This window comes from Aliivibrio sp. S3MY1 (assembly GCF_028765575.1).
Classification (GTDB): Bacteria; Pseudomonadota; Gammaproteobacteria; order Enterobacterales; family Vibrionaceae; genus Aliivibrio.
Genome location: NZ_JARACO010000008.1, coordinates 1 through 57,671, shown reverse-complemented (window position 1 = coordinate 57,671; position 57,671 = coordinate 1). Strand labels below are relative to the sequence as shown.

Here is a 57,671-nt window from a genome sequence, read left to right as displayed (position 1 = left end):
AACGGATCTCTGCAGGAATGGCTTTCTCTGCTGATACCCAATGAATAACGCCCTTCACTTTACGGCCATCTGCTGGGTTTTTACCTAGCGTTTCTGCATCATAGCTACAGAAAATAGTGGTAATGTTACCGGCTTCGTCTTTTTCAATACGGTTTGCTTGAATAACATAAGCACCACGTAGACGAACTTCTTTACCAAGAACCAAACGCTTATATTTTTTGTTTGCTTCTTCACGGAAGTCATCTTGTTCAATGTACACTTCACGAGTGAATGGCACATCGCGCTTACCCATTTCAGGTTTATTAGGATGATTAGCTACGCTAAGTGTCTCAACTTTACCTTCTTCGTAGTTTTCAATTACGATTTTAACAGGCTCAAGAACCGCCATTGCACGAGGTGCATTTTCATTTAAGTCATCACGAATACAAGATTCTAATGAGCCAAATTCGATCATGTTTTCTTGCTTAGTCACACCAATACGCTTACAGAACTCGCGAATAGAAGCAGCAGTAAAACCACGACGACGTAAGCCTGAAACGGTAGGCATACGTGGATCATCCCAACCGTTTACTAATTTTTCAGTCACAAGTTCATTCAGCTTACGCTTAGACATGATTGTGTATTCTAAGTTTAGACGACTAAACTCATACTGATGTGGCTGGCAATCAATTGTAATATTTTCTAATACCCAATCGTATAAACGACGGTTATCTTGGAATTCTAACGTACAGATTGAATGCGTAATGCCTTCAAGCGCATCAGAAATACAGTGAGTAAAATCGTACATTGGGTAGATACACCACTTATCACCTGTTTGGTGATGAGAAGCGAAACGAATACGATAAATTACTGGATCACGCATTACGATAAAAGAAGAAGCCATGTCGATTTTTGCACGTAGGCAGATCGTTCCTTCTTTAAATTTACCATCACGCATTTGTTCAAATAGCGCAAGGTTATCTTCTACGCTACGATCACGGTATGGACTGTTTTTACCCGGCTCCTTCAAAGAACCACGGTACTCACGGATTTGATCTGAGGTTAGCTCATCAACATAAGCTAAGCCTTTCTCAATCAATTCAACTGCGTAGTCATACAGTTTATCAAAATAGTTTGAAGAGTAATGAATATCACCACTCCAATCAAAACCTAACCACTTAACGTCATTTTTGATTGATTCAACGTATTCAATATCTTCTTTTTCAGGGTTAGTATCATCAAAACGTAGATTACACTGTCCCTGGTAATCTTGAGCAATACCAAAATTCAAACAGATAGATTTTGCGTGTCCGATATGCAGATAGCCATTTGGCTCTGGCGGGAAACGAGTATGGACACTGGAATGTTTACCTGACTTTAGGTCTTCATCAATAATTTGACGGATAAAGTTGGTAGGACGAGTTTCAGTTTCACTCATCTAAAGCACCTCATTGGTATTAGTAATTGCAAAAAGAACAGATTGTTCATATAGCCCTATGATCCACAATTATGCGCCAATACTCAATATATAGAATCAAATAGTTTCTTTATTTGCATAAAAAAAGCCGCTCTAACTAGAGCGGCTTCGTTATTTGAGTTTATTTACTCAATAATTATGGTAATGCTACTGCACTTAAATCTTCAGATGCTGGGATTTTTTTCATTTCGCCAGCAACGATTTCAGCAAGAGGACCTAGGATAACTTGAACGTTGTTTGAACCAAGTTTCACTACACCCATTGCACCAAGACCTTTAAGTTGCTTTTCACTGATTACGCTAGTGTCTTTAAGAGTTAGACGTAGACGAGTGATACAAGCATCGATGTTTTCTAGATTTTCGTGACCGCCAAGCGCTTTAAGATACTGCTTAGCAAGTTCACTCGTTTCTTTTGAACCACGAATTGAGCTTTCTTCTTCATCGTCGTCTTCACGGCCTGGAGTCTTAAGATTGAACTTAACGATTACAGCGCGGAATACGAAGTAGTAGATTGCGAAGAACACGATACCTTGGATAATTAGCATGTACCAATTAACAGCGAGTGGGTTACGAGTAGAAAGAACCATATCTACTAGACCTGCTGAGAAACCGAAACCTGCAATCCACTGCATTGAAGCTGCGATGAATACTGAGATACCTGTTAATGCTGCGTGAACTACATATAGTGCAGGAGCAAGGAACATGAATGAGAATTCAAGTGGTTCAGTAACACCTGTAAAGAACGATGCGAAACCAGCAGCGATCATGATACCTGCTACTTTTTCTTTGTTCTCAATTTTAGCTGTGTGGTAAATAGCTAGTGCAGCACCAGGTAGACCAAACATCATAATTGGGAAGAAACCAGCTTGGTACATACCTGTAACACCGACAGTTGCCGTACCTTCAGCGATAGACTTAGCGCCACCTAGGAAGTTAGGAATGTCGTTAATACCAGCAACGTCGAACCAGAACACTGAGTTAAGTGCATGGTGAAGACCTACAGGGATAAGTAGACGGTTGAAGAATGCATAGATACCAGCACCAACAGAACCCATACCTTGGATTGATTCACCAAAGTGTACAAGGCCACCGTAGATTGAAGGCCATACGTACATTAGTACGAATGCGATTAAGATACCTGCAAAAGAAGTTAAGATAGGTACAAGACGCTTACCAGAGAAGAATGCAAGTGCTTTATGCAGTTCAACAGCAGAGAAACGGTTGTAGATCTCAGCAGATACGATACCAACTAGGATACCAACAAATTGGTTATTGATTTTACCAAATGCAGCAGGAACTGCAGAAGGATCAATACCTTGAATTTGAGCTACTGCACCAGGTGCAAGAAGTGTTGTTACAACAAGGAAACCAACAAAACCAGAAAGTGCTGCTGCACCATCTTTATCTTTAGACATACCATAAGCAACACCAACTGCGAACAGTACAGACATGTTGTCGATGATAGCCGCACCAGCTTTAATTAAAAACGCGGCTAGTGCACTGTTACCGCCCCAAGCCACTGGATCAATCCAGTAACCAATACCCATTAAAATTGCTGCTGCAGGTAGTGTAGCAACTGGTACCATCAGTGCTTTACCTACTTTTTGAAAATATCCTAAAATATTCACCTTTAGATTCCCCCTATAAGGATTTTAGATTTTTTTGAATAGTGAGATAAATTCACAATAAACTTATTTCGCTACTCGTTATTAACAGGGCCAGTGTAAGTGATTAATTTCGCCCCGCAAATTAAAAGCGAGCTAATTGTGATCATTATCACCTGCAGAGTGAATATTTAGGGGTTTTTGCTAGCGAGATCATAAAACTTATTTTATCATTCGAAAGAATAGAGCATCAGGAATAATATTTGTCTCATATAGAGTCAAACATTGTCATTACTGAACGAAACATTTAGACAATTTGAGTGTATCGCTCAGTAAGCAGTTCTATTTTCACTTGCTTAAAAATTTCAACGAAAAAAGTTCATATTTTTTCGTACTCTAAATTATAACTAAAGGATTCAAGCTATGTATGCGCTAACTAACTGTAAGGTTTATACTGGTAACGATGTTCTTGTTGATCATTCTGTTATCATTAACGGAACAGAAATCGAAGCCATCTGCCTCGCTTCAGAACTACCACAAGGCATTGAATTAGTAGATTTAAATGGTGCCAACCTTAGCCCTGGTTTTATTGACCTACAATTAAATGGCTGTGGTGGTGTGATGCTAAATGATGAAATCACAGCAGAAACAATGCAGATCATGCATGAAGCAAACCTTAAATCTGGTTGTACTAGCTTCTTACCTACTTTGATTACTTCTTCAGATGAGGATATGCGCGCTTCAATTACCGCAGCTCGTGAATACCACGCGAAGTATCAAAACCAATCTTTAGGTTTACACCTTGAAGGCCCTTACTTAAACGTAATGAAAAAAGGCATTCATAGCGTCGACCATATCCGTCAATCAGATTCTGATATGATCCAATTAATCTGTGATAACGCAGATTTAATTGCAAAAGTAACACTGGCACCTGAACAAAATGATCCTGAGCACATTGAACGTCTTCATAAAGCGGGTATTGTCGTTTCTATTGGTCACACTAACGCAACTTATGCTGAAGCTCGCCAAGGTTTTGAATCAGGTATTACTTTTGCTACGCATTTATTCAATGCAATGACGCCAATGGTTGGTCGTGAACCTGGTGTTGTTGGTGCTATCTACGATACACCAGATGTTTATGCTGGCATCATAGCGGATGGCTTCCATGTTGATTATGCAAACATCCGTATTGCACACAAAATAAAGAAAGAAAAACTAGTATTAGTGACGGATGCCACAGCTCCTGCAGGTGCTGACATGGAATACTTTATTTTTGTGGGTAAGAAAGTATATTACAAGGATGGTAAATGTGTTGATGAAAATGGCACATTAGGCGGCTCAGCTCTGACTATGATTGAAGCAGTTCAGAATACAGTTGAGCACGTTGGTATCGCTTTAGACGAAGCTCTACGTATGGCTACTCTATATCCAGCTCAAGCAATGGGTGTAGATAATAAACTTGGCCGAATCAAAAAGAACATGGTTGCAAACCTTGCAATTTTTGATCGTGACTTCAATGTAAAAGCGACTGTTGTGAACGGACAATACGAGCAAAGTTAATTATGACTGACGGACAAATTGGTAATGTAGATCTTGTAAAACAATTAAACAGTGCGGCTGTTTATCGTTTAATCGACCAAAAAGGACCGATATCTCGAATTCAAATCGCTGATGTTAGTCAGCTTGCTCCAGCAAGTGTTACCAAAATAACCCGTCAATTATTGGAGCGCGGCTTAATTAAAGAAGTCGCGCAACAAGCGTCAACTGGTGGCCGAAGAGCCATCTCTTTGACCACCGAAACTGAACCTTTTCACTCCATCGCGGTACGTTTAGGCCGTGATTATATCCAGTTAAGTCTTTTTGATCTTTCAACAAAAGAATTAGCCAGTGAATATCAAGAATTTCATTATAGTAATCAAGAACATCTTTTAGATGGCTTAAATAAATTACTTCAAAATTTTATTACACAAAATCAAGATACAATTAAGCAATTAATTGCTATCGGCATCACCCTTCCAGGCTTAGTTAACCCTGAAACTGGGGTTGTAGAATATATGCCAAATACCGATATAGATAAATTAGCATTAGCAGATTTCATTAGAGATACTTTTAATACTCAATGTTTTGTTGGTAATGATGTCCGTGGTTTAGCTCTAGCCGAGCATTATTTTGGCGCATCTAAAGATTGCTATGATTCTATTTTAGTCAGCGTTCACCGTGGTACAGGTGCAGGGATTATCGTTAATGGCAAAGTATTCCTTGGCCATAACCGCAATGTTGGTGAGATTGGTCATATTCAGATCGACCCTATTGGCGATAAGTGTCAATGTGGTAATTTCGGTTGTTTAGAAACCGTAGCAGCAAACCCTGCAATTATCGCACGCATTAAATCTTTACTTGAGCAAGGTTATCCTTCAAGCCTTTCACAGCTAGACAACATCACAATGGCAGATATATGTCATGCGGCCAATCATGATGATGAACTGGCAACACAAACTTTGCTACGAGTAGGCAACCAACTTGGTAAAGCAATAGCAATGACGATTAACTTGTTTAATCCACAAAAAATTGTCATTTCCGGTGCAATCACCCAATCAGATAAGATTCTTTTTGCTGCGATCCGTAATTGTATTAAAAACCAATCATTAACGGCTTTCCATAAAGATTTGCCTATCGTTGCATCAGAGCTTCATGAACAACCAACCATTGGTGCCTTTTCAATGGTGAAGCGTGCAATGCTTAATGGCGTATTATTGCAAAAATTATTAGATGAATAATCATAAATAATTTTTAACATGTTATTCTAGGGCTGCTTTCTGTAGCCCTTTTTTTTGAATATTTTTAGGAACATATTGTATATGGAATTACTTTTTATCATTGCAGCATTTGTAATGGGGTTTATAGCATTAAAAATTAATTTACCTCCATTAGTTGGTTTTCTATTGGCTGGGTTCGGATTACATGCACTTGGCTTTCAATCTAACGATGCACTATCTACCTTTGCTGATCTTGGCGTCACCCTTCTTCTATTCTCAATTGGCTTAAAATTAGATATAAAAACCTTACTCGCTAAAGAAATTTGGTTAGGGGCAACACTTCATAATGTATTCTCGACTCTATTTTTTACTTTCGCCCTTCTTGGCCTTAAATTACTTGGCATTAGTATGCTTGCAGACATTGATACTGCACAGCTAGTTCTTTTTGGTTTTGCATTGTCTTTCTCTAGTACCGTATTTGCCGTTAAAGCTCTCCAAGAAAAAGGGGAAATGAATGCAACTTACGGAACTCTAGCCATTGGTATTCTTGTTATGCAAGATATCTTCGCGGTTGTATTCTTAACCGCTTCAACAGGAAAGATCCCAGAAATTACAGCGCTCGCTTTATTTGGACTTCCTCTCCTAAGGCCTTTATTCTTTAAGTTGTTAGACTGGGCTGGACATGGTGAAATGTTGGTACTTTACGGTATTTTCTTAGCCTTAGTTGCAGGGGCTGGTACATTTGAATTGGTTGGAATGAAACCTGATCTCGGCGCACTTATTTTGGGAATGCTATTGGCTAGTCATTCTAAAGCCTCGGAATTATCCAAATCACTATTTAATTTAAAAGAAATACTTCTTATCTGTTTTTTCTTAAATATCGGTTTATCAGCAGCACCAACATTAGCAGGCTTAACGCTCGCTATTTTCCTTATTTTATTGCTGCCAGTAAAAGGCTTCTTATACTTTATTATCATTAATAAATTTAAGTTCCGGGTAAGAACCTCCCTTCTGACCTCTCTCACATTATTCAACTATAGTGAGTTTGGCCTTATTGTCGGTGGTTTAGCCTTCAAAATGGGATGGTTACCTGCTGACAGCCTTGTTGCAATTGCTATTGCCGTTTCTATTTCTTTTATTATTTCAGCTCCTTTAAATAACTTCGGCCATGCGATTTATCAACGTTCTCGCCATTGGTTAAAAGAAAATACTGCCGAACGTTTAAATCCAATGGATAAACTGATCAATCCAGGACGCGCTCAGATATTAATTCTTGGCATGGGCCGCATTGGTAGCGGTGCGTACGATGAACTAAAAGAAAAATACGGTGACATTATTTTAGGTATTGAGCTTCGAGAAGAATCAGCGAAACAGCATCAAGAGCTTGGTCGTAATGTAATATCTGGTGATGCAACCGACCCTGATTTTTGGGAACGAATTTTATCTACCTCGCACGTAAAACTGGTTTTATTAGCGATGCCAAATCATCAAGGTAATCAATTTGCCTTAGAACAATTACAATCACGAAACTACCAGGGCCAAACAGCAGCAATTGCCGCTTATAATGACCAAATTGAAGGATTAATTGAACAAGGGGTTGATGCTGCCTTTAATATCTATCACGAAGCAGGCAGTGGTTTTGCTCGTCATGTAACGGAGCAACTAAAACCTGAGTTTAATCAACAAAAAAGCTACATGAAACACTAAGCTGGCAGGCTAATATTACTGAAAATCAATTTATCTACCCACATGCAGATTAACGTTATTTTAACGTTAATCTGCATACCCCCTCTTAATCGCCTCTTCATATTTCAATAAAAACAGTTACCAACTAACGATCCCATACTAAATCGTCATAAAAATTAAATATTATCCACCAAGGTTATCTGTTTGTGATTTTATTTGTATTTCTGGGTTGATTTTTTAAGTGATGATGGCAAATTGTATTCAAGGCAATAATTTATGATAAAAATTAAGAAGAGATAGAGGGAACTTATGTGCTCAATTTTTGGAATACTAGATATAAAGACTGATCCTGCGCCGCTTCGTACAAGCGCACTTGAAATGTCAAAGAAACTTCGTCATCGCGGTCCTGACTGGTCTGGTATTTACTCATCAGATAACGCAATTTTAGCGCATGAACGTCTGGCTATTGTCGGTGTTAACAGTGGCGCTCAACCTCTTTATAGCGAAGACAAAAAACACATTTTAGCGGTTAATGGTGAAATTTATAACCATAAAGAATTACGCGAAAAATACGCAGATGACTATGCATTTCAAACAGACTCTGATTGTGAAGTTATTTTAGCTCTATATCGCGAGAAAGGAGCTGACTTACTAGAAGACTTAAACGGTATTTTTGCATTTATTCTTTATGATGAAGAAAAAGACGAATATTTAGTAGGCCGTGATCATATTGGTATTATTCCTATGTATCACGGCTATGACGAGCATGGTAACTATTATGTTGCCTCTGAAATGAAAGCTTTGGTTCCAGTGTGTAAATCTATCTGTGAATTTCCTCCTGGCCACTTCTACTCATCAAAAGATGCAGAGCCAACACGTTATTATGTACGTGACTGGATGGAATATGATGCAGTTAAAGACAACCCAACAAGTAAAGAAGATCTTAAAAAAGCATTAGAAGATGCGGTTAAACGCCAACTAATGACAGATGTTCCTTACGGTGTACTTTTATCTGGTGGACTTGATTCATCAATTACATCAGCCGTTGCCAAAAAATTTGCAGCAATGCGTATTGAAGACAACGAAGAATCTCAAGCATGGTGGCCTCAACTTCATTCATTTGCAGTAGGATTAGAAGGTGCTCCTGATTTAAAAGCAGCTCGAGAAGTCGCTGATCAAATCGGTACTGTCCACCACGAAATGACTTATACGATTCAAGAAGGTCTCGATGCTATCCGTGATGTGATTTATCACATTGAGACTTATGACGTAACGACTATACGAGCTTCCACACCAATGTACTTATTGGGTCGTAAGATCAAAGCGATGGGGATTAAGATGGTCCTTTCTGGTGAAGGCGCTGATGAAATATTCGGCGGTTACCTATACTTCCATAAAGCACCAAATAAACAAGAATTCCATGAAGAAACGGTTCGTAAACTGCTTGCTCTAAACATGTTTGATTGTGCTCGTGCCAACAAATCACTTGCCGCTTGGGGTGTTGAAGGTCGTGTACCTTTCCTAGATAAAGAGTTTATCGATGTTGCTATGCGCCTAAACCCACAAGATAAAATGTGTGGTAACGGTAAAATGGAAAAACATATTCTTCGTGAATGTTTTGAAGATGATTTACCCGCCGCTATTGCATGGAGACAAAAAGAGCAATTCTCTGATGGCGTAGGTTATAGCTGGATTGATACATTACGAGAAACAGCTGAAGCGAAAGTGACAGATCAACAAATGGAATCAGCTAAATTCCGCTTCCCTTACAATACACCAGTCACTAAGGAAGGCTATGTGTATCGTGAAATCTTTGAAGAGCTATTCCCTCTTGAAGATGCTGCTAAATGTGTCCCTGGTGGCCCATCAGTAGCCTGTTCTTCAGCAAAAGCAATTGAGTGGGATGAATCATTCCAAAACTGTGTTGATCCATCAGGTCGAGCCGTACAAGCTGTCCATAATGAAGCTTACAGTTAAGTAAATTCACTCTCATAAATAAAGCGCCCTACGGCGCTTTTTTTATAACTAATATTCTAAATTACTATTATCAACCTTAATTTCTACTTTCTTATTAATTAAGGTAATAAGTAAAATTGAGCGTTTTTCGCCATCTGATTCTTTATATATTGCCTCAACCCCAACAAAAGGTCCCTCTTTAATCCCGATCTTTTGTCCAGCTTCAGGTGAAAATTCAGCGATTTCCGAACCTTCATGCTTATCTAATTGTTTTAATGAGTAGATAAGATCGCCCTGCAATACTTTGGGCTTACCTCCAAAGCGAATAAAATCACTCACCCCACGAGTGGAACGAACCGTAGTAAAAGAAGGTCCTTCATTAAAATCAAATCGAACAAACATATAACAAGGAAACAACGGTTCTTTTTTCGTTGTTATCTTTCCTCTTGTTATCTTCTCTACTTCAATTTCAGGATAAAAGCATTCTACTTGTTGGTTTTCTAAATGTTGTTTTGCTCTCTGCTGCTCACCACGTTTGCAGTAAAGTAAATACCATTCTTTCATTATTTTTATACCTAGCTAGCCCATAAAGAGGATAACACGCCATCACTTACAAAAAAATCAATTGACGACTACATTAATACTTAAATCGTTGTTTAAATTGTTAAACTAACAAAAAGACACCAAATAAACATTTAAAACCAAAAATCACACCGAGGTTAGATTAAAATATCGCAAACAAAACAATATACAGCAGGTTAAATTGAAAAAACACAAAAAATCAGAGAGCATAAATGTAACAAAAAATATTTGTTTCTAAACATTTCAATGAGTTAATATGTTAACCAAGTCACATTTTTTTGTACAACATTGCAGTTGATACATTCGAGGGGTATAAATTTATACTAATTATAAAAAGAATAAAATTTCATTATAGAAGAGAGCACTATGCAGGATAACAACAAATTAATTATGGGACACCCAAAAGGGCTGTTCTTACTTTTTGGTACTGAATTATGGGAGCGCTTCTCTTATTATGCAATGAGAGCCATTCTTGTTTTATATTTAACAGACAGAACCATTAATGGTGGCTTAGGCTGGACCGTAAAAGACGCTTTAAGCTTATACGGTACTTATACTGCTTTAATGTACATTACCCCTCTCATTGGTGGCTGGCTAGCTGATAATTACTTAGGTCAACGTAAATCATTACTTATCGGTGGCTTTCTAATGGTTATCGGCCAATTTACTTTAGCCTTACCTCATAACATGCTTCCTCTTTCTATCGAGACTCTATTTTATACCGGCCTTGGCTTTCTAATTGTAGGTAATGGTTTATTTAAACCAAATGTATCAACCATGGTTGGTGATTTATACCAAGATGGTGATAATCGACGTGACGGTGCTTTCACTATCTTCTATATGGGTATTAACCTAGGCTCATTGCTTGCTGGTGTGGTATCTGGCTCTGTCACTGGGATCTGGGGCTGGAAAGCAGGATTCGCCGCAGCGGGTATTGGTATGGTAATCAGCTTAATTATTCAGACTCTATTTGCTCAACGTTTTCTTGGCGACATAGGTATCCGCCCTGCTGCTCACATTGCAAAAGAAAATGCTGAGGCAGCAGGTACATCACATCATATACTAAGTAAAATTGAGATCGATCGCCTTAAAGTAATTATGGTGATGGGATTGTTTGTTATTGTATTCTGGGCTGGTTTTGAACAAGCGGGTGGATTAATGAACATCTACTCTCAGCAATATACTGATCGTATGCTAGGTTCATTTGAAATACCTGCGGCATGGTTTCAATCTTTAAATCCCTTCTTTATTATTACTCTTGCGCCATTTATTGCGATGTTATGGGTAAAATTAGGGCCAAAAGAGCCGAGCTCTCCAGTGAAATTTGCTTTAGCGCTGTTTTTCCTAGCCATTGGTTTTCTTTGTATGGTCGGTGCAGTCATGGAGCAAGATGGCGATTTAACCATTAAGACATCTATGTATTGGTTAGTGGGTGCTTATTTCTTCCATACCCTAGGGGAATTATGCTTATCTCCAATTGGGCTTTCATTGGTGACTAAATTAGCGCCACTGCGTTTAGCTTCACTAATGATGGGAACATGGTTTGGCTTCAATGCCATCTCTAATTACATTGCAGGCTTAGTCGGCTCTCATGTTGAAAGTCTTGGCGCACTAGATATTTTTGCAGGTATCGCCATTACCTCTGCTATCTCAGGTGTTCTACTACTGATCATTTCAGGAACACTTATCCGCTGGATGCATGGTGCAGAAAAGGCACATTAATACACAAAGACAACGTGTAACTTAAAAATTAAAGGCTACCTAAAATTAACAAGGTAGCCTTTTTCTTCGCTATTTCTGTTCACTTACTTACCGTGATTGGTATTACAGTACAATTCTACTGCGATTCTTTTCTATTAGCTTATCTCCAATTCCTTTGACGTTTGATAAGTCATCAACAGCAACAAACTTCCCATTCATTTTTCGATAATCAATAATAGCTTTTGCCTTTGAGTCACCAACACCAATGAGCAGTGTTTTAAGCTCTTCTGCCCCCGCCTCATTGATATTAACAATAATATCGATACCTTCATGCTTTGTGGTACTTTCATCTTTAGCCAGAGCGGCATTGCTCGATAATAAAATGACAGTAAGAAGAAAAGAATTTATTAAGCTAACTATACGGTTCATTACAATTCCTTGTTAATTTATTTAAATAGTAATGACAGATACTTCAGAAATATGACTTCTATCTATCATCAAAAAAAGAATAAATAAACTGAACAATAAATCCTATTGATACCTTAACCGCTTCTCTAAAAACACGACGGGCCCCATTAAGGGGCCCGTCTGTCATATTTATCAATTACAAATAAATTGATTATTGTTCTAATAATGGATAACTGATATCAGAACTTGCCTTAAGCGTATCTAACGTTGCAGTTAGATCTTGTTGAGTTTGAGTTCTAAGTAAACGGGTTGAGACTTGCTCAGCCATTGCATCATTACTCAACTCTAAAACACCATCAAGAGCGACAATAACATGATTGCCTCGACGATCCATTACTTGTGCGTAAGTAGATTGGCCTTGTTCTGGTTTCTGCAAACGATATACATCATTTGCCAACTCATCCGCTCGGGTAATCATTCTTGCTTTAGTGAAGCTTAAACCATTATCCAAAAGGTAATTTACTTCACCTTTATCTAGAGCTGAAAGAACACTTTGAGCAAGATCTAGCGCTTTTTGTTCACCTTTTGATTGAGATAAACGAGCAACAACCGCTGCCTTAACTTCATCTAAAGGCAAAACCATTTCTTCTCGTACATCTTCAACTCGAACGACAACGATATGCTCTGGTGCAATTTCAATAACATCAGAGTTCAAGCCATCTTCCTTCACTTCAGGGCTATAGATAGCCTGTAATACAAACGAATTAGAAAGTACTTCTGGTGCATCAGTTTGAGAGAAGAAATCAGTAGTAACGATTTTAGCGTTAACGGTTTCTGCTGCATCATCTAGTGAATCAGGAGACTCAAATGCTTTTTCTGCTAATTCACTTTGAAGACTGTAGAATGCATCAGCTGCATGCTCATCAACAAGGAATGTTTTGATTTCAGCACTCACTTCAGTAAGCGCTTTCGTTTTCGGTTCTTCAATGCCATCAAGTTGAATGATGTGGTAACCAAACACTGATTTAACAATACCTGAATGATCACCAATATTAACTAATTGGAAAGCAGCATCTTCAAATTCAGGATCAATCACACCGCGTTCAATCCAACCTAAAGAACCACCTTCTTTAGCTGTTGGGATGTCTTGTGACTCTTCTTTTGCTACTGTTGCAAAATCTTCACCGGCATCTAAACGAGCAAGTACAGCGTTAGCGTCAGCTTCATCACCATTAATTAAGATATGACTTACTTCACGCTTTTCTTGCGTTGAATACTTATCTTTATTTTGGTTGTAATAAGTTTGAATTTCTTCATCGGTAATTGGAGCTTGTTCTTTTAGCGCATTACCAGATAATTCAATATAAGAAACTTTAACTTGTTCAGGACGTACAAACTGTTGTTTGTTTTCATCATAGTAGGTTTGAATTTCTTCACCTGTTACTGTTGCTTTTTTAGCAAACTCAGCAGTATCCAGTGTTATTGTACGAATTTCACGCTGTTGAGCTTCTAATACTCCTTGCGCTTGCACTTCGTTATCTAGCGTAAATTCAGTTGACTCTAACGCTAGAATTAATTGATTTCGAACTAAATCTTGACGTAGGTATTCCGCAAAGCTATCAGAGCTGAAACCAGCACGACGAAGTGAAATGTTATAGATTTCTTCATCAAATTTTCCATCTTTCTGGAATTGTGGCATCGAAATGATCGCTTGACGAATTTGCTCATCACTTACTCGTAGACCTAAGTTTTGAGCTTGATTATCCAGTAATGCATCATTAACCATACGGTCTAATACTGATTTACGGAATTGCTCAACATACGCAGGATCACCTAGTAGCGTTGAAAAATATTCTCCCAGCTGCGACTGCATACGATTACGTTCATTTTGGTAAACTTGCTCAAAGTCATTTCGAGTAATTTCTCTCTCACCGACTTTAGCTGCTAATGGTTGGCTTCCACCGACTAAATAACTACCTACACCTGCAAATACAAATGAGAAAATAATTAGACCGAGAATGATCTTAACTACGAGGCCAGTTGAACCTTCGCGAATTCGATCCATCATAATATGTCTTAACTCCTAATCACTGAATGGAATAACTCTATTCTTAAGAATAACGTTCATGTCTATTGATAGTGATAATTTAAAATAGTTCAACAAAAGAAACAGTTAACAATAAAAAAGCGCATCATGGATGCGCCTATGACTCTATCTCTAGTTTACTAGCCTTGCGCTAGCATGTGTAGAGTTTTATCGGTATTTCGATTAGTTACACGCATCTTTAAGTGCTTTACCTGCTTTAAATGCAGGAACTTTAGCAGCAGAAATCTCAATCGCTTCACCTGTTTTAGGATTACGGCCTGTACGAGCAGCACGTTCACGAACAACAAATGAACCAAAACCAACAAGCGTTACTTGATCGCCACCTTTTAGTGTCTCAGTTACGGTTTCTACTAATGCATCAAGAGCACGTGCAGCCGCTGCTTTAGAGATGTCTGCATTGTCAGCAATTTGATCAACCAATTGAGATTTATTCACGGTATTCCCCTTTAAATTATTCATTCAATGATTAATGAACGAGTCCATATTTTAATATTTTATAAGTGAAATTATCACTATGCAATTAAAGTTTAACTTAGCGACATCAATATAAACTGACAAGTCATTTCGACTTGTCAGCCCTGTTATATCAGTGTTTTTTGCTACACATCACTATTTAGAAGCTTCTGTAGTAAAGCCTTGTGGATTATTCTTAAGCGCTAAGGTTAATACTTCATCAATCCACTTCACTGGGTGTACGGCTAAATCAGCAATGACATTCGCAGGAATATCTTCTAAATCACGTTCATTATCTTTTGGAATGATGACAGTTTTAATACCACCACGATGTGCTGCAAGTAATTTTTCTTTCAAGCCACCAATAGGAAGCACTTCACCGCGAAGAGTGATCTCCCCCGTCATTGCGACATCTGAACGTACTGGATTACCCGTTAAGCTTGAAACAAGTGCTGTACACATACCAATACCGGCACTTGGCCCATCTTTAGGTGTTGCACCTTCAGGTACGTGAACATGAATATCACGCTTTTCATAAAAATCAGGGTTAATACCTAATTTATCAGCACGAGTACGAACTACGGTCATGGCTGCTTGAATCGATTCTTTCATTACATCGCCAAGTGAACCTGTGTAAGTTAACTTGCCTTTGCCAATCATGGATTCAGCTTCAATTGTCAGCAGATCGCCGCCCACTTCAGTCCAAGCTAAACCAACAACTTGACCGATGCGATCTTCATCATCCGCTTTGCCATAATCACAACGTTGAACACCTAAGAAATCTTTTAAATTTTCTTGACTGATTGTGACTTTCTTAATGGTTTTATCCAATAAGATTTGTTTTACCGCTTTACGGCAAAGTTTAGATATTTCACGTTCTAAACTACGCACACCAGCTTCACGAGTGTAGTAACGAATGATACCCATGATAGCGGAATCATCAATTTCAATCTCATCTGTTTTTAAGCCATTACGTTTAATTTGTTTATCCAACAAATGGCTTTTGGCAATGTTTAACTTTTCATCTTCGGTATAACCCGACAGGCGAATGACTTCCATGCGGTCCAATAATGGGCCTGGAATATTCATTGAGTTTGACGTTGCCACGAACATAACATCAGAAAGATCGTAATCAACCTCTAAGTAATGATCGCTAAATTTATTGTTTTGCTCAGGGTCTAATACTTCAAGAAGCGCTGATGCTGGATCACCACGCATATCAGATGACATTTTATCAATTTCATCTAATAGGAAAAGTGGGTTTTTCACTTCAACTTTTGATAGCTTTTGAATTAACTTACCCGGTAAAGAGCCAATATAGGTACGTCTGTGACCACGAATTTCCGCCTCGTCACGAACACCACCTAATGCCATGCGCGTGTACTTACGCCCCGTCGCTTTAGCAATAGATTGACCAAGTGACGTTTTACCTACACCAGGAGGACCTACCAAACATAAAATTGGACCTTTAAGTTTAGTGACTCGACTCTGAACCGCTAAATACTCAAGAATACGCTCTTTAACGCGCTCTAAGCCATAATGGTCTGAGTTTAATATCTCTTCAGCTTTGGCTAAGTCTTTCTTCACCTTAGAGCGTTTAAACCAAGGCACAGCAACCAGACAATCAATGTAGCTACGAACTACTGTCGCTTCTGCTGACATCGGTGACATCATCTTCAGCTTCTGTAGCTCTTGCTCTGCTTTTTCTTGAGCTTCTTTTGGCATTTTCGCGTCTACAATTTTTTTCTGCAGCGCTTCAAATTCATCAGGCGTATCGTCTAAGTCGCCAAGCTCTTTTTGAATAGCCTTCATTTGCTCATTCAAATAGTATTCGCGTTGACTTTTTTCCATTTGCTTTTTAACACGGCCACGGATACGTTTTTCGATTTGTAATAAATCGATTTCCGATTCCATCATGCCCATTAGAAATTCTAAACGTGCAATGACATCAGTCAATTCAAGAACTTCTTGTTTATCAACTAATTTAAGAGGCATGTGAGCAGCAATGGTGTCAGCAAGACGTGCGGCATCTTCAATCCCATTCAGTGACGTAAGTACTTCTGGTGGGATTTTTTTATTGAGTTTAATGAAACCTTCAAATTGGTTAATGGCAGAACGCATAATTACGTCTTGTTCTGCATCATCAATAATCGGAGTCAGTAAAAACTCAGCGTCCGCCGTAAAGAAGTCAGCTTCTAAAAACTGGTGGATTTTGGCTCGCTGCTGGCCTTCAACTAAAACTTTAACAGTGCCATCTGGTAATTTTAATAATTGTAAAATAGTTGCGATTGTACCAACGCCGTGCAAGTCATCTAGTTGTGGTTCTTCTTTTGCAGCTTCTTTTTGTGCCACAAGGAGGACTTGTTTGTTCTGTTCCATTGCGGCTTCTAAGCAACGAATGGATTTCTCACGGCCCACAAATAGTGGAATAACCATATGCGGATACACCACCACATCACGTAGTGGTAGAACTGGTATCTCAATGCGCTCGGAACGCTCCAGGTTCATATTCTTCTCTCTTTCCGTCAGTATCTTTAGAAATAATATGGGGGCAAGTCGCTAAGAATCAACATTATTTTCAATTAAAAATAAAAAAGGAGGCCAATGCCTCCTTTTTGTCTGTTTATTAGCTAAATACGCTATTCTGCAGATATTGCTTTTGTCTCTGTATTTTCAAACATCAATAGCGGTTCTGATTCACCATTGATTACAGATTCATCGATAACTACTTTAGAAACACCTTCTTTTGACGGTAGTTCATACATAGTATCTAGTAATATTGCTTCTAAAATTGAACGAAGTCCACGAGCACCTGTTTTACGGTTCATTGCTTTTTTAGCAATCGCTCTCAAAGCATCTTCACGGAATTCAAGTTCTGCACCTTCTAAATCAAATAATGCAGCATATTGCTTAGTTAATGCATTTTTTGGCTTACTTAGAATTTGAATTAATGCTTCTTCGTCTAATTCAGTTAATGTGGTTGTTACTGGAAGACGACCAATAAACTCTGGGATCAGACCAAATTTAACTAAATCTTCTGGTTCAATTTGCTTCAGTAAATCACCAACGGTTGCTTTATCATCTTGAGAACGAACATCAGCTGCAAAGCCAATTCCAGTTCCCGTTGCAACACGTTGCTCAATTACTTTATCTAAACCTGCAAACGCACCACCACAGATAAATAAGATTTTAGAAGTATCAACTTGTAAAAACTCTTGTTGTGGGTGTTTACGACCACCTTGAGGCGGTACTGATGCAATTGTACCTTCAATCAATTTCAATAGCGCTTGCTGAACACCTTCACCTGATACATCACGAGTGATTGATGGGTTTTCAGACTTACGAGAAATTTTATCTATTTCATCGATATATACAATACCACGCTCCGCTTTCGCAGGATCGTAGTCGCATTTTTGTAGTAGCTTCTGAATGATGTTTTCTACATCTTCACCTACATAGCCTGCTTCTGTTAACGTGGTTGCATCCGCCATAGTAAACGGAACATCCAAAAAGCGAGCTAGCGTTTCAGCAAGTAATGTTTTACCACTACCTGTTGGACCGATAAGAAGAATATTACTCTTACCTAGTTCAACGCCATCTTTTGTAGTATCGCCATTACGTAAACGCTTGTAGTGATTATATACCGCTACTGCTAATACTTTTTTCGCATGCTCTTGCCCGATAACATAATCATCTAGATGCTCACGAATATTTTGCGGTGTTGGCAATGCTTCACTCGTCTCTTTTGGAGACAGAGTATTATCTTTTAGCTCTTCGCGAATAATGTCGTTACATAAATCAACGCACTCATCACAAACATAAACAGAAGGACCTGCAATTAGTTTACGAACTTCATGCTGGCTTTTTCCGCAAAAAGAGCAATATAGTAACTTTCCACTATTTTCGTCTTTACGCTTGTCTGTCATTTGCTAACCTCTTAAACGTTGTCTTTATGCTGTAAGTTTATACTAACTTACCTTCTTTGCTGTAAACGTTACTGCTTTTTTATTAATTAGTCACGCTTATTTAATACAGCATCTACAAGACCATATTTCACAGCATCATCAGCAGCCATGAAATTATCACGATCGGTATCTTTTTCGATAACTTCTAAAGGCTGACCTGTATGCTCAGCAAGTAACGTATTCAATTTCTTCTTAATCGTTAAGATTTCTTGAGCATGAATTTGAATATCTGATGCTTGACCTTGGAAACCACCTAGTGGTTGGTGGATCATCACGCGTGAGTTAGGTAATACATAACGTTTACCTGGCGCACCACCTGCAAGTAAGAAAGCACCCATTGAACATGCTTGTCCCATACATACTGTGCTCACATTTGGTTTAATAAACTGCATTGTGTCATAGATAGACATACCTGCAGTAACCGAACCACCTGGAGAGTTTATGTATAGGAAGATATCCTTATCAGGATTTTCAGACTCAAGGAAAAGTAACTGTGCCACAACTAAGTTGGCCATGTGATCTTCAACTTGACCTGTTAAAAAGATAACGCGCTCTTTTAACAGACGGGAATAAATATCATACGAACGCTCACCACGTGAAGTTTGCTCAACAACCATAGGAACAAGTGCATCCATAATAGAAGGCATTGCATTGTTTTCTTGATAGCTCATAACCGTATCCCTTATAAAATAAATGGTCCGAATGACACTTCATTCGAACCATTATTAGCAGATCTTGTGAAACTTAGTCAACTAACTACTTAATTAATTTATAAATTAAGCAGGTTGTTGATTCATTAGTTCGTTAAAGCCAACTTCTTTTTCAGAAACTTGTGCTTTAGCAAGGATTGCATCGATAGCTTGTTCTTCTAGAGCAACATTACGCATGTTGTTCATCATTTGCTCATTACCTTCGTAGTAAGCAACAACTTCTGTTGGGTCTTCGTAAGCAGAAGCCATTTCGTTGATAAGTGCTTTTACTTTCTCATCATCCGCTTTTAGCTCTTCAGTTTTGATTACTTCACCAAGAAGAAGACCAACAACTACGCGACGTTTAGCTTGCTCTTCAAACAATTCACGTGGAAGTTCAGGAGCTGTGTCAGCGTTGCCGCCAAAACGTTGCACTGCTTGTTGACGTAAAACGTCAACTTCTTGATCAATAAGAGCAGAAGGAACGTCGATGTTGTTTTGCTCAACTAAACCGTTGATAGCTTGTTCTTTGATCTTGTTTTTAACAGCTTGAGCTAATTCACGTTCCATGTTCTTGCGAACTTCAGCTTTAAGACCTTCAACACCGCCTTCAGCACCGAACTTAGTTACAAACTCATCGTTCATTTCTGGTAGTTCACGAGCTTCAACTTTAACTACTGTAATAGCGAATTGCGCCGCTTTACCTTTTAGGTTTTCAGCGTGGTAGTCTTCTGGGAAGTTAACGTCGATAGTTAGTTCGTCGCCAGCTTTTTTACCTTTAATACCGTCTTCGAAACCAGGGATCATACGACCTTGGCCCATTTCTAGAGGGAAGTTATCCGCTTTTCCGCCTTCAAATAGTTCACCATCGATAGAACCAACAAAGTTGATTGTAGCGCGAGTGCCATCTTCAGCAGCAACGTCAGCGTCAGCCCAAGTTGCTTGTTGCTTACGTAGCGTTTCTAGCATTTCTGCTACGTCTTCGTCTTTAACTTCAACTTGTGGTTTTTCAACAACAACTTTGTCTAGACCTTGAAGTGTAACTTCTGGGTAGATTTCAAATGTTGCAGTGAATACTAAATCTTGGCCTTCAGCAAATTCTACTGGTGCAAATGTTGGTGCGCCTGCTGGGTTGATTTTGTCTTTAATGATCGCTTCAATGAAGTGACGTTGCATAACTTCACCCATTTTGTCGTGACGAACAGCGCTGCCGTACATTTTAGCAACCATCTTCATTGGCACTTTACCTTTACGGAAGCCATCGAAGCGACGATTTTTAGCGATGTTACGAAGTTCTGCATTTACAGCATCTTCAATGTTTGCCGCTGGTACAGTAATAGTTAGAACGCGCTCTAGGCCTTCTTTAGTTTCAACAGTAACTTGCATGTTTATATAAACCTCAAAATCGACTCAGGTTCTCTGAGTTTGCGACAAAAAATACGTGTCGCATCCTTGCGTTACAGGTCTAATAAAATAGAAACCGTAACCCCTATGATTCGTGATACCAATTGGGTATCTTCTTTTATCTGCTTATATGAATAATAAGTAGATCGCGTACTTTAATTAAATAAAATACGGCATTTAGCCAAGTGGCAAAATAAGACGCGATATTGTAGCGATCTGGCCCATCTATGTCGAGACTCACTACACACGTTGATAATCTTTAATAAGAAATTGGGCAATTGGTTAGTTTTTTCAACCCTTTTAACTGCTTTTTTTATTAAAAAAATTCATTTTTATGCTGAAATCTTACTTTTTACAATATCTGCCATCATTTCAATATGTAATTCATCATCATTTAAACATGGAACAAAGGTGTATTTTTGACCACCAGCCTCCATAAATATCTCTTTACACTCCTCTGAAAGCTCTTCTAAGGTTTCTAAGCAATCAGACGAAAATGCAGGACTAATAATATCTAATGACTTAATTCCTTTTGGTGTGAGTTCAGTTAACATCTCAGAAGTATAAGGTTGCAACCACGCTTCTCGCCCAAAACGAGATTGATAGCTCATGCCTATTTGTTCAGATGTTAATCCTAATTCTTGAGCAAGCAATTCTGTTGTTCGTTCACAATGTTTTGCATAAATATCGCCATTATCAACAAAACGCTGTGGGATCCCATGATACGAACATAATACATAATCACCTTTGCCCTTCTTCTCCCATGAAAGACGGATAGATTCCGCAAGCGCTTTAATATAGAGAGGGTGGTCATGATAATTATGAACAAGCGAAAAATCGGGTAATACTGAAGTGGTTTTATATTGCTTAGCAATTTGATCAAACACCGCAGCTGAGGTAGTACGAGAATATTGAGGATACAGGGGTAAAATGACTATTTCATCACATCCTTGAGCTTCTAAACGCTCAATCCCTGATTTAATGCTTGGTTCACCATAAGTCATACCTAGCTCAACTGGCACAGTTAAAAGTGACTTTAATGCTGTCGCTTGACGTTTTGAATAGACCATTAACGGTGAGCCTTCGTCCATCCAAACACTTTCATATAACTTCGCCACTTTAGGTGCTCGTATAGGTAGGATGACACCATGGAGTAATGGACACCAAAGAAATCGATTCATATCAACAACACGTTTATCATGTAAAAATTCAGATAAAAAGCTTTTTACTGCTGATGTGGTTGGCGCGGTTGGCGTACCTAAATTAACTAATAGCACCCCTGCTTTCTTATTATTCACAATCATTATCCATTATTTTTTATAAAAAAAGGCGACCAATAAGGCCGCCTTCAATATAACAATAAATTGTTCGTTAGGTAAGATTACGAAAGTGCTTTTTCGATCTCAGCGCTAACTTCTGCAACTAACTTAGTACCGTCAAATTTAAGGTACTGAGTTTGGCCAGCTTCCGCTTCTTTTGTGTAGTAAGCGATAAGCGGTGCCGTTTGTTCATGGTAAACACCTAAACGAGCAAGAACTGTTTCTGGTTTATCATCTTCACGAATAACAAGAGGCTCGCCAGTTACGTCATCTTGACCTTCAACTTTAGAAGGGTTAAATGTAACGTGGTATGTACGACCAGAAGGAAGGTGCGCACGACGACCAGACATACGCTCTACGATCACTTCATCAGCAACGTCAAACTCAAGAACGTAATCGATAGATACGCCGTTCTCTTTTAAGCCATCAGCTTGAGGAATGGTACGAGGGAAACCATCTAGTAGGAAACCTTTAGCGCAATCTTCTTGAGCAATACGCTCTTTAACAAGACCAAGGATGATCTCATCAGATACAAGTTGACCAGCATCAATTACAGACTTAGCTTGTTTGCCCATTTCTGTGCCTGCTTTAATCGCAGCACGTAACATGTCACCTGTAGATATTTGTGGAATACCAAATTTATCCATGATGAACTGAGCTTGAGTACCTTTACCCGCACCAGGTGCACCTAAAAGGATGATACGCATTGTTTTCCCCTTAAAATTTAATCTTGGAATTTATACCAAACCTTACAAGTAAAAATAACAACTACTTATAAACTTAGGTATAAGTTTTATTTCTAAAAATAAGTCGTGAAAGATACACGGAACTGATAAAGCTATCAAGTTTGCGATGCAAAAAGCAAAAATAACCGCTAAATAGAGTCTATTTCGTAACAATAAAAAACAACGAGACCTTAGTGTAAAGTCATAGGTCTCATTGTGTTTATCTAGATTACAGTATTATCAATTATTTAGATAATAATTGATTCATTGCACTTAAAAATTGCGATGGATCATCTAAAGAACCACGTTCTGCTAACATTGCTTGACCAAGTAACATTTCAACCCAACGGCCAAACGCTTCTTCATCCGCTTCATCAGCCATTTGCTTGATAAGCGCATGCTCTGGGTTAATTTCAAAAATGTACTTCACTTCAGGAGCGGCTTGACCAGCAGCTTCTAAAAGTTTTGCCATTTGCGTACCCATTTCAAAGTCATCAGTAACGACAACCGCTGGTGTTGTTGCTAATTTAAACGTAGTACGAACTTCTTTAACTCGATCGCCTAAATAAGATTTAGTGCGTTCAACAACAGATTTAAACTCTTCTACTGTCTCTTTTTGTTTCTCTTTTTCAGCATCATCTTCAAACTTACTTAAGTCTAAACCTGCTTTGGTAATTGATTGGAATTGCTTACCATCGAACTCTGTTAAGTAGCTCATTAGCCATTCATCAATACGGTCATACATTAGAACAACTTCAATGCCTTTTGCCTTAAATTGCTCTAGGTGTGGGCTGTTTTTCGCTGCTGCATAGCTATCAGCCGTTAGATAGAAGATCTTATCTTGCTCTTCTTTCATACGCTCAACATAACCCGCTAAGCTTATTGCTTGCTCTGCACTCTCTTTTTCTGTTGTAGCAAAACGCAGAAGGCCTGCGATTTTATCTTTATTAGCAAAATCTTCAGCCAAGCCTTCTTTTAATACTTGACCAAACTCTTTCCAGAAAGTTAGGTATTTTTCATCCTCTTTCTTTGCTGTTTTCTCAAGCATACCTAGTACACGTTTAGTACATGCGCTACGTAATGACTGAGTCACTTTATTATCTTGTAGAATTTCACGAGATACGTTTAGTGGTAGATCATTTGAGTCAATTAAACCCTTAACAAAACGTAAGTAGCTAGGCATAAACTGTTCTGCATCATCCATAATGAATACGCGTTGAACATACAGTTTTAAACCACTTTTATGATCACGGTTCATCATATCAAATGGGGCTTTTGCAGGAATATATAGAAGGCTTGTGTAATCGTTCTTACCTTCTACTTTGTTGTGGCTCCAAGTCAGTGGATCGGCAAAGTCATGAGATACATGTTTATAAAACTCTTGGTACTCAGCATCTTCAATTTCTGATTTGCTGCGAGTCCAAAGTGCTTGAGCCTTGTTTACTTGTTCCCACTTGCCTTCTTTATCTTTTCCTTCTTCATCTTTTTCAACGGTCCAGATAGAGACAGGAATACCGATGTGATCAGAGTATTTACCAATCACTTCTTTTAAACGCCACTCACTTAAAAACTCTTTACCTTCATCACGCATATGAAGAATGATATCAGTACCACGAGTTTCTTTTGTGATGTCCTCAATGGTATAATCACCCTCACCTTCAGAGTGCCATTGAACCGCTTGATCTTTCGCTACACCCGCTTCACGTGTACGAACGGTTACAGCATCTGCAACGATGAACGCAGAATAGAAACCAACACCAAACTGACCAATCAATTGAGAATCTTTACTTTGATCATCAGACAGTTTTGAAAAGAAATCAGCAGTACCTGATTTAGCAATCGTCCCAAGATGCTCAATAACATCTTCACGGCTCATACCAATACCATTATCTGAAATAGTTAATGTATTTGCCGTTTCATTAAAAGACAGTTTTACACCAAGTTCAGCATTACCTTCATATAAATCACCATTTGATAGTGCTTTGAAGCGTAACTTATCCGATGCATCTGATGCATTTGAAATTAATTCACGTAAAAAAATCTCTTTATTTGAATATAACGAGTGAATCATTAGATGAAGTAGTTGCTTAACTTCTGACTGAAAGCCGCGTGTTTCTTTGTTATTAATCGTTTGCTCGCTCATCTATAAAACTCCGAAATAGGAAAATATGTATTTAACTTACAAGTGTAATATGGACTTATAAACCGTAATTCAAGGTAAAAGAATGTAAAAAACTCTGCTTTTTTGCTTTTTTGCTTTTTTTATACTATAAAATGCGCAATGATAAGTTTTGACATTAAATAGACATTCTAAAAATGATACTTAGATATCATCTATAATGAATCACCATCACTGAGTTAACAACCAATGAATATAGAAAATAACAAAATTATTATTGGCAACCGGTTTCTATTCGATCCTAATGATAATAGTCTAATTGATACATTAAATGATGATGAAATTATCCGTATTGGTGGTAATGAAAGCCGTGTTTTAAGCCTGCTTATTCAAGAACCAGGGAAGGTTGTTAGTCGTCATGAATTACATGAATATGTATGGCGAGATCAAGGATTTGAAGTCGATGATTCTAGTTTAACACAGGCGATATCGACGCTACGAAAAATGCTACAAGACCCGACTAAACTGCCTGTTTATGTAAAAACAGTGCCTAAACGTGGTTATCAATTTATTTCAACTGCCGTACATCAAGTCACAAATGATATGCAAGAAAGTGCAGATAAAAATACGGATTCTTTAACGGATATCGATAACCTAACAATCGAGCACCAAGAAGAATTACCTCAAAAACCGACGGCAAATAGCTCAGCTAAAGAGCAAACTATACATTCCGTAGCAAAAGAAAATATCACAACTAATCAACCACAAGCTCACTTATCGTTACTTGGTACGCTAACTCTAATTATCGCTTTTATTTTGCCTATCATTGCTTATGTGAATCAAACGCCAAAATCAGATGCATTCATACAAGTAGCAAAATATGACGACGTGCCTATTTTCGTTCCTGTTAACCACCCTAATATCGATAAATGGCAACCTCTGATTGAGCAATGTACTGTCTTTTATAATTCAAATCATGTTGATACGCTAAAACCAATAGAAGTTATTGCAACCAGTGGCCAACCAAATCAAATCAAATCACACTGAATTATATTCATAATGAAAAACACAGTGATCAAAGCATTAGTGTCCGATTATTGATTGATCAAAAAGAGGTAGATAAAGTATGTGGTTAAATAGCGAGCAACTTCCAATGGCAAAACGCTTTTTCCCCATCGCTCTTCTTCTAATATCAATGTTAGGTAGTGGATGGTTTTATTGGGAAAGCGACAGTAAGGTCGAACAACTATTAACATCTAAAGAATGGCAAAGTATGAGTACCGTTCGGATTGATACTGATTATGATGACATGGGTCCTTTAAAACGCGCAGATATTAAATCAAATGTTGTTTATCTGCCAAATAAGACCTATTCAAAATCATCTACACTGACACTTTTTAGTGGGATATCTGAAAATGTTCATCCGCTAACGATTAATGTTATGGAAACGGGGAACTGGGATTACAGCGGAGATTACTTATTAATTGATCCTACTGAATTTAAAGACGTTACTGCTAATGATAATAAAGATTTTTCTGGTTCACAGAAAAAACTGATCATGCGCGTATTCAGAATGGATGCTCAACAAAGTAAACGTGTTGATGTGGTTAATGATAAAACATTATTACTGACCAGTTTAAATTATGGTTCAGGTATTCTATTTTCTCATTAAAATAGTCTTTATGATCGTTATAATAAAATCCGAGATGATAGCCTACCTCGGATTTTTATTATCTAATCAATCATTTTCCTTTCCAATAATTGATTACTATTTAAGAACAATGGCATTCAATACATTCCCATCAAAGTCCAGAACTGACAAGCGATTATCATCAAGTAAACCATAGCTCGGTTTTCCGCCTTCGTTACGAGGAAAAGTGGTTGAACCCGGGTTAAAAATAATCTGTTCTCCTTGCCATTCTGCGACCGTAATATGCGTATGTCCATGAGCGATAATATCGCCCTTCTTTAATAAAGGATGTTTGTCGGCATTGTAAATATGACCATGTGTTAAAAATAATTTCTGACCAGTAGGTAGCAACACAATATTGTAATCAGACATAATAGGAAAAGATAACAGCATTTGATCGACTTCACTGTCACAATTCCCTCTCACTGCGATGATAGACTCTGCGTATTGATTTAATAATTCAGCAACTGCGATTGGATCATGACCTTCAGGGATCGGGTTTCTTGGCCCAAAATTAATCAGATCACCAAGCAGAATTAAATGTTCTGCTTTAGAAGCAGTAAACGTATCAATCATACGTTGAGTCGCAGTCAATGAGCCGTGTAAATCAGAGGCAAAAAATAATTTCACAAGAATCCTTACAGTATTTAAGAGTCATTTCAAAGCTCAAGTATAAAGGAAAATCCAATGAAAGTTGCCAATCAGTGAACTCAATTTATACTTAACTTAAACCACAGTTATAAATATCTTGCAGGAGACGGGATGAAAATACTCATTACAGGAAGTACAGGATTGATCGGAAAGCAGTTACTGGATCATCTTAAAGGTCATGAGCTAGTGCTTCTGACGCGCAATATAGAAAAAGCTCAATCTTCATTAGCTCATTTAGCTTTGCCTCATGTTGATTTCATTTCGGATCTTTCTTCATTTTCCGATCTCAATAATATTGATACTGTCATTAATTTAGCAGGAGAGCCTATTGCTGATAAAAAATGGACTCGAAAACAAAAAAAAATCATTACAGATAGTCGATGTGATTTAACCGATAAATTAGCCAAACTTTGCCTTAATTCTACAGCGCCACCACGTTGTTTTATATCAGGTTCTGCGATTGGATATTATGGTGATAACGGATCGCAAGATGTTGATGAAGCGACGAACACTATCTCAACCGATTTTGCTCATCAAGTCTGTCAACAATGGGAGAGTAAAGCGCTACAAGCTCAAAGTGAGTTAACACGTGTTTGTATCTTACGTACGGGTGTCGTTCTCTCTCTATCTGGTGGAGCACTCAAAAAAATGCGATTTCCCTACCAATGTGGATTAGGTGGTCCTATTGGCAATGGCAAACAATATATGTCTTGGATACATATTGATGACATGGTTCATGGAATACTGCATTTAATAGAGCAAGATGACAGTAATGGAATATATAATTTAACAGCGCCACACCCAGTAACCAATCAAACCTTTAGTTACACGCTCGCCAAAACGCTAAAACGCCCTCACTTTCTGTATACACCGAATATAGTGATTAAATCAATTCTTGGTGAAGCCTCTGTTTTGTTAACCGACAGTCAAAGAGTTCGTCCAAAGCGGATCGTACATGAAGGATTTAAGTTTCGTTACTCTCGAATTGAATCTGCGTTGAAACATTTATTGAGCTAAGTTAAATCGCTTTACCTCCCCTAACAATCAAGCCTTTACACACCCCATGTACGTCCACACATAATTCACTGAGTGATTTAACAATAAATCACCCAGTGAATTCATTTGTACTCAAATCATTTAGAAGTACCTAGCTAATCAATCGAACCATTAAGATAAATTTCATTATCTCAATGGTAACAAAAAAATTCATCCCCAAAAGGGGTGAAAATAAAATAACATAAAAAACAACAAGATACACAATCATAACTTTAGCGAAAAACTAAAGGGAATAAATAACAAGTCACTTTACAACATGGCAATCATTGATAAATAGCACTATTTTAATTATAGTACTAATGAATATTTAATACACATAGCTTACAAAGGACTTAAAAATGAATCCCATACTGGAAGTTAAGGGACTATACAAAGTGTTTGGAGAGGACACTGATCGCGCCTTCACAATGATTAAAAAAGGCGCAAATAAAGACGACGTATTTGAGAAAACAGGATTAACCATTGGTGTTAATAACGTATCTCTCAGTATTCATGAAGGTGAAATTTTCGTTATTATGGGCCTTTCAGGTTCAGGTAAATCCACCCTAGTTCGTCTTCTCAATCGACTTATCGAACCGACTCAAGGCAATGTACTCCTCAGAGGAAAAGACATTGCACACATCTCTGAAGAAGAACTCCGCAAAGTTCGCCGCAATAATATCTCAATGGTTTTTCAAAATTTTGCCCTAATGCCACACATGACTGTCATTGAAAATGCAGCCTTTGGTTTAGAGTTAGCAGGCGTTGCCGTCGAACAGCGCAAAAAACATGCGCTAAGTGCATTAGAACGAGTTGGTCTTGATGTTTATGCAGAATCTTACCCTGATGAATTATCTGGCGGTATGAAACAACGAGTTGGTCTTGCAAGAGCACTCGCTTGTGATCCTGACATTTTATTAATGGATGAAGCTTTCTCTGCTCTTGATCCGTTGATTAGAACGGAAATGCAAGATGAGCTGATTCGCCTACAAAACGATGACAAACGTACCATTGTCTTTATTTCTCACGATTTAGATGAAGCGATGCGCATTGGTGACCGAATTGCCATCATGCAAAATGGTGAAGTTGTTCAAGTCGGCACTCCTGACGACATCCTCAACAACCCTGCAAATGATTATGTTGAAGCCTTCTTTCGTGGTGTTAATGTCGCGAACGTCTTAACAGCCAAAGACATTGCTCGTAAAAAACCTGCCGCTATGTTTAAGAAATCAGAACATGATGGTCCAGCATCTGCTCTTCAGTATCTAATGGATAATGATAGAGAATATGGCATCGTTGTAGATAAGAGTAACCTCTATTCTGGCATCGTCTCTGTTGATTCTCTTCGCGAGGCGCACAACGACAGCAATTCTCTTGTCAGTGCTCAACTTGCAGATGGTGTAACACTCAAACCAAACCAAGCTATCAATGATATTTTAGGCGTCGTGGCTAATGTGCCTTATTCCGTTCCTGTGGTTGACGATAATGGCAATTATTTTGGTGTTGTGACGAAATCACGATTACTTCAGACGTTGGATAAGGGGTAAAACGATGTCATCAGATCAAACAAACAATGACCCATGGTCACAAACAACACAAGCAAGTGATGACCCATGGGGTCAAGCGAGCGATACATCAGCGTCAGCAGATTGGTTAAATAGCGAAGCGGTTGAAGTCAAAGTCTTTGACCCATTAAACCCATTTGAAGAAGCCGTACTTCCTGTTGATGTTTGGGTAGAATCAGGCTTAAACTGGTTAGTTGAACATGGCCGCCCATTATTTCAAGCTATTCGTGTTCCTATCGATTTCATCTTAGGCTCTTTTGAAACGGCACTCGTCTCCACGCCTGCCCCCTTTATGCTCGTTATTCTATTTTTGCTCGCGTGGCAATTTTCTAACCTTAAGTTAGGTATCTCTACAGCCGTTTCATTGATCGTAGTTGGTCTTATTGGTGCTTGGTCTGAAGCCATGACCACACTATCACTTGTAATGACCTCTGTCTTTTTCTGTCTGCTTATCGGATTACCTATGGGTATCTGGCTGGCAAGAAGCAAGACGGCAGCAAAATTTGTTCGACCTATTTTAGATGCAATGCAAACCACACCTGCCTTTGTTTATCTGGTTCCAATTGTGATGTTATTTGGCATCGGTAATGTCCCGGGTGTTGTTGTAACCATTATTTTTGCACTGCCTCCTGTTGTACGTTTAACGATTCTAGGTATTCAACAAGTACCAGAAGAGTTAATCGAAGCAGGCCATTCATTTGGTGCCAGCAAAAAGCAAATGCTGTATCGAATTCAACTACCACTTGCCCTACCAACGATTATGGCCGGAGTTAACCAAACTTTGATGTTATCCCTATCTATGGTGGTTATTGCGTCAATGATCGCGGTCGGTGGATTAGGTCAAATGGTATTAAGAGGTATCGGGCGCTTAGACATGGGACTGGCTGCTGTCGGTGGTTTAGGTATTGTTATTCTTGCGATTTTACTCGACCGCATCACCCAAGTATTAGGTGTAAATGCAGGTAACACCAAATTACGTTGGTACAACATGGGACCGGTGTCCATCTTGCTAAATATGTTTGCTCAGAAAAAAGAACTAAAAACAGAATTACAACTTAAGGAGAAATAAGAATGATTAATTCATGGAAGAAAGCACTAACGCTAAGTATCGTTTCCACTTTGGCTTTATCGTCAAATGTATGGGCAGAAAAACTACCTGGTGAAGGCGTTACTGTTCAAGCCCTTCAATCAACCGTTGCTGAAGAGACGTTTCAAACATCAATTGTAAACCGAGCGCTTGAAGAGCTAGGTTATGATGTAAAACCAACAAAAGAAGTTGATTACAACGTTGCTTATGCCTCAATCGCAAAAGGCGATGCGACTTTTCTTGCAGTAGGTTGGTTCCCTCTTCATGCTGATAAATACAAAATGTCTGGTGGCGATGATAAATTTTACCGCCAAGGTCAATATGTTAGTGGTGCCGCTCAAGGGTACCTAATTGATAAAAAAACGGCTGAAAAATACGGCATCACTCATATTGGTCAATTAAAAGATCCAAAAATTGCAAAATTGTTTGATGCAAATGGTGATGGTAAGGCAGACCTTACCGGCTGTAACCCTGGCTGGGGTTGTGAAATGGTAATCGAACACCAAATTGGTGCTTATCAACTTGAAGATACAGTCACACATAACCAAGGTAACTATGCCGCAATCATTGCTGATACCATTTCACGTTACAAAAATGGTGATCCTGTTATCTATTATACTTGGACACCTTATTGGGTAAGTGGCGTTCTTATTCCTAATAAAGATGTCGTATGGTTAGAAGTTCCTTTTTCTGCCTTGCCAGGGGATCGTAAAGATGTTGATACTACTTTATCTAATGGTAAAAACTACGGTTTTGAAATGAACTCTATGCGTATCATTGCTAATAAAGAGTTTGCGGCACAAAACCCTGCAGCAGCTAAATTATTTGAAATCATCAAACTAAATATTAATGATGTTAGTGCGCAAAACATGATGATGAGTAAAGGCAAAAACAGCTCAGCTGATATTAAATCTCACGTTAATGGCTGGATAAAAGCAAATCGACCTTTATTCAACTCTTGGTTAGCTGAAGCAAAAAAAGCAGCCATTTAACTTACGTTGTTAACGTTAATAGCCTCATTATTTGAGAATACCGAAAAGACCAATGGCATCTGCTATTGGTCTTTTTTATATTTAAAAAATCAATGAACAACGACTCAACTCTGCTTTATACTCATCTTAACGTTACTCATTAGAGATAAAATTCATGATGCGAACCATATTTATTACAGGCTGCTCAACCGGTATTGGCTATACCGCTGCCCATCAATTACAGCAGCATGGCTTTAACGTTATAGCCTCATGCCGAAAACAAGAAGACGTCGCACGATTGCAAAGCGAAGGCTTAACCTGTCTCTATTTAGACTATAAAGACCCACAAAGTATTACTAACGCGGTTGCAGAAATAATCAGACTTACTGATGGAAAATTATACGGATTGTTCAATAATGGTGCATATGGTCAAGCCGGAGCACTTGAAGATCTACCAAGGGAAGCATTAAAAGAACAATTTGAGGCAAACTTCTTTGGTTGGCATCAATTAGTCACAGAACTGCTTCCGGTAATGAGAAAGCAAGGTGAAGGCCGTATCATTCAAAACAGCTCTGTACTAGGTATTGTTGCGATGAAATATCGTGGGGCTTATAACTCATCAAAGTTCGCGATTGAAGGCTGGACTGATACATTACGCCTAGAACTCTCAGAAACAAATATCAAAATAAGCTTAATTGAACCCGGTCCAATTGAAACCAAATTTCGGTCTAATGCACTGAAAGCATTTAAAAAATGGGTAAATATAGATAATAGCTACCACAAAGAAAAGTACCTTATTCAACAACAACGACTTGAAAAAGAACAATCAGGTAGTGCTTTTGTCCTTCCAGCAAATTCTATTATTCCTCCCTTACTCCATGCACTTAACTCATCAAGACCCAAAGCCCGCTATCGCGTCACTTTCCCCACTCATTTGTTTGCGGTTCTAAAACGATTATTACCAACAAAGTACTTAGATATGATCTTAAATAAGAGTGATTAGCCTCACTTTATACTGTCATCAGTGTGTAATATTTAATAAATATGAGAAAAGAGTAAAAATGTAATATTAGTGTCATATTGAAAACGTATATTCATTCCTATCCGGTAGATGGTGTTTTTTCGGGGGGAATATGACACTAGGTAAAATCAACTGGATCTGTGTGAGTGTTGCTGTTGCGGTATTCATACTGATCTAACAATTGTCTTCGCTTATATTTAGAATAGCCACTATAATTTCTTTTATAGTGGCTTTCTTATTTCTATTTCCTTGAAAAACAATATAACTTCCCATATATCTATATAAAGAATAAATACTGTTTTTAGGGAAAGATCATGCAACCAGAACATAGCGTTGAACTAAACGAACAAAACTTCCAACAAATTTTAGAAAGCTCAATGCAAACCCCTGTGCTAATCCACTTCTGGGCGCCAATGAGCCAAGAAAGTATTACCGTGATTCCAGCCTTACAGCAACTTTCCCAGCAATATGGTGATGCTGTTACCCTTGTTATGCTTAACTGTGAAGAGCAACAAGGCCTTGCTCAACAATTTGGCGTTCAAACTTTACCGACGATAGCTTTATTTAAAAATAACCAAGCCATCGATGGCATGGGTGGACCTCAAACTATCGAAGCTATTCAGGAGATGCTAAACAAACATCTACCAAGCCAAGAAGAACTTCAATTAGGCCAAGCCTTTAAACTGGTTGAAGAAGGTGAATATCAAGCGGCTCTTCCTACTCTTCTTAGATTACTTGAGCACTTTGGTGGCAATGGACAAATTAAACTGCACATTGCGCAATGTTACATTGAAACTCAAGCTTATGATCAAGCAGAAGCCATTCTTTCTGACATTTTAATGCAAGATAAAGACAGCAAATACAAAGAATTAATGGCTAAACTTGAGTTGCATAAACAAGCCGGAAATACACCAGAGATCCAAGCATTAGAAGATACCTACAATGCTGATCCAACCAATAATGACGTCGCTTTAGAGCTTGCAATCCAATACAGCCAAGTCAACCGTCAAGAAGAAGCATTAGAGATCCTAATGACTGCTTTATTGAAAGATCTTAATGCCCAAGATGGCCAAATGAAAAAAACCATGATGGATATTTTATCCGCTCTTGGTCAAGGTAACCCTATTGCAGCTCCATTCCGTCGCCAGCTTTACTCACTGCTTTATTAATTTATCGAGCAAAAGCCTGTTGCTACTTTTTATCGTGGCAGCAGGTTAATCCTTTAATAATAGGACAATCATACCCTTCATCACCAGGGCATGCATTGGCTAACTCTAATAGCGTTTGCTTCATCCCTTTTAGCTCCTGAATTTTTGCTTCAATCTCTGCAACCTTCTCTAAGGTTTTTGCCTTTACGTCTGCGCTGCGACGATTAGGGTTATTTGATAAGCTTAATAATTCTTGGCACTCTTCTAGACTAAACCCCACTAATCTTGAACGCCTGATCAACTGCAACTCTTCCACCTGAGTGGTTGTATATTGACGATAGCCATTAGCACTTCGATTCGCCTCGTTGATCACCCCTTTACTTTCATAAAATCGAATGGCTTTCGCTGTTAATCCGGTTAACTTCGCTACTTCACTAATATTCATTTTAAACTCATTTAATCTCTTGACCTTCCATTTACTGTAAGGTTTATTATTGGCAATATCAAGAATAGTTAACGAGGTTATTATGAGTCAGGAATTTACTCTTCCATTATCAGGATTAAACTGTGGTCGTTGCGTAGCGAAGGTTGAACAAGAGCTTGCTAACACCCCAAACATATCTCAATACTCAGTAACCACGTCGGAACTAGCACTAACGACAACATTGACTTACCAAGACATCGCTGAAATTATTGAGCAACTCGGTTATTCCATTCCTGAGAAAAAACGAGTCTCACTGTATCTCGCAGGGTTGAATTGCAATAAATGCATAAATAAAACCAAAGAAGCCTTGAGTACACTCTCCCATTCAAGCATTGAATCCATCTCAACAACAGAGCTTGTCTTTAATACTACACAACCACAAGAGTTGATCATTGAGCTGATTGAATCAATAGGGTTTCAAGCAAGTACTACCCCATTTAACGTCGATAACGCTCTCGATTCAAACAATCAATCACCATTAAAACCAAGCATAAATAATGCGATAGAATCGCTGCAATCTATCGATAAAAAAACAACGCAATTGATATTAACAGGCATGACTTGCGCTAGCTGTGTCGCCTCAGTAGAGAGCATTATTACACATGTTGATCATGTTGAATCAGCAACGGTTAACCTGGCTGAACGCACCGCACTCATCCACGGTGATATTAATGTCACAGAGCTTATTCAAGCGATAGAAGCGGGGGGCTATGGGGCAGAACTAAGTCTCAGTGAAGATCAACGTCGCGCAAGACAAAAAGAATTGTTTTTAAAAACAACCAGTACACATAAAAAGAACACCATCATCTCACTCGCCATTGGCGCACCACTAATGTTGTGGGGTGTTTTGGGCGGCAATATGCAAATCACCACCGTTAATGATCAGTTAGCATGGGGCGTTATTGGCCTGATTTGTTTAGGTTTACTGCTTACTGCGGGTAAACACTTTTATGTAAATGCATGGAAGGCCTTTACTCATCACAGAGCAACCATGGACACTTTAGTCGCGTTAGGGACTGGCTCTGCTTGGCTTTATTCTATGGCGTTAGTTATTTCACCTGAGTTTTTTCCACTGCAAGCTCGTCATGTTTATTTTGAAGCCACCGCGATGATTTTAGGCTTAATTACACTTGGTAACTTGATAGAAACTAAAGCCAGAAACCGCACATCTACCGCGATTGAAAAACTGTTAGATCTGCAACCGCAGACAGCAACAGTGATACAAGATGGTCAAGAGTTGGTGTTACCAATAGCTCAGGTCACTCAAGGCATGGTCATTAAAATCAAACCTGGTGAAAAAATACCTGTTGATGGCTCTATTGTCAGTGGTGAGAGTTATCTAGATGAAGCCATGCTTACTGGTGAGCCTTTACCTTGTTTAAAATCCAAAGATGACACTGTTCATGCAGGAACGATTAATCAACAAGGCAGTTTTACATTTATTGCAACAAACGTGGGTGAAAACACCATGCTGGCACGCATCATTTCAATGGTCCGAAATGCACAAAGTAGCAAACCAAAGTTAGCGAAGTTAGCTGACCAAATTTCATCGCTCTTTGTCCCAAGCGTGATGATCATTGCCATTGTATCTGCATTGATTTGGTATAACTTTGGACCAGAGCCAACTTCTAGTTATATGCTAGTTGTTGCTACAACGGTACTTATTATTGCTTGTCCTTGTGCACTTGGTCTTGCAACCCCAATGTCAGTCACCGTTGGGATAGGTAAAGCCGCCGAATTTGGTGCGCTGATCAAAGATGCAGATGTACTTCAAACGGCAAGTACAATAGATACTGTTGTTGTTGATAAAACAGGAACATTAACCGAGGGAAAACCGACGGTAACCAAGGTCACTGGTTTTAATGACTATACAGAGGCTGATATTATCTCATTAGCCGCTGCGGTAGAAAGTCACTCTGAGCACCCATTAGCTCAAGCGGTTATAAATTATTTAAAGAAAAATTCTTGGGATAATATCAACAGTACCGACTTTATCGCTCAATTAGGATTAGGAGCCTCAGCCACTGTTAATGCTAATACGGTTTACATTGGTAATCGTACTTATTTAGCAAATAACAACATTGATATTCCAGGCATCACTGTCTCTGTATCAGCAACACCACTGTATGTAGCCATTCAAAATGAGTGTATTGGTGTTATTGAAGTCAGTGACTCAATTCGAGCAGACTCTGCGTTAGCGATTAAGCAATTCACCCAGCTTGGTATCAATGTGGTCATGTTGACTGGCGATCGCCAAGAAACAGCGCAACACGTTGCAAAAGAGTTAGGGATTAAACACGTCATTGCAGGTGTACTTCCTGATGGAAAAGCTCAGGCAATCCAAACCCTACAAGCCCAAGGTAAAAAAGTTGCCATGATTGGTGATGGCATTAATGATGCACCAGCTCTCGCACAAGCTGAGGTTGGTATCGCCATGGGTAATGGCAGTGATGTCGCAATTGAAAGTGCTCATCTTACCTTAATGAACCACTCACTACTCACCGCAGTAAGCGCCATTGAGTTATCTAAAGCCACAATGAAAAACATGAAACAAAATTTGTTTGGTGCTTTTGTGTATAACACCGTCGGTATTCCTATTGCTGCTGGTATTTTATTTCCATTCACTGGGGTGTTATTAAGCCCAGTAGTGGCTGGCGCTGCAATGGCATTATCTTCAATTACTGTCGTAACCAATGCAAATCGATTACGACTATTTACCCCTCGTTCTCAACGAGATCTTCACAAATAAAAAAGGAGCTTCGCATGATTAATCTATTCGGTATTGCTCTGATTATTGCCATTATCTACTGGTTTTGGCTATCACCTCATTCAAAATAAACCTTGGAATTTTCACAATGAAAAACGTAAAAACACTCGCTTTAACTTCTCTAATGTTAATGAGCTCCTCAGTATTTGCAGCAACTGAAGTCACTTCTTATAAATCCCCTTACTGTGGTTGCTGTACAGAGTGGGAAGATCATATGAAAGATAATGGTTATGACGTAAACACAGAGAAACATGAAGATATGGCCGCAGTAAAAGAAAAGCTAGGTGTGGATCCTCGCCTTGCCTCTTGTCATACCGCTGTAATTGATGGCTATGTATTTGAAGGTCATATCCCTGCAGATGACATCAAGAAATTTTTAGCTGACCCTAAAGATTATAAAGGACTAGCCGTTCCAGGTATGCCAATGGGATCTCCTGGGATGGAATATGGTGATAAGAAAGATAAATACCAAGTTGTAGCATTTAAAGAGAATGGAAAGTTAGCGCTATTTAATACGCATAACTAAGGTCTTTAAAGCATAATAGGTGTTGATAGCTATCAATGCCTATTTATTAGCTAAATTAAATAATAAGCATTCTATTACAGACGTAAAAAAGCCGCATCATTTCTGATGCGGCTTTCTTAAAAGTGGTCGGTGAAGAGGGATTCGAACCCCCGACCCTCTGGTCCCAAACCAGATGCGCTACCAAGCTGCGCTATTCACCGAGCTGTTAAACAAAGACCTTGTCCGTGTCAACGAGGGCTATAATACTGTCTGAGAGTTTTTTGACAAGCATTATTTTGTTTTTTCTTTTTGTTCGCTTATAAAAACAACAAACTGTTGAATTGATAAACAAAAACCCCTGAGGTCATATCGATTCAGGGGTTTATCTTCTCTTAATGATTACTTATAAGTCATTTCACCGTGTGGCGCAAACTTGTTTACGTCAATTGGGCTGTTTGTTTCTAAGAACTCTTTAAGAACTTCAGCATCAACAAAACCCGTATTTACATAGCCTGGATGATCTGAAATTTTAGGGTAGCCATCACCACCCGCGGCATTATAGCTTGGGATAGTAAAGCGGTATGTATTATCTAGACGTAATTGCTTACCACCAATAAATACATTTGATACTTTACCATTCTCAACGGTCATCTTAATGCCCGCAAATTGAGCATAAGCACCAGAATCAATAGGTTTTGTTGCTACAACATTTAAGTAATCTAAAACTTCTTGGCCTGTCATGTCTACATAAGTAACAATATTACCAAATGGTTGAACCGTTAATACGTCTTTATACGTTACATCACCCGCTTCAATTGAATCACGTACACCGCCAGAGTTCATTACTGCAAAGTCCGCTTTTGCACGAGTCATGTGAGAAGTTGCAATCAGACGACCTAGGTTTGTTTGTTGGAAACGAACCACATTACGATCCCCTTCTAACTTACCGTTAGTTGATGCAATTTTCACATTCAACTGGCCTTGACCTTTTTCTTGGAAAGGTGTTAGGAAGGCAAGTAACTCAGGGTCTTGAGCAATTTCTTCTTGAATAAAGACGCGTTGTTTCTTACCGTCGATCTTCACTTTCTTCTTCAAGTTCACAGGAATTAAATTGTAGCTAACCATTTCTAATTCACCATTACGGAATTCAAAATCAGCTTTACCTACATATTTACCCCATTCGTGAGCCTGAACAATCCAAGTGCCATTTTGCTGGTCTGGTTGACACTCATCACCTGGCGTAAAGTTTTTCTTCGCGACATTTGGGCCTTCCATACAAACTGGCTCTTGTGAGTGACCACCCACAATCATATCTAGCTCACCAGCATCTAATGAACGAGCTAATAATACATCGCCCGGAGCATTTATACCTCGGTTACCATTCTCATAATGACCCATATGCGTTACTGCAAAAATAAGATCCGGCTTCTCATTCGATTCTAGCTCTGCAATGATTTTTTTCGCTTCTGCTTTAGGGTCACGAAACTCTAAATCACCAATGTATTCTGGATTACCAATTTTAGCAGTGTCTTCAGTTGTTAAACCAACAACAGCAATTTTAATGCCTTGCTTTTCAAAGATTTCGTAAGCTTGATATTTACGCTCACCGGTTTTCTTATCGTAGATATTCGCTGATAACATTGGGAACTCAGCCCAATCAATCTGCTTTTGCAATACATCTAATGGATTATCAAATTCATGATTACCAAGGGCAATTGCATCATAACCAATTTTATTCATGCCTTTAAAATCAGGTTCAGCATCCTGAAGATCTGATTCAGGAACACCGGTATTAATATCACCACCAGAAAGAAGGAGCACACTACCGCCTTGTGCTTGGACATCTGCACGTAACTCATCAATCAGCGTTTTACGAGCCGCCATGCCATACTCGCCGTATTTATTCTGCCAAAAACGACCGTGGTTATCGTTTGTATGTAATACCGTTAGCTTATACGTTGTATCTTCTTGCCATGCATGTTCAGTTGTTGTTGCACAACCTGCTAGCGTTGTAACCAATGCCGCAGCAATCGCTGTTTTTAGAGAAAGACGTTCCATCATGTTTCACCATTCATTCAAGGGTAATAAACTAGACCAAATCAATCAATTACGAGTGATTCAACCCAATAACCTGACCAAGTTTAAAATAATTACGCTTTACTCTCACATTGATTTCATAAATATGTCTGTTAGATCACGAATAAATCATAAAACTAAAACAACTAAATAAAAAACACACACAAAGCAAACGTTTACCTCGTCAACAAGTTACAATTCAAAAACATTTATCAATATAACAATAAAATTTCATATATTTTAGCCAAATCCAGTTAAGTTCTGTATGGACTTCCCGATAACAGATTAGGCCTTATAAAAAATTAATCGTCGGCTCTATTTTTAGCAAAATTAACCCATGGATTTAGGTAGTATAATGAAACTAAAACATAAACTAATAGGTGCAAGTGTACTCGCTGTTGTTGTGACTGCATTTGCATTAACTTGGCTTGCTTCAAATCAGTTATTCGAACAAACTCGCAACGGAGTATACTCCCGAGCAGAAAGTGTTACTTCAGCAGCAACCACGGGGATCTCAAATTGGATTTCAATTAAAGCTGAAATCGCACATGCCACTAATGACTACACTCAAACTGAAGACATTGTTTCATTTCTACAGTTAAGTCGTAAAGCAGGTGGATTCGATGATATTTACTTTGGCACCCCAACGGGAGAGATGCATCGCTCTCACCCTGAACGTAATCGTGCTGATTATGATCCCCGTCAACGCCCTTGGTATCAAGAAGCCCAACGCGAAAATAAACAAATCATCACCTCTTCTTACCAAGATGCTATCACTCAATCTCTTCTAGTTACCATCGCTGAACCAGTGTATAAAAATGGCACTTTCCTTGGTATAATTGGTGCAGACGTACTAATCGACCAATTAATCGATGATGTGATTAGCTTAGATGCAGGTAAAGATACTATCACCATGCTGATCGACAGCGATGGGACTTTCTTAGCTCACCCCAATAAATCATTAATTAAAAAAGAGGTGGTACGTTACTTTTCTGATATGACTCCACAGAGTATTCAAGAGTCAATCAACAAAAATACTATCGAATTTGCTGAAATTAATGGCGACAGTAAGTTCGTGTATTTTGCACAAGTACCAAATACCCAGTGGACATTTGCGGTTGAAATGACCCAAGCAACTGAAGAAGCAGGTCATTCAGCCCTTCTTCGTGAAATCATTTTATTAAGCCTCATATTAACCATTATTGTTGCCATCGGCGTAACAATAATGGTTAATATTTTATTTAAAGATCTAACCCGTGTTTCAGACGCATTAGCAGAAATCTCATCGGGTGAAGGAGACTTAACACAACGCTTAGAACCACACAGTGATGATGAAGTCGGTCAGCTTGCTATTAACTTCAATACATTTATTGGCAATATGCATTCAATGGTTTGCCGTTTACGTAATATTTCAGTAACGCTAGCACATCAAGCGAATTCTACTGCCGAAGGTGCTGAGGAACGCAATGTACGTATCCAGCACCAAATGGATGAAATCAATATGGTTGCCACTGCGATTAATGAAATGGCTGCGGCAACGCAAGAAATTGCAGGCAATGCTGATAATACCGCTCAAACCGCAGAAGAAACAGTTACGGCATCAAATCATGGTGCTAAGCAAGTAAGCCAAAGCCAACACTCGATTGATAATCTTGCCAAAGAAGTTGAAACAGCAACTGGGGTTATTGAAGATCTTCACCACAATGCTCAAAATATCAATACGATTCTTTCTACTATTCAAAATATTGCCGAACAAACAAACTTACTCGCACTAAATGCTGCCATTGAAGCAGCTCGAGCAGGCGAACAAGGCCGTGGTTTTGCAGTGGTCGCTGATGAAGTTCGAATCTTGAGTCAGCGTACTCATGCATCAACTCAAGAAATTCAACAAATGATAGAGACTCTTCAAGGCACCACTCAAAAAGCCGTTGGGATCATGAAAGACAGTCAAATGTTAGCGAACACCAGTGTTGAAGATGCTCAATCTGCATCAGCGAGTTTATTACAAATCACCAACTCAGTTACTCAGTTACTCAGATCAGCGATATGGCAGCTCAAATTGCAGCGGCAGCAGAAGAGCAATCATCAGTAACTGAAGAGATAACTCGAAATACTGAAGCCGTTCGTGATGTATCAAATGAATTAACAGAAGAAACAAAGCAATCGGTTATTCAAGCGGCAGAATTATCTGAACTATCGAGTGAATTAAAACAAGAAATCGAACGCTTTAAACTATAATTACAACAACATAAATTAAGACAGAATGCGAATGACACATTCTGTCTTTTTTTTTCACAAAGCACTCTTATCTAACACTTAAATTCAAAACACCCCTTCAATTATTGTAATAAAACAACAAGAATAAGCCACGTGCTACAGTCAATATATTGATTTAATAACAAAAAACACCTCAACCTTCTTGCTCGTACCACTTTGGAGTAATTTTATTTCGTAATTGATCCACATCATATCGACATAATCATTCATAATTCATCATATATACATATCAATGATAATAGGAATTCTTATGAGCAAGATGAAGTTAGTCATCATCGGTAATGGCATGGTTGGTCATCGCTATATCGAAGATTTGGTCGATAAAACTGATGTTCAAAATATGGATGTTACGGTATTTTGTGAAGAGCCACGTATCGCTTACGACCGTGTTCACCTTTCTTCATACTTCTCTCACCATACTGCTGATGAACTCTCTCTTGTAAAAGAAGGTTTCTACGAAAAACATGGTATTAATGTATTACTTGGCGAACGAGCTATTAATATCAACCGTGAAAAACAAGTCGTTTATTCAAGCACTGGTCGTGAAATCCACTACGACAAGCTAGTCCTTGCAACTGGCTCTTTTCCATTTGTTCCTCCTATCAAAGGTAACGAAAGTAAAGACTGTTTTGTGTACCGCACGATTGAAGATCTTAAATCTATCGAAGCTACGGCTAAAAATAGTAAAAGTGGTGTTGTAATCGGTGGTGGTCTACTTGGTCTTGAAGCGGCTGGCGCACTTAAAGCATTAGGCGTAACAACACACGTTGTTGAGTTTGCATCGGTATTGATGGCTGAGCAACTCGATCAACAAGGCGGTTTACAACTACGCAATAAAATTGAACGCATGGGTGTTCAAGTTCATACCAGTAAAAATACATTAGAAATTGCACCTGAAGGTAAAGAAGCCCGTAATGTCATGCGTTTTGCTGATGGTACAGAGCTTGAAACTGATTTCATCGTATTTTCAGCAGGCATTCGCCCTCAAGATAAATTAGCTCGTCAAATGGGCTTAGGCGTAGCTCCCCGTGGTGGTATTGAAATCAATAACAACTGCCAAACAACAGATAGTAATGTATACGCGATTGGCGAATGTGCTTCTTGGAATCGTACTTTCTACGGTTTGGTTGCTCCTGGCTATAAAATGGCAACCGTTGCCGTTGATCATTTACTGGGTAACGACAGTACATTTGAAGGCGCAGACATGAGTGCCAAATTGAAACTACTGGGTGTAAAAGTAGGTTCAATTGGTGATGCAAATGGTCGAACTCCTGGCTGTAAGAGCTATGTTTACCAAAATGAAGAACAAGAAGTATATAAACGCATCATTGTTTCTGAAGACGGTAAAAAACTGCTTGGTGCGGTAATGGTTGGCGATACATCTGATTATGGCGATTTATTGCAATTAAAACTTAATGATATTGATCTACCAGAACATCCAGACCTTCTGATCCTTCCTGCACATGCGGGAGCAGAAAAGCCATCATTAGGGGCTGATTCATTACCAGAAACCGCGGTTATTTGTTCATGTTTCGATGTAACCAAGGGCAAAATTGCTCAAGCGGTTGCTGATGGTCATCACACGATGGCTGATATTAAGGCAGTTACTGGAGCGGGTACGGGCTGTGGGGGTTGTATCCCTCTAGTAACTTCCGTCCTTAATGCTGAATTAGCCAAATCGGGTATTGAAGTAAAAAGCGACGTATGTGAGCATTTTTCTTACTCTCGCCAAGAATTATTCCATCTTATCCGTATCGAAGAGATAAAAACCTTCGAAGATTTATTGGAGAAATACGGCAAAGGCTACGGCTGTGAAGTATGTAAACCTCTTGCAGGCTCTATTCTTGCGTCTTGTTGGGGTGAGCACATCCTTAAACCTCAACTAGTTAAACTGCACGATACCAATGATAACTTCCTAGGTAACATGCAAAAAGATGGTACTTACTCTGTTATTCCTCGTATGGCGGGTGGCGAAGTAACGCCTCAAGCATTAAGTGTATTAGCTGACGTTGCGGCTGAATATAATCTTTATACCAAGATTACTGGTGCTCAACGTATCGGTCTATTTGGCGCTCAAAAAGATGACTTACCAGCAATCTGGAAGAAGTTAATCGCAGCAGGTTACGAGACTGGTCAAGCTTACGCAAAAGCACTTCGCATGGCGAAAACCTGTGTTGGTTCGACTTGGTGTCGTTACGGCGTTCAAGATTCTGTTGGCTTAGGCGTAATGATTGAAAACCGTTATAAAGGCATTCGTACCCCTCATAAAATGAAATTTGGTGTTTCTGGCTGTACTCGTGAGTGTGCTGAAGCACAAGGTAAAGACTTAGGCATTATCGCAACAGATGCCGGCTGGAACATGTATGTATGTGGTAACGGTGGTATGAAACCTCGTCACGCAGATTTACTGGCAAGCGATTTAGACCAAGAAACTCTTATCAAATACATCGACCGTTTCATGATGTTCTACATTCGTACAGCAGCACCACTACAACGTACGTCTGTATGGATGGACAACCTTGAAGGTGGTGTTGACTATCTACGTAAAGTGATTGTTGATAATAAACTTGGCATTAACGAGCAATTAGAAACAGACGTAGCAAAATTAGTGAATAACTTTGCATGTGAGTGGACAAATACGATTAACGACGAAACTCAACTTAAGCGTTTTGCTCATTTTATTAACGCTGATGAGCGTGATGATAATGTTGTGTTTGTTTCTGATGGCCGTGAACAACACCGCCCAGCAACGTTTACTGAAAAACACCCTGAAGCAAAGGGTGACATCCTACACGTAGCTGCAACTGAATAAGAGCGAGAGAGTTAATTATGACTTCTAAATTCGTAAAAATCTGTCAACTAGAGGACATCATTCCAGGTACTGGTGTTTGTGCTCTTGTCAATGGTGAGCAAGTTGCCGTGTTTCGTCCATCAAAAGGCGAAGACGTACTGGCAATCAGTAATACTGACCCTTACTTCCAAGCAAATGTTTTATCACGTGGTTTAATTGTTGAACATCAAGGTGAGCTTTGGGTTGCTAGTCCTCTAAAGAAACAGCGCTTTAACCTTACTACAGGTGTTTGCATGGAAGATGAGCAATTTAACGTTAAAGCATATAAAACTCGTGTTACTAAAGGTGCCGTAGAAATCTCAGCTTAGTGACTTAGATTAGATTTAATAGCTTAAAGGCTTGCTGTTTCTCAACACTAGAATGAGAACCAGCGAGTCTTTCACTATTCAATTTAAACTTTTAATTTTTTATAAGGACACATTCATGTCTACTACTGACTTTAAACCAGCAGAATTTGTACAAACCATGATTAACGTTGGTGAAGCAAAAGTAAAAACAAGCACTCGAGATCTTCTAATACGAAGCACAATGGCTGGTATTATTTTATCTCTGGCGGTGGTGGTTGCTATTACGACCATTGTTCAAACTGGTGTTGGTATCGTTGGTGCACTTGTCTTCCCTGTTGGTTTTGTTATTTTGAGTGTAATGGGCTATGACCTAGTAACGGGTGTGTTTGGTCTTGCTCCATTGGCAAAATTTGATAACCGTCCTGGTATTACTTGGGGTCGTATTTTCCGCTGCTGGGGGCTTGTTGGTCTAGGTAATCTTATTGGTTCATTAATTGTTGCTTATCTTGTTGCGGTTTCTCTAACGGGTAATTTCTCTCTAGAACTAAATGCGGTAGCGAAAAAGTTTATCGCGGTATCGACAGGTCGTAGCTTAGGCTTTGAAAATATGGGAATGGACGGTTGGATCACGTGTTTTGTCCGCGCTATTTTCTGTAACCTAATGGTATGTCTAGGTGTAATTGGTAACATGACTGCACGCACAGTAGCTGGCCGTGTTGCTATGATGTGGTTCCCTATTTTCATCTTCTTTGCTCTAGTATTTGAACACACCGTTGTAAACATGTTCCTATTCCCACTTGGTATGATGCTAGGTGCTGACTTTACTATTGCGACTTGGTTAAACTTTAATCTAATTCCAACCATTTTAGGTAACCTAGTTGGTGGACTTATCTTTACGTGTGTTCCTTTATACCTAACATACGCGAAAACAGCGCCATCTCTAAGCTCTAACTAAAAACAAATAACGAAGAGTTAGTTATAACTCATTCAAATTAAATCACTCTTAATCAAGTATTAAGGGTGATTTTTTTTATCGACTCTTACATACTAGAGTGAAATAAAAACATAACGCAGGAATCGATTATGCCAAGTATTCAAGCTCAGTCTGAGCAGAAAAAAACAAACGGACTTGTTTCTCTTGTTGGCGCAGGTCCTGGTGATGCAGACCTATTAACAGTCAAAGGCCATCGCCTTATACAGCAAGCTGATGTTGTGGTTTATGACCGTCTTGTTTCTAAAGAAATCTTAGCGCTTGCGAACGATGGTGCTGAAATGATTTATGTGGGCAAAAAGTTAGATTTCCATTTCGTCCCACAAGATAAAATAAACCAAATACTGGTAGATAAAGCACAAGAAGGTAAACACGTTGTCCGCCTTAAAGGTGGCGATTCATTTATTTTTGGTCGTGGTGGCGAAGAGTTAGAAACTCTAGCTGAGAATAGCGTTCAATTTGAAGTGGTGCCTGGCATTACTGCGGCGGCAGGGGCAACCTCTTATGCGGGTATTCCCCTCACCCATCGAGATCACGCACAAAGTGTACAGTTTATTACCGCTCATGTTCAAAAAGATGGCGCTGAGATTGAGTGGGATGCCTTAGTTCGTTCAAACAATACCTTGGTCTTCTATATGGGACTGAAACAATCCCCGCATATCTCAACTCAATTGATTAAACATGGTTTAGCCGCTAATACCCCTTGTGCCATTATTGAACGTGGCACAACACAAAAGCAGAAAGTATTTACAGGAACGATTTCTGAGCTAGCTAACATGGCAGAAAAAGCCATTAGCCCATCGTTAATTGTTGTCGGCAGTGTAACAACACTGCACCACAAACTAGATTGGTTTACCCCTGATTCAAACAATGAATAAGTACATTTCTAAATAAAACATTACATAAAAAAGCCCAAGAAAGTTATCTCTCTTGGGCTTTAGTTTATCTCGCTACTCTCAATATTATTTAATATCGATGTGCTCAAAACCTTTAATTAAATCATCTAGCGCTTTCATTTGTTTCAAGAACGGTTCAAGTTGATCTAATGGTAATGCTGAAGGACCATCACACAGTGCTTTATCTGGGTTTGGATGCGCTTCAATAAATAGACCAGCAATACCTGTTGCTAGGCCAGCCTTTGCAAGTTCTACTGTTTGTGAACGACGACCACCAGACGCTTTACCGCTTGGATCACGGTTCTGTAGAGAATGCGTCACATCAAAGATGATTGGGCTACCATTTGATGCTTTTTTCATTACACCAAAACCAAGCATATCAACCACTAGGTTGTCGTAACCCATGCATGAACCACGTTCACAAAGAATGATGTTTTCGTTACCACACTCTGCAAACTTATCAACGATATTACCCACTTGATCAGGGCTCATGAATTGAGGTTTCTTCACATTAATTACCGCGCCTGTTTTTGCCATTGCCTCAACTAAATCAGTTTGACGAGCAAGAAAAGCAGGTAGTTGAATAACATCCACCACATCAGCCACTGGTTGTGCTTGTGCTTCAGTATGAACATCCGTAATAATCTTAACGCCAAAAGTGTCTTTCAATTCTTGGAAAATTTTCAAACCTTCTTCCATACCAGGACCGCGGTATGAATGTACTGATGAACGGTTTGCTTTATCAAAAGACGCTTTAAATACGTATGGAATGCCTAGACGATCAGTGATCTCAACATATGTTTCACACATACGCATCGCTAGATCACGAGATTCTAATACGTTCATACCAGCAAATAAGGTAAACGGCTTATCATTTGCTACATCGATATTGCCAATTTTTACTGTTTTTTGATTTTGCATTATCTTCACTCTTAATGGAGAACGGTAGGGTGTTGTTCTAGTAACAGTTGGACCTGCTGCTTCATCAGCATCGCTGAGGGATCATTAGGACACTGCTCAATAAAGTACGTTAAATCGTTTTTTGCTGCATCATTACAGTGTAGCTGTTGATAGATTAAACCTCTATCACGGATCTCAAATGGGTCATCAGGAACCATCGTTAATGCGAGATCGCTGCACGTTAAAGCGAAAGAGAATTTCTTTTCTCTAATACACGCGGTTTTAATTACCGCGAGTAAACGCCCGATTAGGGTTGGATTGTCTATTTTCTCTAAGTGGATCGGTAATATTTTCGCTAATGGGCCACCGTAGCCAATAAGCCACGCGGTCATTAAATGCGTATTAATATACTGCCCATCAAAAGGATTTAAATAGAGGTCTTCTTTTCCTTCCCATTCAACTTTTAATACTAACTGTGTCGGAAAATTAATCGCACTCACAGGTAATTTCACGTATTCACACAGGTATAGAAAAATAGCGCCTAACGTTACAGGAATGCCTTTTTTACTTTCAAGTACATGGCTAATAAATGCATTTTCAGAATTAAAATAGGTGTAAATATCACCTTGATAACCCCATTCAACGTAAAAAAGCTGGATCAATCGCTCCAAGCGTTTTTCATCATTAAGCTCATCCGCTAGCACTTGCTCTGCTGCAACGCACATCTCTTGTAACTTAGCAGTAATCTGTTCTCTTTGTGTCTCAGAATCAATCGCTGAATTAAGTGCAAGCGCACCTTCAACAAGACTAAGGTCTTCTAAATTTTCATCAAGCAATTGAAACATAGTTACCCCAAAAATGTCGGTACTTTAGTAGCAGCAATCTTAGCGGCAACCATTAACCACCCTAGCGCACCAAAGAAAGCAAAGGTTTTAAATACTTTATTCTTACCGTTATTCAACGTTACAAAAGCCAAAGCGATGTATACCATCACACACGTCAGCTTCTCTGTTAACCAAGGAGCAGAGCCAGTAAACGGAATAAAACCAGTAATAAAGATAAGAGCAATACCACTGAGTAGCATCGCTGAGTCAACAATGTGTGGCACTCGCTTTAAAAACGCTTTATTACGAAGATCTGAATCAACCATCATTAGTACATAGCGAACAACAAATAATAGTACGCTACAAGCGATCATAAATAGGTGAATATGTTTAACAGCGGTATACATGAATTATCCTTTATTCTCTGTGTTTACTGCCCATTGACCTAAAGTAACTCGGTCATTGCCAGCATAATCTTGTTCTGTTTTGACATTAACAAAGCCATGCGCTTCAAAATAAGTACGTAATTGCTTACCTTGCTCAAAGCCATGCTCCATTAGCAACCAACCATTCTCAACTAAATAAGTACGGCTATGTTCCATAATATGAATTAAGTCGGCAAAGCCTTCTTGCTCTGCAACTAATGCCGTTTGAGGTTCGAACCGTACATCACCTTGAGATAAATGAGGATCATTTCCATCAATATAAGGTGGATTGCTCACAATAATAGAAAACTGTTCATCCGGTTTAATTGGAGTAAACCAACTTCCCTGACGAAATTCAGTATTCATTATATGATTATCTTTGGCATTACTTTGCGCTAATTCAACCGCATCTTGTTGATAATCAACCCCAATAACATGAAGGTTTGGCATTTCAGAAGCAATAGCGAGAGCGATAGCACCAGTCCCGGTTCCTAAATCCAATACTTTTGTTGATGATGCATCAAGATGGTCGAGAGCAATCTCAACAAGGCGTTCTGTATCAGGGCGAGGAATTAGCGTGGTTGGTGATACTTTTAACGGCAGTGACCAAAATTCTCGATAACCTACAATATAAGCAATAGGTTCGCCTGAGAGTCGACGAGAAAGTAATGATTCAAATGCCGTAAGCTCTGCGTCTGTTAGCTCTTTTTCAGGCCAAGTCAGTAGATAACTTCTTGGTTTATCTAAAACATGACACAACAGAACAGACGCATCAACTTGAGGAGAATCGCTCCCCTCAAGTTGCAGCAATTGAATTGAACGCTTTAATAGCGCATCAATAGATTGGCTCATTAGTTATTGTCAGCTAATGCGGCCAATTGATCTGCTTGGTATTCTAATACTACAGGTTCAATCAACGCCGCTAAATCACCTTCTAATACCTCATTTAAACGGTAAATAGTTAGGTTGATACGGTGATCAGAAACACGACCTTGTGGGTAGTTGTAAGTACGAATACGGTCAGAACGATCACCAGAACCTAATAAGTTACGACGTGTATCTGATACCGCTTCTGCACGACGAGCTTGTTCAGCTTGAATAATACGCGCAGCAAGAACTGACATCGCTTTCGCTTTGTTTTTATGCTGTGAACGCTCATCCTGACACTCAACAACAGTCCCTGTTGGTAAGTGAGTAATACGAATTGCTGAATCGGTGGTGTTAACGTGCTGACCACCCGCGCCTGATGCACGGAAAGTATCAATTTTCAGATCGGCCGCTTTAATTTCTGGAAGATCCGCTTCTGGGATCTCAGCCATTACAGCTACAGTACACGCAGATGTATGTACACGACCTTGTGATTCAGTCTCAGGAACACGTTGTACACGGTGGCCGCCTGATTCAAATTTCAATACACCATAAGCGCCATCGCCGCTTACTTTTGCAATCATTTCTTTAAAGCCACCCTGCTCAGAAACATTCGAGCTCATGACTTCGATGCGCCAGCCCTTTTTCTCTGCAAAACGAGAATACATACGGAAAAGGTTACCCGCAAAGATACCCGCTTCATCACCACCCGCACCAGCACGGATCTCTAAGAAACAGTTACGCTCATCATTTGGATCTTTTGGAATAAGCAATACTTGTAATTCATCAGTAAGACGCTCAATCGCAGCTTTTGCTTCTTTAATTTCATCTTGCGCCATTTCACGCATTTCAGCATCGTCTTCTTGCGCCATCTCTTCAGCCGCAACTAAGTCTTCTTGAGCTTGCTCATACGCTTGAAAACACTGTGTCACTTCTTCCAATTGAGAGTATTCACGAGATAAAGCTCGGAATTTATTTTGGTCACCAATAACGCCAGGGTCACCTAATAAATGCTGAACTTCTTCGTAACGCTCAACCAGCGTCTCCAGTTTTACTCGAATTGATGCTTTCATATAATATTTATTCTTTATGTTGGTAGCGAACGCTACACTTAGTTGTCTAGACCAATACTTGAGCGGATCACAGCAAGTTTCTCTGGCTCACCATTTTTGGCAGCCTGCTGCATCGCAAGTGTTGGTGCATGAATGAGTTTATTGGTTAATTTATTACTTAACTCTGCCAATACTTTTTCTACATTTTGGCCAGAAGCTAACGCTTGAATGCTTTTTTGTAATAATTCAGTTCTGATCGCTTCTGAATTATTTCGATATTGGCGAATGCTATTCACGGCTTGACGCGAGCGGATCCACGTCATAAAGCTAGCGCTCTCTTCACTGACGATCGCTTCAGCTTGAATCGCTTCTATTTTTCGTTGCTCAATATTGTGATCAATAATCGACTTAAGATCATCTACCGAATACAAATACGCACCACTCAATTCTGCGACTTCCCCTTCTATATCTCTAGGGACAGCAATATCAACAAATAACATCGGTTGATGCCTACGTTGTTTTAATGCACTTTCAACCATCCCCTTACCAATAATCGGTAATGGGCTGGCGGTAGAACTGATAATGATATCGGCTTTTGGTAGATACTCTGGAATTTCAGGAAGACTAATAACATCCGCATTAAATTGCTCAGCAAGCCCCATTGCTCTCTCGCGTGTTCGGTTTGCAACGATAAGCTGTTTACAACCAGCTGCATCTAAATGCTTAGCGACCAATTCTATCGTTTCTCCTGCGCCTACAAGAAGAACGGTAGAATCTGCAAGAGACTCAAAGATTTGACGAGCCAGAATACACGCGGCATAAGCCACTGAAACGGCATTACCACCAATATTAGTTTCGGTACGAACCCGTTTAGCTACCGAAAAGTCACTTTGAAATAGTTTTTCAACGGTACCTTCAACCGCGTTTCGCTCGCGAGCATCTGAAAACGCTTTTTTTACTTGGCCTAAAATTTGTGGCTCACCTAATACCAACGAATCTAAACCACAAGATACGCGCATAAGATGTTTAACAGCCGCTTGCTCTTCATAAACATAGATACTTGGCATCAATATATCTAAAGAGACGAGGTGAAACTCAGCAAGCCAGTTAATAACGTAACCACTGCTGATCCCAACTTTTACTTCACAGTAAATTTCAGTTCGATTACACGTAGATAAAATTACGCCACTTTGAATTGCATCACTGTTTTTTAATTCGTCTAGTGCCCTAGTTAATTTATCAGGAGAAAAAGCAACTTTCTCGCGCAAATCAACAGAGGCTGACGTATGATTGATTCCAATAACAAGCAATGACATTCGGCAAACTGACCAGTAAAAAAATAACAAGGACGAATTTTACTTGATACGACCGAGTTTTAAAAGGCATCAGGTCATTCTGTCCGAAAATTAGTAGTGAATAAACACTATTTAACGCCAAATGTACGAACAATTTGCTACAATCCTAAAATCTATTTCAGATTAAACATGAGTTTTTCAATAATGTGCCCTTATTTTTTCCGCCTCCCATTTGTGATTCTCATCCTCTCGCTTTTTCTTAGCGCTTGTTCGAGTGTTCCATTGCCCCCACAGCAATCGACTCATTGGGTTAAGCACCAAGCTCAATTAGAAGCAATGACAGAATATAAAGTCACTGGCAAAATTGGCTATCAATCCCCAGAACAACGCCATAGTTTAAATTTCCTATGGACCCAAAAATCAGACAATAGTCAGTTATTACTCACCACATTTTTAGGGCACACCGTTATAAAAGTCACTATAGATAATGGGCATACCCTTGTTGAAACGGGTGATGGTCAAACCTTCGAAGGCAGAGACCCTGGCCGGCTCATGTATGGTCTGACAGGCCTTAACCTTCCTATTGGCTATTTAAATGACTGGATCAAAGGCTTGCCGACCGCAGCAGATAGTTTTCAACTCAACGAACTTAACACCGTTGATCATCTCGCAAAGCAAATTGGTCAAACAAATTGGCACCTACGCTATAATAGCTATATTGAAAAAGACAACATGCTATTACCCAATTCAATGAAGCTCACTCAACAGAACACCACCATTAAAATCATTGCCTCAAATTGGACAGTTTCTCAATGATAAAAACATCGACTCGCTGGCCCTCTCCAGCAAAGCTAAACTTATTTCTCTATATTAATGGTCAACAAGAGAATGGTTATCATGAACTACAAACCCTGTTTCAGTTCATCGATTTATGCGACTACCTTACAATCACTCCAAATCAATCAGGGGAAATAACCTTAGCTCCTGATATCCTCGGAGTAAAAACTGAAGATAATTTAATTTGGAAAGCCGCAACACTTCTCCAACAACATACCCAATCTATGTTCGGTGCTCATATTGAGATTGAAAAGATATTACCAATGGGCGGTGGGATTGGTGGAGGCTCTTCAAATGCAGCAACGGTATTAGTTGCATTAAATTTTCTTTGGCAACTTAATCTTAGTAATGACGAATTAGCTGGTTTAGGTGTAAAACTAGGTGCCGATGTACCTATTTTTGTGCATGGTTTTTCGGCTTTTGCTGAAGGTATCGGGGAGAAATTACAGCCAGTTACTCCTAAAGAACTATGGTACGTATTAATTAAGCCAGAAGTACATATCGCTACGGTTGATGTTTTCACTCATCCTGATTTGATTAGAAATACACCAAAACAGCCACTTAGTGTACTTTTAGACGCCTCTTACGAAAACGATTGCGAAAAAATTGTCAGAAGAGTGTATCCAGAGGTTGATTACCAACTTTCATGGCTGTTAGAATATGCTCCATCAAGATTAACTGGAACTGGCGCATGTGTTTTTGCTGAATTTAACAGTAAAGAAGATGCACAAACCGTTTACTCGTTAATCCCTGATAATGCAACAGGATTTATCACACGAGGTCTCAATACTTCGCCACTCAACCGCCAATTGGAAGAGTATAAATCATTATGCAAAATATAAAATTCTCACAATTTGGACGCAACCCTGAGGTTTCCACCGTGCCTGACATGAAGCTATTTGCTGGTAATGCAACTCCTGAACTAGCGCAACGTATCGCTGATCGACTATACATTTCACTAGGTGACGCTACTGTAGATCGTTTTTCTGACGGCGAAGTAGCTGTTCAAATTAACGAGAACGTACGTGGTAGTGATGTTTTCATCATTCAATCTACGTGTGCTCCTACTAATGACAATATTATGGAATTAGTAGTAATGATCGATGCACTTCGTCGTGCTTCTGCAGGTCGTATTACTGCGGTTATCCCTTATTTTGGTTACGCTCGTCAAGATCGTCGTGTACGTTCTGCTCGTGTACCAATCACAGCTAAAGTTATTGCTGATATGCTTTCAAACGTTGGCGTTGACCGCGTTTTAACTATCGACCTACATGCTGAACAAATTCAAGGTTTCTTCGACGTACCTGTAGACAACATTTTCGGTACTCCTGTACTGCTTGATGATATGCGTACTCGTGGTTTAGAAAACCCTGTTGTTGTATCTCCAGATTTAGGCGGTGTTGTTCGTGCTCGCGCAACAGCTAAAGCATTAGGTGATGTTGATATCGCTATCGTTGATAAGCGTCGTCCACGTGCTAACGTTTCAGAAGTAATGAATCTAATTGGTGATGTTAAAGGTCGTGACTGTGTTATCGTTGATGACATGATTGATACCGGTGGTACACTTTGTAAAGCAGCCGAAGCACTTAAAGAACGTGGTGCTAAACGTGTATTTGCTTACGCAACTCATGCTGTATTCTCTGGTTCTGCTGCAGAAAACATCGCAAACTCAGTATTAGACCAAGTGGTTGTTACTGATTCGATTACTCTATCTAAAGAAATGGCAGCAACAGGCAAAGTCACTGAACTTAGCCTTTCTCGCATGCTGGCTGAAGCGATCCGTCGTATCAGCAATGAAGAGTCTATCTCTGCAATGTTTGATCACTAATCAAACCAAATTCTATATAAAACGCCCTGCTTATGCGGGGCGTTTTTGTATTTGGAATTCTTGTGGTAATATGGCGCGCCTTTTTAATGGCACATACTAATACCATTAATTGTCTTTAGTTCTATTGGTACTAAATAAGTGTATTAATGATATTAGTATCCAAATAGAGAGATAAGTCTTTGAGCAATCAAATCAAACTTCTTGTTGGACTAGCAAACCCTGGTCTTGAATACAAAAGAACTCGTCATAATGCGGGCGCTTGGGTTGTTGAAGAACTCGCTCGTGTACATAATGTATCCTTGCGAGAAGAATCTAAATTCTTCGGTTTAACTGGTCGTATTCAAACAAATGGTCAGGATCTTCGTTTGTTGATCCCAACAACATTTATGAATTTATCTGGTAAAGCTATTGCTGCTGTAGCTAAGTTTTATCAAATAAAGCCAGAAGAGATCCTTGTGGCTCACGATGAGTTAGATCTTCCTCCTGGTGTTGCGAAATTTAAAAAAGGTGGTGGACACGGCGGTCATAATGGCTTGCGTGACACGATTAGTAAATTAGCCAATACGAAAGAATTTTATCGACTTCGTATTGGTATTGGCCATCCAGGTCATAAAGATAAAGTTGCCGGTTTTGTTTTAGGAAAAGCGCCAACCAAAGAGCAAGAGTTAATCGATGCTGCTGTAGATGAATCTACACGCTGTTTAGATATCTTGCTTAAAGATGGATTAAGTAAAGCACAAAATCGTTTACATACATTCAAAGCTGAATAACAAAGATAAGGTTTACATCATGGGTTTTAAATGCGGAATCGTTGGTCTTCCAAACGTTGGTAAATCAACACTGTTTAACGCACTAACTAAAGCAGGAATCGAAGCGGCAAACTTCCCTTTCTGTACAATTGAACCAAACACGGGTGTGGTTCCGGTTCCTGATCTACGTTTAGACGCATTAGCTAAAATCGTAAATCCAGAGCGTATTCTTCCTACAACAATGGAATTTGTTGATATCGCAGGCCTAGTTGCTGGTGCATCTAAAGGTGAAGGTCTAGGTAATAAATTCCTGGCTAACATCCGTGAAACTGATGCTATCGGCCATGTTGTTCGTTGTTTTGAAAATGAGAACATCATTCACGTTGCAGGTAAAATCTCTCCAATTGAAGATATCGAAATCATCAATCTTGAGCTTGCTCTTGCGGATCTAGATTCTTGTGAGCGTGCTATTTTCCGTCAAACGAAGAAAGCAAAAGGCGGAGATCAAGACGCTAAGTTTGAGATCTCTGTTCTTGAAAAACTACTTCCAGTTTTCACTGAAGGTGGAATGGCTCGTACCGTTGAACTTTCAAAAGAAGAAATCGCATCGGTTTCTTACCTTAACTTCCTAACGTTAAAACCAACAATGTATATTGCTAACGTTGCTGAAGATGGTTTTGAAAATAATCCATTCTTAGACATGGTTCGTGAGTACGCAGAAAAAGAAAACAACGTTGTTGTTGCTGTGTGTGCTTCTATTGAATCCGATCTTTCTGAGCTTGACGATGAAGATCGTGAAGAGTTCTTTGCAGATATGGGCATTGAAGAACCAGGTCTAAATCGTGTTATCCGTTCTGGTTATGAATTACTGGCTCTACAAACGTATTTCACCGCTGGTGTTAAAGAAGTACGAGCTTGGACTATCCCTGTAGGTGCAACAGCACCGCAAGCGGCAGGTAAAATCCATACAGACTTTGAAAAAGGCTTTATCCGTGCAGAAGTTGTAGGTTACGACAACTTTATTGAATTTAGTGGCGAGAGCGGCGCTAAAGAAGCAGGTAAATGGCGTCTTGAAGGAAAGGATTACATTGTTAAAGATGGCGATGTAGTACATTTCCGCTTCAACGTATAATAAAAAAGGCCAGCATATTTGCTGGCCTTTTTATTACTTGTCTATAATTCAATCAGTTAAACCCATTATTATTCTACCTCCCCCAATTCACTACATCTTGTTTTCAACTCTTATTCTCATTCTTTTGTTCTAATTCACTCTATTTTGCATATAAAAAGTACGCTTTGATTAAAATCCGTTCGAACAAACAAAGAATTCATATTTTTTTCAAAAAAGTGTTGACGCATAAGCCTCTGGTAAGCATAATGCGCTCCGTCCTCACCGATAAGACGGAAGAGAGACGAGTTAGAAAGAAAAAACAATTTGGCTACTTAGCTCAGCTGGTTAGAGCACATCACTCATAATGATGGGGTCACAGGTTCAAATCCCGTAGTAGCCACCATACAACTTTTAATTGATTTACCAATCGTCGATTAAAATATAGAATAACTACTCTTTGTAGATTAAGTAACGATTGTTCTTAATAATCAAACGGTAGAACGCGGACGTGGCGGAATTGGTAGACGCACCAGATTTAGGTTCTGGCGCCGT

46 protein-coding genes, 2 tRNA genes and 1 pseudogene (1 of these 49 running past the window's edge) are annotated in these 57,671 nt (G+C 39.1%); 26 read left to right on the top strand and 23 right to left on the bottom strand.

Features of this window, described 5'->3' with window-relative positions:
- On the bottom strand, window positions 1-1,417 hold the 5' portion of the coding sequence (gene glnS / locus PVK62_RS07305; RefSeq protein ID WP_274443755.1) for a glutamine--tRNA ligase. The gene continues 242 nt to the left of window position 1, outside the view; only the first 1,417 of its 1,659 coding nucleotides appear in the window; the start codon lies at window positions 1,415-1,417; the stop codon falls past the left edge of the window.
- 175 nt (window positions 1,418-1,592) lie between these two features.
- On the bottom strand, window positions 1,593-3,083 hold the full coding sequence (gene nagE / locus PVK62_RS07300; RefSeq protein ID WP_274443754.1) for an N-acetylglucosamine-specific PTS transporter subunit IIBC: 1,491 nt from the start codon (window positions 3,081-3,083) through the stop codon (window positions 1,593-1,595).
- A gap of 399 nt (window positions 3,084-3,482) precedes the next feature.
- On the opposite strand from nagE, the gene nagA reads away from it, so the two are divergent.
- The 4 genes from nagA (at window position 3,483) to asnB (ending at window position 9,478) form a co-directional block, all read left to right on the top strand.
- Window positions 3,483-4,619, top strand: coding sequence for an N-acetylglucosamine-6-phosphate deacetylase (gene nagA, locus PVK62_RS07295; RefSeq protein ID WP_274443753.1), 1,137 nt, complete (start codon window positions 3,483-3,485; stop codon window positions 4,617-4,619).
- A gap of 2 nt (window positions 4,620-4,621) precedes the next feature.
- Window positions 4,622-5,836 carry a DNA-binding transcriptional regulator NagC gene (gene nagC, locus PVK62_RS07290; protein WP_274443752.1) on the top strand — a complete coding sequence of 405 codons (1,215 nt, stop codon included), beginning with the start codon at window positions 4,622-4,624 and terminating at the stop codon, window positions 5,834-5,836.
- Window positions 5,837-5,917: 81 nt separating this feature from the next.
- Window positions 5,918-7,522, top strand: coding sequence for a cation:proton antiporter family protein (locus PVK62_RS07285; protein ID WP_274443751.1), 1,605 nt, complete (start codon window positions 5,918-5,920; stop codon window positions 7,520-7,522).
- A 288-nt stretch (window positions 7,523-7,810) separates the two neighbouring features.
- Entirely contained in the window at window positions 7,811-9,478 is a 1,668-nt protein-coding gene (asnB, locus tag PVK62_RS07280; RefSeq protein ID WP_274443750.1) for an asparagine synthase B, read from the top strand.
- A 48-nt stretch (window positions 9,479-9,526) separates the two neighbouring features.
- Here asnB and rfaH read toward each other — a convergent pair whose 3' ends face one another.
- Entirely contained in the window at window positions 9,527-10,021 is a 495-nt protein-coding gene (gene rfaH, locus PVK62_RS07275) for a transcription/translation regulatory transformer protein RfaH (RefSeq protein WP_274443749.1), read from the bottom strand.
- A gap of 384 nt (window positions 10,022-10,405) precedes the next feature.
- Between rfaH and PVK62_RS07270 the strand changes: the two genes are divergently transcribed.
- The gene (locus tag PVK62_RS07270; RefSeq protein WP_274443748.1) at window positions 10,406-11,761 is read left to right on the top strand and encodes a peptide MFS transporter; all 1,356 of its coding nucleotides are present in this window, start codon (window positions 10,406-10,408) and stop codon (window positions 11,759-11,761) included.
- A 102-nt stretch (window positions 11,762-11,863) separates the two neighbouring features.
- On the opposite strand, the gene PVK62_RS07265 is transcribed toward PVK62_RS07270, so the two are convergent.
- The 10 genes from PVK62_RS07265 to htpG all read right to left on the bottom strand — a co-directional run bounded on the left by PVK62_RS07265 (window position 11,864) and on the right by htpG (window position 24,953).
- Window positions 11,864-12,169, bottom strand: coding sequence for a ComEA family DNA-binding protein (locus PVK62_RS07265; RefSeq protein WP_274443747.1), 306 nt, complete (start codon window positions 12,167-12,169; stop codon window positions 11,864-11,866).
- A 190-nt stretch (window positions 12,170-12,359) separates the two neighbouring features.
- Window positions 12,360-14,216 (bottom strand): peptidylprolyl isomerase, encoded by a 1,857-nt coding sequence (gene ppiD, locus PVK62_RS07260; protein ID WP_274443746.1) that lies wholly within the window; start codon window positions 14,214-14,216, stop codon window positions 12,360-12,362.
- Window positions 14,217-14,417: 201 nt separating this feature from the next.
- On the bottom strand, window positions 14,418-14,690 hold the full coding sequence (locus tag PVK62_RS07255) for an HU family DNA-binding protein (protein WP_162922536.1): 273 nt from the start codon (window positions 14,688-14,690) through the stop codon (window positions 14,418-14,420).
- A 174-nt stretch (window positions 14,691-14,864) separates the two neighbouring features.
- On the bottom strand, window positions 14,865-17,216 hold the full coding sequence (gene lon / locus PVK62_RS07250; protein WP_274443745.1) for an endopeptidase La: 2,352 nt from the start codon (window positions 17,214-17,216) through the stop codon (window positions 14,865-14,867).
- Window positions 17,217-17,347: 131 nt separating this feature from the next.
- Window positions 17,348-18,634 (bottom strand): ATP-dependent protease ATP-binding subunit ClpX, encoded by a 1,287-nt coding sequence (gene clpX / locus PVK62_RS07245; protein ID WP_122035693.1) that lies wholly within the window; start codon window positions 18,632-18,634, stop codon window positions 17,348-17,350.
- An 86-nt stretch (window positions 18,635-18,720) separates the two neighbouring features.
- Window positions 18,721-19,344: an ATP-dependent Clp endopeptidase proteolytic subunit ClpP gene (clpP, locus tag PVK62_RS07240; RefSeq protein WP_012549607.1), complete on the bottom strand. Its 624-nt coding sequence runs from the start codon at window positions 19,342-19,344 to the stop codon at window positions 18,721-18,723.
- Between the two features lie 105 nt (window positions 19,345-19,449).
- A complete protein-coding gene (gene tig / locus PVK62_RS07235) occupies window positions 19,450-20,748 on the bottom strand; it encodes a trigger factor (RefSeq protein ID WP_274443744.1) in 1,299 nt (432 codons plus the stop codon).
- A 350-nt stretch (window positions 20,749-21,098) separates the two neighbouring features.
- Entirely contained in the window at window positions 21,099-22,064 is a 966-nt protein-coding gene (gene hemH, locus PVK62_RS07230) for a ferrochelatase (protein ID WP_274443743.1), read from the bottom strand.
- Window positions 22,065-22,147: 83 nt separating this feature from the next.
- Entirely contained in the window at window positions 22,148-22,792 is a 645-nt protein-coding gene (adk, locus tag PVK62_RS07225; RefSeq protein ID WP_274443742.1) for an adenylate kinase, read from the bottom strand.
- Between the two features lie 262 nt (window positions 22,793-23,054).
- Window positions 23,055-24,953 carry a molecular chaperone HtpG gene (gene htpG, locus PVK62_RS07220; protein ID WP_274443741.1) on the bottom strand — a complete coding sequence of 633 codons (1,899 nt, stop codon included), beginning with the start codon at window positions 24,951-24,953 and terminating at the stop codon, window positions 23,055-23,057.
- Between the two features lie 225 nt (window positions 24,954-25,178).
- Between htpG and PVK62_RS07215 the strand changes: the two genes are divergently transcribed.
- Together PVK62_RS07215 and PVK62_RS07210 are read left to right on the top strand one after the other, a co-directional pair.
- Window positions 25,179-25,976 (top strand): winged helix-turn-helix domain-containing protein, encoded by a 798-nt coding sequence (locus PVK62_RS07215; RefSeq protein WP_274443740.1) that lies wholly within the window; start codon window positions 25,179-25,181, stop codon window positions 25,974-25,976.
- Between the two features lie 79 nt (window positions 25,977-26,055).
- Window positions 26,056-26,601, top strand: coding sequence for a regulatory protein ToxS (locus PVK62_RS07210; protein WP_274443739.1), 546 nt, complete (start codon window positions 26,056-26,058; stop codon window positions 26,599-26,601).
- A 96-nt stretch (window positions 26,602-26,697) separates the two neighbouring features.
- Here the strand turns inward: PVK62_RS07210 and yfcE are convergent, their stop codons facing one another.
- The gene (gene yfcE, locus PVK62_RS07205; RefSeq protein ID WP_274443738.1) at window positions 26,698-27,249 is read right to left on the bottom strand and encodes a phosphodiesterase; all 552 of its coding nucleotides are present in this window, start codon (window positions 27,247-27,249) and stop codon (window positions 26,698-26,700) included.
- A gap of 132 nt (window positions 27,250-27,381) precedes the next feature.
- Here yfcE and PVK62_RS07200 point away from each other — a divergent pair, with 132 nt between their 5' ends.
- The 6 genes from PVK62_RS07200 to PVK62_RS07175 all read left to right on the top strand — a co-directional run bounded on the left by PVK62_RS07200 (window position 27,382) and on the right by PVK62_RS07175 (window position 34,118).
- The gene (locus tag PVK62_RS07200) at window positions 27,382-28,287 is read left to right on the top strand and encodes a TIGR01777 family oxidoreductase (RefSeq protein ID WP_274443737.1); all 906 of its coding nucleotides are present in this window, start codon (window positions 27,382-27,384) and stop codon (window positions 28,285-28,287) included.
- A 377-nt stretch (window positions 28,288-28,664) separates the two neighbouring features.
- Window positions 28,665-29,852, top strand: a complete 1,188-nt coding sequence (gene proV, locus PVK62_RS07195) for a glycine betaine/L-proline ABC transporter ATP-binding protein ProV (protein ID WP_274443736.1) — start codon at window positions 28,665-28,667, stop codon at window positions 29,850-29,852.
- 4 nt (window positions 29,853-29,856) lie between these two features.
- Window positions 29,857-30,939, top strand: a complete 1,083-nt coding sequence (gene proW, locus PVK62_RS07190; protein ID WP_274443735.1) for a glycine betaine/L-proline ABC transporter permease ProW — start codon at window positions 29,857-29,859, stop codon at window positions 30,937-30,939.
- A 2-nt stretch (window positions 30,940-30,941) separates the two neighbouring features.
- Window positions 30,942-31,949, top strand: coding sequence for a glycine betaine/L-proline ABC transporter substrate-binding protein ProX (gene proX, locus PVK62_RS07185; RefSeq protein ID WP_274443734.1), 1,008 nt, complete (start codon window positions 30,942-30,944; stop codon window positions 31,947-31,949).
- A 154-nt stretch (window positions 31,950-32,103) separates the two neighbouring features.
- Window positions 32,104-32,931 (top strand): SDR family oxidoreductase, encoded by an 828-nt coding sequence (locus PVK62_RS07180; RefSeq protein WP_274443733.1) that lies wholly within the window; start codon window positions 32,104-32,106, stop codon window positions 32,929-32,931.
- 332 nt (window positions 32,932-33,263) lie between these two features.
- Window positions 33,264-34,118 (top strand): thioredoxin family protein, encoded by an 855-nt coding sequence (locus tag PVK62_RS07175; protein WP_274443732.1) that lies wholly within the window; start codon window positions 33,264-33,266, stop codon window positions 34,116-34,118.
- Between the two features lie 22 nt (window positions 34,119-34,140).
- On the opposite strand, the gene cueR is transcribed toward PVK62_RS07175, so the two are convergent.
- On the bottom strand, window positions 34,141-34,542 hold the full coding sequence (gene cueR, locus PVK62_RS07170) for a Cu(I)-responsive transcriptional regulator (protein WP_274443731.1): 402 nt from the start codon (window positions 34,540-34,542) through the stop codon (window positions 34,141-34,143).
- 82 nt (window positions 34,543-34,624) lie between these two features.
- Between cueR and PVK62_RS07165 the strand changes: the two genes are divergently transcribed.
- The gene (locus PVK62_RS07165) at window positions 34,625-37,330 is read left to right on the top strand and encodes a cation transporter (protein WP_274443730.1); all 2,706 of its coding nucleotides are present in this window, start codon (window positions 34,625-34,627) and stop codon (window positions 37,328-37,330) included.
- A gap of 106 nt (window positions 37,331-37,436) precedes the next feature.
- Window positions 37,437-37,874: a DUF411 domain-containing protein gene (locus tag PVK62_RS07160; protein ID WP_274443729.1), complete on the top strand. Its 438-nt coding sequence runs from the start codon at window positions 37,437-37,439 to the stop codon at window positions 37,872-37,874.
- A gap of 123 nt (window positions 37,875-37,997) precedes the next feature.
- Here the strand turns inward: PVK62_RS07160 and PVK62_RS07155 are convergent.
- Window positions 37,998-38,074, bottom strand: a tRNA-Pro gene (locus PVK62_RS07155).
- A gap of 178 nt (window positions 38,075-38,252) precedes the next feature.
- The gene (gene ushA, locus PVK62_RS07150) at window positions 38,253-39,914 is read right to left on the bottom strand and encodes a bifunctional UDP-sugar hydrolase/5'-nucleotidase UshA (protein WP_274443728.1); all 1,662 of its coding nucleotides are present in this window, start codon (window positions 39,912-39,914) and stop codon (window positions 38,253-38,255) included.
- A gap of 370 nt (window positions 39,915-40,284) precedes the next feature.
- Here ushA and PVK62_RS07145 point away from each other — a divergent pair.
- The 5 genes and pseudogenes from PVK62_RS07145 (at window position 40,285) to cobA (ending at window position 47,213) form a co-directional block, all read left to right on the top strand.
- Window positions 40,285-42,167 (top strand): annotated as a pseudogene (locus tag PVK62_RS07145) (methyl-accepting chemotaxis protein).
- A 289-nt stretch (window positions 42,168-42,456) separates the two neighbouring features.
- Window positions 42,457-45,018 carry a nitrite reductase large subunit NirB gene (nirB, locus tag PVK62_RS07140; RefSeq protein WP_274443727.1) on the top strand — a complete coding sequence of 854 codons (2,562 nt, stop codon included), beginning with the start codon at window positions 42,457-42,459 and terminating at the stop codon, window positions 45,016-45,018.
- Between the two features lie 17 nt (window positions 45,019-45,035).
- Window positions 45,036-45,365 carry a nitrite reductase small subunit NirD gene (nirD, locus tag PVK62_RS07135; RefSeq protein WP_274443726.1) on the top strand — a complete coding sequence of 110 codons (330 nt, stop codon included), beginning with the start codon at window positions 45,036-45,038 and terminating at the stop codon, window positions 45,363-45,365.
- A gap of 115 nt (window positions 45,366-45,480) precedes the next feature.
- A complete protein-coding gene (locus tag PVK62_RS07130) occupies window positions 45,481-46,299 on the top strand; it encodes a formate/nitrite transporter family protein (RefSeq protein WP_274443725.1) in 819 nt (272 codons plus the stop codon).
- A gap of 128 nt (window positions 46,300-46,427) precedes the next feature.
- Window positions 46,428-47,213 carry a uroporphyrinogen-III C-methyltransferase gene (cobA, locus tag PVK62_RS07125; RefSeq protein ID WP_274443724.1) on the top strand — a complete coding sequence of 262 codons (786 nt, stop codon included), beginning with the start codon at window positions 46,428-46,430 and terminating at the stop codon, window positions 47,211-47,213.
- Window positions 47,214-47,297: 84 nt separating this feature from the next.
- Here the strand turns inward: cobA and kdsA are convergent, their stop codons facing one another.
- From kdsA to hemA, 6 genes are read right to left on the bottom strand one after another with little or no spacing between them, the layout of a single operon-like run.
- Entirely contained in the window at window positions 47,298-48,152 is an 855-nt protein-coding gene (kdsA, locus tag PVK62_RS07120; RefSeq protein WP_274449354.1) for a 3-deoxy-8-phosphooctulonate synthase, read from the bottom strand.
- Window positions 48,153-48,163: 11 nt separating this feature from the next.
- A complete protein-coding gene (locus PVK62_RS07115; RefSeq protein WP_274443723.1) occupies window positions 48,164-48,976 on the bottom strand; it encodes a SirB1 family protein in 813 nt (270 codons plus the stop codon).
- Window positions 48,977-48,978: 2 nt separating this feature from the next.
- Window positions 48,979-49,362 (bottom strand): SirB2 family protein, encoded by a 384-nt coding sequence (locus PVK62_RS07110; RefSeq protein ID WP_274443722.1) that lies wholly within the window; start codon window positions 49,360-49,362, stop codon window positions 48,979-48,981.
- Between the two features lie 3 nt (window positions 49,363-49,365).
- Window positions 49,366-50,232: a peptide chain release factor N(5)-glutamine methyltransferase gene (gene prmC, locus PVK62_RS07105; RefSeq protein WP_274443721.1), complete on the bottom strand. Its 867-nt coding sequence runs from the start codon at window positions 50,230-50,232 to the stop codon at window positions 49,366-49,368.
- Window positions 50,232-51,320, bottom strand: coding sequence for a peptide chain release factor 1 (gene prfA / locus PVK62_RS07100; RefSeq protein ID WP_274443720.1), 1,089 nt, complete (start codon window positions 51,318-51,320; stop codon window positions 50,232-50,234). The genes prmC and prfA overlap by 1 nt, the downstream gene beginning before the upstream one ends.
- A gap of 38 nt (window positions 51,321-51,358) precedes the next feature.
- The gene (hemA, locus tag PVK62_RS07095) at window positions 51,359-52,615 is read right to left on the bottom strand and encodes a glutamyl-tRNA reductase (protein WP_274443719.1); all 1,257 of its coding nucleotides are present in this window, start codon (window positions 52,613-52,615) and stop codon (window positions 51,359-51,361) included.
- Window positions 52,616-52,876: 261 nt separating this feature from the next.
- Between hemA and lolB the strand changes: the two genes are divergently transcribed.
- The 6 genes from lolB (at window position 52,877) to PVK62_RS07065 (ending at window position 57,522) form a co-directional block, all read left to right on the top strand.
- Complete coding sequence (gene lolB / locus PVK62_RS07090; protein ID WP_274443718.1) at window positions 52,877-53,410, top strand: lipoprotein insertase outer membrane protein LolB; 534 nt, start codon at window positions 52,877-52,879, stop codon at window positions 53,408-53,410.
- Window positions 53,407-54,273, top strand: coding sequence for a 4-(cytidine 5'-diphospho)-2-C-methyl-D-erythritol kinase (gene ispE, locus PVK62_RS07085; RefSeq protein ID WP_274443717.1), 867 nt, complete (start codon window positions 53,407-53,409; stop codon window positions 54,271-54,273). The genes lolB and ispE overlap by 4 nt, the downstream gene beginning before the upstream one ends.
- A gap of 38 nt (window positions 54,274-54,311) precedes the next feature.
- Window positions 54,312-55,259, top strand: coding sequence for a ribose-phosphate pyrophosphokinase (locus PVK62_RS07080; RefSeq protein ID WP_122036154.1), 948 nt, complete (start codon window positions 54,312-54,314; stop codon window positions 55,257-55,259).
- A gap of 179 nt (window positions 55,260-55,438) precedes the next feature.
- A complete protein-coding gene (pth, locus tag PVK62_RS07075) occupies window positions 55,439-56,029 on the top strand; it encodes an aminoacyl-tRNA hydrolase (RefSeq protein WP_045101508.1) in 591 nt (196 codons plus the stop codon).
- 19 nt (window positions 56,030-56,048) lie between these two features.
- Window positions 56,049-57,140: a redox-regulated ATPase YchF gene (gene ychF, locus PVK62_RS07070; RefSeq protein WP_274443716.1), complete on the top strand. Its 1,092-nt coding sequence runs from the start codon at window positions 56,049-56,051 to the stop codon at window positions 57,138-57,140.
- 305 nt (window positions 57,141-57,445) lie between these two features.
- Window positions 57,446-57,522, top strand: a tRNA-Met gene (locus PVK62_RS07065).
- Window positions 57,523-57,671: the final 149 nt, after the last annotated feature.

What these genes read in the sequence shown, in the direction of transcription:
- nagA (WP_274443753.1), top strand. Translation starts at nt 3,483, where the DNA reads ATGTATGCGCTAACTAACTGTAAGGTTTATACTGGTAACGATGTTCTT.
- nagC (WP_274443752.1), top strand. Translation starts at nt 4,622, where the DNA reads ATGACTGACGGACAAATTGGTAATGTAGATCTTGTAAAACAATTAAAC.
- PVK62_RS07285 (WP_274443751.1), top strand. Translation starts at nt 5,918, where the DNA reads ATGGAATTACTTTTTATCATTGCAGCATTTGTAATGGGGTTTATAGCA.
- asnB (WP_274443750.1), top strand. Translation starts at nt 7,811, where the DNA reads ATGTGCTCAATTTTTGGAATACTAGATATAAAGACTGATCCTGCGCCG.
- rfaH (WP_274443749.1), bottom strand. Translation starts at nt 10,021, where the DNA reads ATGAAAGAATGGTATTTACTTTACTGCAAACGTGGTGAGCAGCAGAGA.
- PVK62_RS07270 (WP_274443748.1), top strand. Translation starts at nt 10,406, where the DNA reads ATGCAGGATAACAACAAATTAATTATGGGACACCCAAAAGGGCTGTTC.
- PVK62_RS07265 (WP_274443747.1), bottom strand. Translation starts at nt 12,169, where the DNA reads ATGAACCGTATAGTTAGCTTAATAAATTCTTTTCTTCTTACTGTCATT.
- ppiD (WP_274443746.1), bottom strand. Translation starts at nt 14,216, where the DNA reads ATGATGGATCGAATTCGCGAAGGTTCAACTGGCCTCGTAGTTAAGATC.
- lon (WP_274443745.1), bottom strand. Translation starts at nt 17,216, where the DNA reads ATGAACCTGGAGCGTTCCGAGCGCATTGAGATACCAGTTCTACCACTA.
- clpX (WP_122035693.1), bottom strand. Translation starts at nt 18,634, where the DNA reads ATGACAGACAAGCGTAAAGACGAAAATAGTGGAAAGTTACTATATTGC.
- clpP (WP_012549607.1), bottom strand. Translation starts at nt 19,344, where the DNA reads ATGAGCTATCAAGAAAACAATGCAATGCCTTCTATTATGGATGCACTT.
- tig (WP_274443744.1), bottom strand. Translation starts at nt 20,748, where the DNA reads ATGCAAGTTACTGTTGAAACTAAAGAAGGCCTAGAGCGCGTTCTAACT.
- adk (WP_274443742.1), bottom strand. Translation starts at nt 22,792, where the DNA reads ATGCGTATCATCCTTTTAGGTGCACCTGGTGCGGGTAAAGGTACTCAA.
- htpG (WP_274443741.1), bottom strand. Translation starts at nt 24,953, where the DNA reads ATGAGCGAGCAAACGATTAATAACAAAGAAACACGCGGCTTTCAGTCA.
- PVK62_RS07215 (WP_274443740.1), top strand. Translation starts at nt 25,179, where the DNA reads ATGAATATAGAAAATAACAAAATTATTATTGGCAACCGGTTTCTATTC.
- PVK62_RS07210 (WP_274443739.1), top strand. Translation starts at nt 26,056, where the DNA reads ATGTGGTTAAATAGCGAGCAACTTCCAATGGCAAAACGCTTTTTCCCC.
- PVK62_RS07200 (WP_274443737.1), top strand. Translation starts at nt 27,382, where the DNA reads ATGAAAATACTCATTACAGGAAGTACAGGATTGATCGGAAAGCAGTTA.
- proV (WP_274443736.1), top strand. Translation starts at nt 28,665, where the DNA reads ATGAATCCCATACTGGAAGTTAAGGGACTATACAAAGTGTTTGGAGAG.
- proW (WP_274443735.1), top strand. Translation starts at nt 29,857, where the DNA reads ATGTCATCAGATCAAACAAACAATGACCCATGGTCACAAACAACACAA.
- proX (WP_274443734.1), top strand. Translation starts at nt 30,942, where the DNA reads ATGATTAATTCATGGAAGAAAGCACTAACGCTAAGTATCGTTTCCACT.
- PVK62_RS07180 (WP_274443733.1), top strand. Translation starts at nt 32,104, where the DNA reads ATGATGCGAACCATATTTATTACAGGCTGCTCAACCGGTATTGGCTAT.
- PVK62_RS07175 (WP_274443732.1), top strand. Translation starts at nt 33,264, where the DNA reads ATGCAACCAGAACATAGCGTTGAACTAAACGAACAAAACTTCCAACAA.
- cueR (WP_274443731.1), bottom strand. Translation starts at nt 34,542, where the DNA reads ATGAATATTAGTGAAGTAGCGAAGTTAACCGGATTAACAGCGAAAGCC.
- PVK62_RS07165 (WP_274443730.1), top strand. Translation starts at nt 34,625, where the DNA reads ATGAGTCAGGAATTTACTCTTCCATTATCAGGATTAAACTGTGGTCGT.
- PVK62_RS07160 (WP_274443729.1), top strand. Translation starts at nt 37,437, where the DNA reads ATGAAAAACGTAAAAACACTCGCTTTAACTTCTCTAATGTTAATGAGC.
- ushA (WP_274443728.1), bottom strand. Translation starts at nt 39,914, where the DNA reads ATGATGGAACGTCTTTCTCTAAAAACAGCGATTGCTGCGGCATTGGTT.
- nirB (WP_274443727.1), top strand. Translation starts at nt 42,457, where the DNA reads ATGAGCAAGATGAAGTTAGTCATCATCGGTAATGGCATGGTTGGTCAT.
- nirD (WP_274443726.1), top strand. Translation starts at nt 45,036, where the DNA reads ATGACTTCTAAATTCGTAAAAATCTGTCAACTAGAGGACATCATTCCA.
- PVK62_RS07130 (WP_274443725.1), top strand. Translation starts at nt 45,481, where the DNA reads ATGTCTACTACTGACTTTAAACCAGCAGAATTTGTACAAACCATGATT.
- cobA (WP_274443724.1), top strand. Translation starts at nt 46,428, where the DNA reads ATGCCAAGTATTCAAGCTCAGTCTGAGCAGAAAAAAACAAACGGACTT.
- kdsA (WP_274449354.1), bottom strand. Translation starts at nt 48,152, where the DNA reads ATGCAAAATCAAAAAACAGTAAAAATTGGCAATATCGATGTAGCAAAT.
- PVK62_RS07115 (WP_274443723.1), bottom strand. Translation starts at nt 48,976, where the DNA reads ATGTTTCAATTGCTTGATGAAAATTTAGAAGACCTTAGTCTTGTTGAA.
- PVK62_RS07110 (WP_274443722.1), bottom strand. Translation starts at nt 49,362, where the DNA reads ATGTATACCGCTGTTAAACATATTCACCTATTTATGATCGCTTGTAGC.
- prmC (WP_274443721.1), bottom strand. Translation starts at nt 50,232, where the DNA reads ATGAGCCAATCTATTGATGCGCTATTAAAGCGTTCAATTCAATTGCTG.
- prfA (WP_274443720.1), bottom strand. Translation starts at nt 51,320, where the DNA reads ATGAAAGCATCAATTCGAGTAAAACTGGAGACGCTGGTTGAGCGTTAC.
- hemA (WP_274443719.1), bottom strand. Translation starts at nt 52,615, where the DNA reads ATGTCATTGCTTGTTATTGGAATCAATCATACGTCAGCCTCTGTTGAT.
- ispE (WP_274443717.1), top strand. Translation starts at nt 53,407, where the DNA reads ATGATAAAAACATCGACTCGCTGGCCCTCTCCAGCAAAGCTAAACTTA.
- ychF (WP_274443716.1), top strand. Translation starts at nt 56,049, where the DNA reads ATGGGTTTTAAATGCGGAATCGTTGGTCTTCCAAACGTTGGTAAATCA.